At 61.7% G+C, this 55,195-nt stretch carries 42 protein-coding genes, 6 tRNA genes, 1 pseudogene and 1 riboswitch; of the genes and pseudogenes, 29 read left to right on the forward strand and 20 right to left on the reverse strand.

The features are described from left to right. Window positions 1-354 (forward strand): hypothetical protein (locus tag NY78_RS25630; RefSeq protein ID WP_231584048.1); only part of this gene is annotated, 354 nt, incomplete at its 5' end. 81 nt (window positions 355-435) lie between these two features. Here NY78_RS25630 and gpmA read toward each other — a convergent pair. Both gpmA and thiC read right to left on the reverse strand, forming a co-directional pair. Next, window positions 436-1,182 (reverse strand): 2,3-diphosphoglycerate-dependent phosphoglycerate mutase, encoded by a 747-nt coding sequence (gpmA, locus tag NY78_RS19435; protein ID WP_043639897.1) that lies wholly within the window; start codon window positions 1,180-1,182, stop codon window positions 436-438. 24 nt (window positions 1,183-1,206) lie between these two features. After that, window positions 1,207-2,529 carry a phosphomethylpyrimidine synthase ThiC gene (gene thiC / locus NY78_RS19440; protein WP_043639900.1) on the reverse strand — a complete coding sequence of 441 codons (1,323 nt, stop codon included), beginning with the start codon at window positions 2,527-2,529 and terminating at the stop codon, window positions 1,207-1,209. 384 nt (window positions 2,530-2,913) lie between these two features. Here thiC and NY78_RS23990 point away from each other — a divergent pair, with 384 nt between their 5' ends. The 5 genes from NY78_RS23990 (at window position 2,914) to prmC (ending at window position 7,744) form a co-directional block, all read left to right on the forward strand. Next, window positions 2,914-4,194, forward strand: a complete 1,281-nt coding sequence (locus NY78_RS23990) for an Lcl C-terminal domain-containing protein (protein WP_197084277.1) — start codon at window positions 2,914-2,916, stop codon at window positions 4,192-4,194. A gap of 112 nt (window positions 4,195-4,306) precedes the next feature. Further along, on the forward strand, window positions 4,307-4,522 hold the full coding sequence (rpmE, locus tag NY78_RS19450; protein WP_043639906.1) for a 50S ribosomal protein L31: 216 nt from the start codon (window positions 4,307-4,309) through the stop codon (window positions 4,520-4,522). A gap of 61 nt (window positions 4,523-4,583) precedes the next feature. Continuing rightward, window positions 4,584-5,537 (forward strand): DUF1385 domain-containing protein, encoded by a 954-nt coding sequence (locus NY78_RS19455; protein ID WP_043639908.1) that lies wholly within the window; start codon window positions 4,584-4,586, stop codon window positions 5,535-5,537. A 78-nt stretch (window positions 5,538-5,615) separates the two neighbouring features. After that, complete coding sequence (gene prfA / locus NY78_RS19460; protein ID WP_043639909.1) at window positions 5,616-6,689, forward strand: peptide chain release factor 1; 1,074 nt, start codon at window positions 5,616-5,618, stop codon at window positions 6,687-6,689. A gap of 191 nt (window positions 6,690-6,880) precedes the next feature. Then, window positions 6,881-7,744 carry a peptide chain release factor N(5)-glutamine methyltransferase gene (gene prmC, locus NY78_RS19465; protein WP_043639911.1) on the forward strand — a complete coding sequence of 288 codons (864 nt, stop codon included), beginning with the start codon at window positions 6,881-6,883 and terminating at the stop codon, window positions 7,742-7,744. Between the two features lie 94 nt (window positions 7,745-7,838). Here prmC and NY78_RS19470 read toward each other — a convergent pair whose 3' ends face one another. Next, window positions 7,839-9,065 carry a TolB family protein gene (locus NY78_RS19470; RefSeq protein ID WP_231584049.1) on the reverse strand — a complete coding sequence of 409 codons (1,227 nt, stop codon included), beginning with the start codon at window positions 9,063-9,065 and terminating at the stop codon, window positions 7,839-7,841. A 1-nt stretch (window position 9,066) separates the two neighbouring features. Beyond that, window positions 9,067-10,902, reverse strand: a complete 1,836-nt coding sequence (ftsH, locus tag NY78_RS19475; protein WP_043639984.1) for an ATP-dependent zinc metalloprotease FtsH — start codon at window positions 10,900-10,902, stop codon at window positions 9,067-9,069. Between the two features lie 286 nt (window positions 10,903-11,188). Here ftsH and NY78_RS19480 point away from each other — a divergent pair. The 15 genes from NY78_RS19480 (at window position 11,189) to rpoC (ending at window position 24,924) form a co-directional block, all read left to right on the forward strand. Next, a tRNA-Thr gene (locus NY78_RS19480) sits at window positions 11,189-11,264 on the forward strand. A gap of 4 nt (window positions 11,265-11,268) precedes the next feature. After that, a tRNA-Tyr gene (locus NY78_RS19485) sits at window positions 11,269-11,354 on the forward strand. Window positions 11,355-11,415: 61 nt separating this feature from the next. Next, window positions 11,416-11,492: transfer RNA gene (locus NY78_RS19490), tRNA-Gly, on the forward strand. A 31-nt stretch (window positions 11,493-11,523) separates the two neighbouring features. After that, window positions 11,524-11,599: transfer RNA gene (locus NY78_RS19495), tRNA-Thr, on the forward strand. Window positions 11,600-11,647: 48 nt separating this feature from the next. After that, the gene (tuf, locus tag NY78_RS19500) at window positions 11,648-12,841 is read left to right on the forward strand and encodes an elongation factor Tu (protein WP_043639912.1); all 1,194 of its coding nucleotides are present in this window, start codon (window positions 11,648-11,650) and stop codon (window positions 12,839-12,841) included. 3 nt (window positions 12,842-12,844) lie between these two features. Next, complete coding sequence (gene rpmG / locus NY78_RS19505; protein WP_043639915.1) at window positions 12,845-12,994, forward strand: 50S ribosomal protein L33; 150 nt, start codon at window positions 12,845-12,847, stop codon at window positions 12,992-12,994. Between the two features lie 19 nt (window positions 12,995-13,013). Continuing rightward, window positions 13,014-13,089: transfer RNA gene (locus tag NY78_RS19510), tRNA-Trp, on the forward strand. A 21-nt stretch (window positions 13,090-13,110) separates the two neighbouring features. Beyond that, the gene (secE, locus tag NY78_RS19515) at window positions 13,111-13,410 is read left to right on the forward strand and encodes a preprotein translocase subunit SecE (RefSeq protein WP_043639916.1); all 300 of its coding nucleotides are present in this window, start codon (window positions 13,111-13,113) and stop codon (window positions 13,408-13,410) included. Between the two features lie 11 nt (window positions 13,411-13,421). Then, entirely contained in the window at window positions 13,422-13,985 is a 564-nt protein-coding gene (gene nusG / locus NY78_RS19520) for a transcription termination/antitermination protein NusG (protein ID WP_043639917.1), read from the forward strand. A 31-nt stretch (window positions 13,986-14,016) separates the two neighbouring features. Then, a complete protein-coding gene (gene rplK, locus NY78_RS19525) occupies window positions 14,017-14,439 on the forward strand; it encodes a 50S ribosomal protein L11 (RefSeq protein ID WP_024825308.1) in 423 nt (140 codons plus the stop codon). A 29-nt stretch (window positions 14,440-14,468) separates the two neighbouring features. Next, complete coding sequence (rplA, locus tag NY78_RS19530; RefSeq protein ID WP_043639918.1) at window positions 14,469-15,176, forward strand: 50S ribosomal protein L1; 708 nt, start codon at window positions 14,469-14,471, stop codon at window positions 15,174-15,176. 192 nt (window positions 15,177-15,368) lie between these two features. Next, window positions 15,369-15,890 carry a 50S ribosomal protein L10 gene (gene rplJ, locus NY78_RS19535; RefSeq protein WP_043639919.1) on the forward strand — a complete coding sequence of 174 codons (522 nt, stop codon included), beginning with the start codon at window positions 15,369-15,371 and terminating at the stop codon, window positions 15,888-15,890. 42 nt (window positions 15,891-15,932) lie between these two features. After that, on the forward strand, window positions 15,933-16,322 hold the full coding sequence (gene rplL / locus NY78_RS19540; protein ID WP_043639924.1) for a 50S ribosomal protein L7/L12: 390 nt from the start codon (window positions 15,933-15,935) through the stop codon (window positions 16,320-16,322). 226 nt (window positions 16,323-16,548) lie between these two features. Continuing rightward, on the forward strand, window positions 16,549-20,655 hold the full coding sequence (gene rpoB, locus NY78_RS19545) for a DNA-directed RNA polymerase subunit beta (RefSeq protein WP_043639928.1): 4,107 nt from the start codon (window positions 16,549-16,551) through the stop codon (window positions 20,653-20,655). A 105-nt stretch (window positions 20,656-20,760) separates the two neighbouring features. Beyond that, complete coding sequence (rpoC, locus tag NY78_RS19550) at window positions 20,761-24,924, forward strand: DNA-directed RNA polymerase subunit beta' (RefSeq protein ID WP_043639931.1); 4,164 nt, start codon at window positions 20,761-20,763, stop codon at window positions 24,922-24,924. A 153-nt stretch (window positions 24,925-25,077) separates the two neighbouring features. Here the strand turns inward: rpoC and NY78_RS19555 are convergent, their stop codons facing one another. Both NY78_RS19555 and NY78_RS23280 read right to left on the reverse strand, forming a co-directional pair. Further along, on the reverse strand, window positions 25,078-26,097 hold the full coding sequence (locus NY78_RS19555) for an NlpC/P60 family protein (RefSeq protein WP_053062276.1): 1,020 nt from the start codon (window positions 26,095-26,097) through the stop codon (window positions 25,078-25,080). 76 nt (window positions 26,098-26,173) lie between these two features. Continuing rightward, window positions 26,174-28,039: a family 16 glycoside hydrolase gene (locus NY78_RS23280; RefSeq protein ID WP_053062277.1), complete on the reverse strand. Its 1,866-nt coding sequence runs from the start codon at window positions 28,037-28,039 to the stop codon at window positions 26,174-26,176. 465 nt (window positions 28,040-28,504) lie between these two features. Here NY78_RS23280 and NY78_RS19565 point away from each other — a divergent pair, with 465 nt between their 5' ends. Continuing rightward, on the forward strand, window positions 28,505-28,771 hold the full coding sequence (locus tag NY78_RS19565) for a DksA/TraR family C4-type zinc finger protein (RefSeq protein ID WP_043639934.1): 267 nt from the start codon (window positions 28,505-28,507) through the stop codon (window positions 28,769-28,771). A gap of 128 nt (window positions 28,772-28,899) precedes the next feature. On the opposite strand, the gene NY78_RS19570 is transcribed toward NY78_RS19565, so the two are convergent. The 12 genes from NY78_RS19570 to NY78_RS19625 all read right to left on the reverse strand — a co-directional run bounded on the left by NY78_RS19570 (window position 28,900) and on the right by NY78_RS19625 (window position 42,567). After that, on the reverse strand, window positions 28,900-29,562 hold the full coding sequence (locus tag NY78_RS19570; RefSeq protein WP_043639937.1) for a hypothetical protein: 663 nt from the start codon (window positions 29,560-29,562) through the stop codon (window positions 28,900-28,902). A gap of 314 nt (window positions 29,563-29,876) precedes the next feature. Beyond that, on the reverse strand, window positions 29,877-30,590 hold the full coding sequence (gene cobI / locus NY78_RS19575) for a precorrin-2 C(20)-methyltransferase (protein ID WP_043639940.1): 714 nt from the start codon (window positions 30,588-30,590) through the stop codon (window positions 29,877-29,879). After that, complete coding sequence (locus NY78_RS19580) at window positions 30,587-31,525, reverse strand: ABC transporter substrate-binding protein (RefSeq protein ID WP_082140113.1); 939 nt, start codon at window positions 31,523-31,525, stop codon at window positions 30,587-30,589. Before NY78_RS19580 ends, cobI begins: the two co-directional genes overlap by 4 nt. After that, window positions 31,419-32,225: an ABC transporter ATP-binding protein gene (locus NY78_RS19585; protein ID WP_043639943.1), complete on the reverse strand. Its 807-nt coding sequence runs from the start codon at window positions 32,223-32,225 to the stop codon at window positions 31,419-31,421. The genes NY78_RS19580 and NY78_RS19585 overlap by 107 nt, the downstream gene beginning before the upstream one ends. Then, window positions 32,222-33,277 (reverse strand): FecCD family ABC transporter permease, encoded by a 1,056-nt coding sequence (locus NY78_RS19590; RefSeq protein WP_047960302.1) that lies wholly within the window; start codon window positions 33,275-33,277, stop codon window positions 32,222-32,224. Before NY78_RS19590 ends, NY78_RS19585 begins: the two co-directional genes overlap by 4 nt. A 96-nt stretch (window positions 33,278-33,373) precedes the next feature. Beyond that, window positions 33,374-34,258, reverse strand: coding sequence for a sirohydrochlorin cobaltochelatase (locus NY78_RS19595; RefSeq protein ID WP_043639946.1), 885 nt, complete (start codon window positions 34,256-34,258; stop codon window positions 33,374-33,376). A 103-nt stretch (window positions 34,259-34,361) separates the two neighbouring features. Then, window positions 34,362-34,544: riboswitch (cobalamin riboswitch) on the reverse strand. 22 nt (window positions 34,545-34,566) lie between these two features. Further along, window positions 34,567-34,899 (reverse strand): hypothetical protein, encoded by a 333-nt coding sequence (locus NY78_RS19600; RefSeq protein WP_231584050.1) that lies wholly within the window; start codon window positions 34,897-34,899, stop codon window positions 34,567-34,569. Window positions 34,900-35,401: 502 nt separating this feature from the next. Further along, window positions 35,402-37,321 (reverse strand): selenocysteine-specific translation elongation factor, encoded by a 1,920-nt coding sequence (selB, locus tag NY78_RS19605; RefSeq protein ID WP_043639951.1) that lies wholly within the window; start codon window positions 37,319-37,321, stop codon window positions 35,402-35,404. A gap of 91 nt (window positions 37,322-37,412) precedes the next feature. Further along, the gene (locus tag NY78_RS19610; RefSeq protein ID WP_043639998.1) at window positions 37,413-38,861 is read right to left on the reverse strand and encodes an aminopeptidase; all 1,449 of its coding nucleotides are present in this window, start codon (window positions 38,859-38,861) and stop codon (window positions 37,413-37,415) included. Between the two features lie 171 nt (window positions 38,862-39,032). Next, on the reverse strand, window positions 39,033-40,436 hold the full coding sequence (gene selA, locus NY78_RS19615; protein ID WP_043639954.1) for an L-seryl-tRNA(Sec) selenium transferase: 1,404 nt from the start codon (window positions 40,434-40,436) through the stop codon (window positions 39,033-39,035). Between the two features lie 75 nt (window positions 40,437-40,511). Continuing rightward, entirely contained in the window at window positions 40,512-41,804 is a 1,293-nt protein-coding gene (locus tag NY78_RS19620) for a bifunctional folylpolyglutamate synthase/dihydrofolate synthase (RefSeq protein WP_043639958.1), read from the reverse strand. Next, window positions 41,785-42,567 (reverse strand): 3',5'-cyclic-nucleotide phosphodiesterase, encoded by a 783-nt coding sequence (locus NY78_RS19625; protein WP_043639960.1) that lies wholly within the window; start codon window positions 42,565-42,567, stop codon window positions 41,785-41,787. The genes NY78_RS19620 and NY78_RS19625 overlap by 20 nt, the downstream gene beginning before the upstream one ends. Before the next feature lie 115 nt (window positions 42,568-42,682). Here NY78_RS19625 and NY78_RS19630 point away from each other — a divergent pair. Together NY78_RS19630 and NY78_RS19635 are read left to right on the forward strand one after the other, a co-directional pair. Then, a tRNA-Arg gene (locus tag NY78_RS19630) sits at window positions 42,683-42,759 on the forward strand. A 123-nt stretch (window positions 42,760-42,882) separates the two neighbouring features. Beyond that, a complete protein-coding gene (locus NY78_RS19635; RefSeq protein WP_043639962.1) occupies window positions 42,883-43,887 on the forward strand; it encodes a site-specific integrase in 1,005 nt (334 codons plus the stop codon). A 128-nt stretch (window positions 43,888-44,015) separates the two neighbouring features. Here NY78_RS19635 and NY78_RS19640 read toward each other — a convergent pair whose 3' ends face one another. After that, on the reverse strand, window positions 44,016-44,204 hold the full coding sequence (locus NY78_RS19640; RefSeq protein ID WP_043639965.1) for an alpha-amylase family glycosyl hydrolase: 189 nt from the start codon (window positions 44,202-44,204) through the stop codon (window positions 44,016-44,018). A 163-nt stretch (window positions 44,205-44,367) separates the two neighbouring features. On the opposite strand from NY78_RS19640, the gene treZ reads away from it, so the two are divergent. From treZ to NY78_RS19665, 5 genes are all read left to right on the forward strand, one after another. Then, a complete protein-coding gene (gene treZ / locus NY78_RS19645) occupies window positions 44,368-46,389 on the forward strand; it encodes a malto-oligosyltrehalose trehalohydrolase (protein ID WP_047960303.1) in 2,022 nt (673 codons plus the stop codon). Further along, window positions 46,386-49,205: a malto-oligosyltrehalose synthase gene (gene treY, locus NY78_RS19650; protein WP_197084278.1), complete on the forward strand. Its 2,820-nt coding sequence runs from the start codon at window positions 46,386-46,388 to the stop codon at window positions 49,203-49,205. Before treZ ends, treY begins: the two co-directional genes overlap by 4 nt. Window positions 49,206-49,312: 107 nt before the next feature. Beyond that, complete coding sequence (locus NY78_RS19655) at window positions 49,313-51,763, forward strand: DUF3536 domain-containing protein (RefSeq protein WP_043639967.1); 2,451 nt, start codon at window positions 49,313-49,315, stop codon at window positions 51,761-51,763. A gap of 378 nt (window positions 51,764-52,141) precedes the next feature. Beyond that, window positions 52,142-52,438, forward strand: a complete 297-nt coding sequence (locus NY78_RS19660) for an SH3 domain-containing protein (RefSeq protein WP_043639970.1) — start codon at window positions 52,142-52,144, stop codon at window positions 52,436-52,438. Between the two features lie 791 nt (window positions 52,439-53,229). Further along, a complete protein-coding gene (locus tag NY78_RS19665) occupies window positions 53,230-53,796 on the forward strand; it encodes a hypothetical protein (protein ID WP_043639973.1) in 567 nt (188 codons plus the stop codon). Between the two features lie 342 nt (window positions 53,797-54,138). Here the strand turns inward: NY78_RS19665 and NY78_RS25635 are convergent. Beyond that, window positions 54,139-54,968, reverse strand: a pseudogene (locus tag NY78_RS25635) (IS3 family transposase); the annotation flags it as partial. Window positions 54,969-55,195: the final 227 nt, after the last annotated feature.

Raw genomic sequence — 55,195 nt, forward strand, 5'->3', positions numbered from 1 at the left:
AATTACGCCCCTATGCCCGGCCCGGTGCCGGTAGCTCCGGGACGTCCGCCCGGGTATGCCCCGCGTCCGCCCGTGCCCATCGGTTCGCCCGTGCCCGGCTATGGTCCCGGCCCCCGGCCGCCGATTCCGGTTGCGCCCGTGCCGGTGCCTGTGCCGGCGCCCGGCATGCGTCCCTGGGGGCCGCCGCCGCCTGTGGCCCCCGGTCCCTGGCTGTGGGCCTTGCCGGCCGCGGCCGCGGCCGTCACCATCGCCGGCATGACCTATTACAATGTCAACAACACCTGCTATATCGAGCAGTTCCAAGGCGACAAAGTGGTTTACGTGCCGGTCAAGGGACCGTGTCCGCCGCAGTAGCCGACGCTCTGACCGCGACCTGAAAAAGGGCGGCTCCCAATCCGGGGGCCGCCCTTTGTGCGTTCGGGGTGGCGGGGAGGCTCAGCCGGCCTTGCCCTGGGCGGCCACGGCAGCGGCTTTTTGGGCCACGGCCTTGGGATCGCCGAGATAGTAATGGCGAAGCGGCGCAAGATCGTCGCCCAGCTCGTAGACCAGCGGCACGCCGGTCGGGATATTGAGTTCGCTTATGGCCGCGTCGTCAATGCCGTCGAGGTATTTGACCAGGGCGCGCAGCGAGTTGCCATGGGCGGCCACCAAAAGGCGCGTGCCCGAGGCGATGGCCGGGGCCATGACCTCGTGCCAGTAGGGCAGGACCCGGGCCACGGTGTCCTTGAGCGACTCGCAACGCGGCAACTCGGCGTCGGTCAGGGCGGCATAGCGCCGGTCGCGGCCGGGAAAGCGTTCGTCGTCGGCCGAAAGGGCCGGGGGCGGGGTGTCGTAGCTTCTGCGCCAGACAAACACCTGTTCCTCGCCGTACTTGGCGGCCATCTCGGCCTTGTTGAGGCCCTGGAGCGCCCCGTAGTGGCGTTCGTTTAGGCGCCAGGACTTGCTGACCGGCAACCACAGCCGGTCCAGCCCTTCGAGCATGATGTCAAGCGTCTTGACCGCCCGGGAGAGCACCGAGGTCAGGCAGGCGTCGAAGTCGTAGCCGCCCTCGGCCAGCAGCTTGGCCGCCGCCGCTGCCTCGGCTTGTCCTTGCGGGGTCAGGCCCACGTCGGTCCAGCCGGTGAACCGGTTTTCCAGATTCCAGACGCTTTGGCCGTGGCGCACGAGGACCAGGGTAGGCATGGCGTTCTCCCGGACAGGGCAGGGTTATTTTTTGGCGTTGCAGCCGTCGCCCGAGGCGGGTGCGGCCTCGAAATGATCGCCGGTCATCATGCGCATGGCGCACATGGCCCCGCACATGGCGCATTCCTTTTCCTTGCTGTGCGCTCCCCGGCGCTCACGCACCATATCCGGATCCAGGGACAATTCGGTCATGGCCTCCCAGTCAAGCTCGGCCCGGGCCTTGGACATGTCGCGGTCCCGGGCCACGGCCAAGGGCCGGCCCAGGGCGGTCTCGGCGCTTTGGGCGGCCACGAGGCTGGCCTTGATGCCGGCCCGCACGTCGGCCACGTTGGGCAGGGTGAGGTGTTCGGCCGGCGTCAGGTAACACAGGAAATCCGCGCCGAAATAGGCGGCCAGGGCGCCGCCGATGGCCCCGGCGATGTGGTCGTAGCCCGGGGCGCAATCGGTGGTCAGCGGTCCGAGGACATAGAGCGGCGCGCCGTCGGTCAGACGCTTGATGCCCTGGATCTGGCCCTGGACAAGGTGCAGCGGCACATGCCCCGGCCCCTCGATCATGGTCTGGACGCCGTGAGCCTTGGCCCGGGCGGCCAGACGGCCGAGATTGATCACTTCCTCCCACTGGGCGCCGTCGCCGGCATCGGCGCCGCAGCCGGGCCGCAGGCCGTCGCCCAGGCTGATGGTCACATTATGGGCCAGGCAGATGTCGAGAATGTCGTCGTAGTGCGTCAAAAAGGGGTTTTCCGCGTCATGCCGGCGCATCCAGCGACCAAGGATCGAGCCGCCGCGCGAGACGATGCCGGTGATGCGGCCGCCCTCGGCGGCCAGTTCCACGCCCCGGCGGGTGATGCCGCAGTGGAGCGTCATGAAATCCACGCCGGCCTCGGCCTGCTTGGCGATTTCGGTGAGGATTTCAGCCACGGTGAAATCGCTCGGGTCGCCGCCTTTGACGATGTGGCGCTGGGTCACGCCGTAGAGCGGCACAGTGCCAAGCGGCAGGTCAGTGGCCGAAAGGATGGCCGCCCGGATGGCTTCCAGATCGCCGGCCGTGGACAGGTCCATAAGGGTGTGGGCCCCGGCCGATTTGCACAGCGCCACTTTTTCCATCTCCATGGCCACGTCGGTGACGAACATGGAGGTGCCGATATTGGCGTTGACCTTCACCTTGGCCGGCTGGCCGATGACGGTCGGCGTGACGGCCTGGTGGGCCGGGTTGGCCAGGATGACCATGGTGCCGGCATTGACGGCCGCTTCGATGACCTCGGGGCTGAGGCCTTCGGCGGCGGCGATCTGGCTGGAATGGGTACGGAAGAGGGCGGCGAGCTTGGGGTTTTTGCTGAAGATAGACATGCTGCTTCCTTGTTGTCGGATATCGTAAAGCTTTGTTTACCACGGCAGGCGGCAAAGTTCAAAGCCGGGCGTTGACGACTGCTGCGGAATTGTCTGCGGCCGCAGGCGGTCGACCAGGGGCAAGCCTTTTTTGAACCGCAGGCAAGCCGACACTAAAAAGTCATTTTATGACCGTGTGTTATCTCTGAGACGATGTGTTGCTACGGTGTTGTTGTTGTGATATAGTTGACCGGGATTGGATTCCTTTTGATTCGCCTGTAGTCTTTGGATTGATTTGTTCCGGGATTTCGCAGTGTAGCGGAAAACGGAACGGGCGGTTCCATAACATCGCGAACCTGTTGCCGCATGCGCAAAATATCCGGATGCGGCTGGGAGAGGTGCTGTATGGTCGTCTTTATATCACCATTCTCAGGCAATGTGGCTTGGCGTATTATGGGAACGCTTCTGGCCTGTCTCTGTCTTGTCGGAGCAGGAAGCGGACAAGCTGCGGCCTATGCGCTGTCGGCGACAGGACAGACCTTGTGTTATAGCGACACGGCCCAGATTGCCTGTCCCAACCCAGGCGAGGACTATTACGGCCAGGATGGCAATTACAGGGCCGGCTTGCCAATGTCCTACACGGTACCCGTGGATGGTATTGTCAGAGATAATGTGACTGGCCTGTTGTGGGATAGATATCCTTACACGACGAAATTGATTTATTCGGATTTGGCAGCCTATTGCGCTGATAGTTCGCTTGGAACGTATGACGATTGGCGCTTGCCGAATCAGGAAGAATTGATTTCAATTATAAGTCTTGCTACGTCTGAACCGGCATGGAATAATATTTTTAGTGGATCGTTTAGTGCCGGATATATGGGGTCGACAGTTTTTATTGATGACAACACGCAGCACTGGGGAATAAACTACCAGTATTGGTTTTCAGATCATGATTCGGATTCCAAAGTGAGCTATACACGTTGCGTCAGGGGGGATAGCGCGACAAAAAATTTTATTTCTAACGATGATGGAACAGTAACGGATAACAGTACAGGTCTTGTGTGGGAAAGCCATGGGAGCACGACAAAATTGTCGTGGAAGGATGCCTTGTCGTATTGCGAATCGAAACAGGCTGCGGGAAGTGGAGGATGGAGACTGCCGAATTTCAAAGAACTGATGTCCATAATAGATTATACAAATTCGAATCCGGCGATATATTCTGCTTTTACAGCGGAATCAGATGCGTATTGGACGAGTTCAACACGTCATGGGCATCCGAATAATGGCATCTATGTCGATTTCAAAACCGGCTATACCAGTTACTATTTCAGCAAATCCTACACGTCTTACGCCCGTTGCGTGCGCGGCGGCACGATCGCCGTGGTGGTCGCCGTCCTGGACAATGCGCCGTCCTCGCCCACGGTGTCTCGGTCGGCGACGATCACCGTCGGCGGCACGGGGGTGGTGGCCTACAAATACCGCCTTGACGCTGGCGACTGGAGTGAGCAGGCTTCGATCACGACTGCGATTTCCCTGGCAGGCCTTTCGTTGGGCACGCATACCCTGGCGGTCCTCGGGGAGGACGGCAACGGGAACTGGCAGGACGCCGTCTCGCCGACCACGACGTCCTGGACCGTCATCGCGGTCAATTCGTCCCCCCTCGGTCTGTTGCTGCTTGGCCCGTAACCAGTCGACGCGAACGGCCGCAAGAAAGTGCGGTCGCAAGACTTGCCAAGCACCATGAAAGGCGTTACTTGATTCTGCTTTCCCGGAAGGGATACTCTCAAGGAGCCAGGCTATGAAAAAAGATATCCATCCCAAGACGTTTAAAGCCACGATTCGCTGCCACTGCGGCTTCGAGGCCCAGGCCATGTCCACCAAGGGCGAACTGGTCCAGGTCGAAGTCTGCTCCAACTGCCATCCGTTTTATACCGGCAAGCAGCGCTTCCTCGACACCGCCGGCCGCATCGACCGCTTCCGGAAGAAGTACGCCAAATTTGAGCCCAAGGCCTAGTGGGGTCTTGGCCCGCATCCGCCGGGCCGAAAGGTCCGGCGGCAACCTTCAGGATACAGCCATGAAGCGCTTTCTGCGTCTGCTCCCCCTGCTGGTGGCCTCGCCAACCGTGGGCGGTCAGGCCGTCATGGAAGGCGTCATGATGCGCGATCGGGATCGTCTGGCCATTGCCGTGCGCAAGCCCGGCGGCGACATCCTGCTCGACGTGCGTCCGTGGTTCACCCTCACCGCTGCCAAGTGGCTCAAAAAGCCGCTCGTGCGCGGGTTTCCTGTTTTGCTCGAAACCCTGATAAACGGCATCAAAGCGCTCAACTACTCGGCCCAGGTGGCCGTGGAGGACGAGGATGGCGCCGAGTTGGGGCCGCTGGCCATGGGACTGACCCTGGCGGCGTCCATCGGCTTCGCCTTGCTGCTTTTCGTGGTCACGCCGCATCTGTTTTCCCTCGGAATGCGCAGCCTGGGCCTTTCCGGCGGCGTCGAGGACTTGAGCTTCCACGTCTGGGACGGGTTGTTCAAGATGGTTTTGTTTATTGGCTACGTGGCGGCAATCTCTTTTTTGCCGGACATCCGCCGGGTGTTTCAGTACCACGGGGCCGAGCACAAGGTCATTTGGGCCTATGAGCAGGGCGCGGAACTGACGCCGGCCGGCGCGCGGGGCTTTTCTCGGCTGCATCCCCGCTGCGGCACAGCCTTCCTGCTCTTTGTCCTGGCCATTTCCATCGTGCTCTACGCCTTTCTCGTACCCTGGCTGCTGACGTTTTACGCCCCGGCCACGGCCTGGATCAAGCAGCTCTATATTGTTGTCTTAAAGCTCGTCCTCATGGTTCCGGTCAGCGCCCTGGCCTATGAAGTCATTAAGCTTGCCGGCAAATTCCATACGAATCTTGCCTGCCGCCTGATTTCGGCCCCCGGGCTTTTCTTGCAGATGCTCACCACCAAGGAACCCGACGACGCCCAGATCGAGGTGGCCCTGGCCGCACTCGACGGCGCAGTTGCCGACCAGCCGACCGCCTGACCCGTTGCGGCCTCGCCGGTCCCAGCCAACCCTCAAGCCGGGGGACGCTTCCTATGTGTCCCGCCCCGGAGACGCCCCATGTTCGCCAAGCTCGAAAGCCTCGAACGCAAGTACGAGGAACTGGTTAGCCAACTTTCCGATCCCGCCGTCCTGTCCGATCAGGACCGCTACCGCAAGCTGGCCAAGACCCACTCCGATCTCGGCGACCTCGTGGCCGCATACCGTGAGTACAAGCAGATCGTCCGGGACCTGGAAGACAACCAGGAAATGACCCAGGACGCCGATCCGGACATCCGCGAGCTGGCCCAGGCCGAGGCCAAGGCCCTCAAGGAACAGCAGACGGAACTGGAAGTCCGGCTCAAGCTGCTGCTGTTGCCCAAGGATCCCATGGATGACAAAAACATCCTGCTGGAAATCCGGGCCGGCACCGGCGGCGAAGAAGCGGCCTTGTTCGTCGGCGACCTCTTTCGCATGTACACCCGCTACGCCGAGACCAAGCGTTGGAAGGTCGAGATCATGAGCCAGTCCGAGACCGGCACCGGCGGCTTTAAGGAAGTCATCGCCTCCATCTCGGGCGAGAAGGTCTACAGCCGGCTCAAGTACGAATCAGGGGCCCACCGCGTCCAGCGCGTGCCGGCCACCGAATCCCAGGGACGCATCCATACCTCGGCCGTCACCGTGGCCATCATGCCCGAGGCCGAGGAAGTCGACGTAGCCCTTGATCCGGGCGATCTGCGCATCGACGTCTACCGCTCCAGCGGCCCCGGCGGCCAGAGCGTCAACACCACCGACTCGGCCGTGCGCGTCACCCACATCCCCTCGGGCCTGGTGGTCATCTGCCAGGATGAAAAATCCCAGCACAAAAACAAGGCCAAGGCGCTCAAGGTCCTGCGTTCCCGGCTGCTCCAGGCCGAGCAGGAAAAGCAGCGCATGGAACAGGAAGCCACCCGCCGGTCCCAGGTCGGCAGCGGCGACCGCTCCGAGCGTATCCGCACCTACAATTTCCCCCAGGGCCGCATCACCGACCATCGCATCAACTTGACCCTCTACCGGCTCGACGCCGTGCTCGAAGGCGACCTCGACGAAATGTGCGACGCGCTGATCGGCCACTACCAAGCCGAGGCCCTCAAAGCCCAGGCCGACGCGGCGTAAGCGTAAGGGGAGCAGAGAGAGAAGCGGGAAGAGTGCCTCCGGCGGCCGGGGGGATGATCCCCCCGGACCCCTCGACGGGAGAGGTTGTGCAAGGGCTTTTGGGGGCTGGTTGGCAATTCGGTCGGCTGCGGACAGGAACAGCCGAAGCAGACTCTTGAAAGGGGAAAGTGGGGGAGGAGCAGGGCGTTGGTATGGGCATAAAAGCGGCGACGGTGCGGGAAATTTTGGCCAAGAGCGAAGGCTATCTGGCCGAGCGGGGCATCGACAGCCCGCGCCTGTCCGCCCAGCTCTTGGTGGCCAAAGCCCTGGAAATGGACCGGTTGGGGCTTATTTTGGCCATGGACCGGCCGTTGATCCCTGACGAACTTGACGCTGTGCGCCCGCTCATTGCCCGGCGCGGTCGCGGCGAACCCACCGCCTACATCCTTGGCGAACGCGAATTTTACGGCCTCGATTTTACCGTCACCCCGGCCACGCTTATCCCCCGTCCCGAAACCGAACTCGTAATCGACCGCGCCCGGGAGCTTTTCCCGGACGGCGCGCTCACCCGTTTTGCCGACCTCGGCGCCGGGTCGGGCTGTTTGGCCGTGACCCTGGCCACGCTTTTCCCCGTCGCCCAGGGACTGGCCCTGGACCAAAGCGGGGCGGCCTTGGAAGTCGCCCGGCAAAACGCCGTCCGCCACGCCGTGGCCGATCGCCTGGCCTTTGTGGAAGCCGATTTCGCCGCGCTGCCGCCCTGCGACGGCGGCTATGATCTCATCGTCTCCAATCCGCCCTACGTCAGCGTCGCCGAATACCGGGAGTGTTCCCGGGAAGTGCGCGATTTTGAGCCGCTTTCCGCCCTGGTCCCCGGTGAGTCCGGCCTGGAGGCCGTGCCGGTGGTGGCCCGGGCCGCGTCTGCTGCGCTACGCCCCGGCGGCTGGCTGCTGGTCGAAATCGGCTGGAAACAGGGGCCGGACGCCGCCCGCCTCCTGACCGAAGCCGGTTTTGCCGACGTGGCCGTTCGCCGCGATCTGGCCGGCTGCGACCGGGTGGTGGAAGGGCGAAAGCCGTAATCTGCTTCCCGTTTGCGCCTCCTGCCTGTGTTCCTGCCCGCCGGATTTCCCGGCTCTGCGCTCCCGCTGTGCTCCTGCGTTGCACCGTGTCGGCCTAAGGCCGTGTTCCCACACTCGGCGCAAATCCCTTGCCCAGGTCCGTGAGCCCCGTCCCGTCCGCATTCATGCGGTAGAGCCTGTGCCGCCCGTTGGCCGGCGTCTCCGGCAGACCCGAAAAATAGATGCGCCGTCCGTCCGGCGTCCAGGCCGGGGTGACCGCCGCCAGCGTGCGGGGCGTCAGGCGATAGTTCGTGCCGCTTTGAGCATCGTACAGGAACAGTGCCGAGCCGGTGTCGTTGAGCCAGCGCTGCATGGCCGGCGTCGGGTTCACGCCGCTCTCCACCAGCAACAGGTTGTCGTCGGCCGGGCTTGGCAGATACGTGTCGGCGCTGCTTGGCAGGGTCTTGTCCGTGAAGGTCGTGATGGGTTCCTGGCGCAGGGTTTTCCCGTCCAGGCCAAGCCAACGCACCAGGCCGGAGCCGGCGTTGTAGTCGAACAAAACCAGGGCCGTTCCTCCCCGGTTGAACCCTTGGAAGGAGACTTCAGGAGACTGCTCGCCGACAACGACGACCGGCTTCGGGGCGGGCTGCGAAAGGTCGGCTATCTCGATGCGGTCATGGGGCGCGAAGGGCACTGCTGCGGGCCGGCGGTCGTCGACCCTCCAGGCCAGCCGGCGGCCATCATAACTGAAGTGGATTTCACGCACTGCAGTCGGTTTGGCGGCAAAATGCCGGGGGGTGGCCCGACCGCCCAGATCGACCACGGTCACTCCCCCCTCGGGAGCAGGCGAATAGGCCAGGAGCGATCCGTCCGGGGACAGGGCCGGGGAGGTTCCCTGGCCAATGCGCCGGGGTTTGGCTGCGCCTTCGAGCACCATGATCGACTGGTCGTCCTCATAGGCCGCCACGTCCCGGGCGACCGCCGTGGCCTCGGCCGGGGACGGCAGCCAGGCGGGTTTGTCCGCAAAGGTCTTGCCGGGCTGGCCGGACAGGGCCGTCAGCGGCAGACGGTAGCGGCGCACGTTACTGGAGATTCCTTCGGGTTCGTCCAGTTCAACCGTCGCCCAGCCGTCGGCAACCGAGTGCAGATAAACCTTGTTGCCACCGGCCAGGGGCCGCGCGCCTTTTTTCGGGCCGCCAACCGGCACGGCCTGTCCGGGGTCTCGTACGGTCATGTACGGTTCGCCGTTTTGGAAGTGGATCTGGGCTGAAGCGTTCTCCGTCGACACAAGCATCAGCCCGGCCAACAGCATAACCGGCCAGGCCTGAACCAGGGCGCGCATTTCAAGCCTCGGTCTGCTGTTCGGAGGCAGGAGCCGCCACACCGAGCAGTGCCCTGAACGCAGTCTCGTCCAGGACCTCGTGTTCCAGCAGTTCGCCGGCCACGCGCTCCAGTTCCGGTCTTCTGGCGGCAAGCAGTGCTGCAACCCGTCCGTAGGCCGCCTCCAGGATGTCTTTGACCTCGGCGTCGATGCGGGCGGCCGTGGCCTCGGAATATTCCCGGCGGGCCAGACCGCTCTGGTCGGGCGAGAGAAAGACCGGCCGGTTCTGGCGCGGGTAGGTGGCCTGCCCGAGCGTTTTCCCCATGCCGTATTCGGTGACCATGGCCATGGCAATGTCGGTGGCCCGCTGCAGATCGTTGTGGGCCCCGGTGGAAACGTCGCTGAAAATGAGCCGTTCAGCAGCCCGCCCGCCAAGCAGTACATCGATTTTGCCGAGCAGCTCGGTCTGGCTCATGAGGTAGCGGTCTTCGGTGGGGAGTTGCTGGGTCCAGCCCAGAGCGCCGATGCCGCGCGGCACGATGGAGATCTTGTGCACGGCGTCGGCCCCGTCGGTGAAGGTGGCGACAATGGCGTGGCCGGCCTCGTGGTAGGCCACCACACGCTTTTCCTTGGGATTGATCACCCGGTTCTTCTTCTCCAGGCCGCCCATGATGCGGTCAACCGCCTCTTCGAGGTCATCCATGTCCACGGCGTCCTTTTCCTTGCGGGCGGCAAGCAAAGCGGACTCGTTGATGGCATTGGCCAGATCGGCCCCGGAAAAACCCGGGGTCTTGCGGGCGATGACGGTGAGGTCCACGCCCGGGGCCAGAACGATCTTTTTGGCATGGACGCGCAAAATCTGCTCCCGCCCGACCACGTCCGGCCGGTCCACCAACACCTGCCGGTCGAAGCGCCCGGCCCGCAAAAGGGCCGGGTCCAGGGTCTCGGGCCGGTTGGTTGCGGCCATGATGATGACCCCGACCCGGGGGTCAAAGCCGTCCATCTCGACCAGGAGTTGGTTAAGCGTCTGTTCCCGCTCGTCATGGCCGCCGACAATGGCCCCGGAGCGGGATTTGCCGATGGCGTCGAGCTCGTCAATGAAGATGATGCACGGGGCCTTTTCCTTGGCCTGGATGAACAGTTCGCGGACCCGGGCCGCGCCCACGCCCACGAACATTTCGACGAATTCCGACCCGGAGATGGAGAAGAAGGGGACTTGGGCTTCGCCGGCCACGGCCCGGGCCAAAAGTGTCTTGCCCGTGCCCGGCGGGCCGATCAGCAGCACGCCCTTGGGCATCTGCCCGCCCAGGCGCTGGAAGCGCTCCGGCGTTTTCAGGAATTCGACGACTTCTTCGAGTTCCGCCTTGGCCTCGTCGCAGCCGGCCACGTCGGTGAACCGGGTGTCCAGATCCTTTTCGGCATAGACCCGGGCCTTGTTCTTGCCGAAAGCCATGACCCCCTGGCCGGGATTGAGCCGTTGCATGAGCACGTACCAGATGCCGAAAAAGATCAGAATGGGGATGATCCAGGACAGCATGTCGCGCAGGAACGTGGATTCGGGATGGGCCCGGAAGGTCACATGGTATTTGGCCAGTTCGGCCGACAGTTCGGGGTCCACCCGGCGGGTGACGAATTCCGTGGCGGTGTCGGGCTCACCGGTTTTGCCCTGCAGCTTGCCCGCAATGACGTCGCCGGTGATGGACACTTCCGACACTTCTCCGGCCTGGAGCCGGGTGAGGAATTCGGAGTAGGGCAGGTTTTTGGGGCCGTAGGTGGTGACGATGAAGTTATTGACAAGGAGCACGCCCCAAATCGCGATGAGGACATACCAGAGGGAGAAGCGGTGGTGTTTTTCCAGTTTCTTCACAGTGCGCTCGAAGGTGAAGGGTTGCGGAGAGTTCCCCAGTATCTGGATCAATACGACGGGGGGGCGTCCTTGACAAGGATGCCGGCAAGGGCCTGGGGGAATGGAGGGGACAAATGTTTGGGGAAAAAACGCGGAAATGAAAAAAAGGGGTTGCCAAGGGTTTGGAGTGGGGGTAAAGACTCTCTCTCGCGTCTGGGGAAAACGGACGCGACTGTGTCTGGTGAAAAAAAGGATTGACGACCCAGGCCGGTTCGGCTAGCTTGCTACCTCTTGGTTTGCTGGCGTAGCTCAACTGGCAGAGCAGCTGATTTGTAATCAGCAGGTTGCGGGTTCGAGTCCCATCGCCAGCTCCAGAGCGGAGGGGTTCCCGAGTGGCCAAAGGGAACAGACTGTAAATCTGTCGGCGTACGCCTTCGGAGGTTCAAATCCTCCCCCCTCCACCACGTCGAGCGCGAATGCAGTAGGAGACAGGTAGCCCTGTCGCATGAACTACATGTGACATACGCGGGAATAGCTCAATTGGCTAGAGCATCAGCCTTCCAAGCTGAGGGTTGCGAGTTCGAGTCTCGTTTCCCGCTCCAATTGCCGCCCCGTGTCCTACCGCTAGAAAGGGCCCACGTAGCTCAGTCGGCAGAGCACTTCCTTGGTAAGGAAGAGGTCGCCGGTTCGAATCCGGCCGTGGGCTCCATATCTTCACCTTCAAAATCCTGAGAAGCAGCAGCTGCAGGGGGATGACATGGGCAAGGCGAAATTTGAACGCACCAAGCCGCACGTCAATATCGGCACCATCGGTCACATTGACCACGGCAAGACCACGCTGACCGCCGCTATCACGCGTCTGGCCAGCATGAAGGGCTTTGGCGAGTACATTCCCTTCGACCAGATCGACAAGGCGCCGGAAGAAAAGGAACGCGGCATCACCATCGCCACGGCCCACGTCGAATACCAGACCGACAAGCGGCACTATGCCCACGTCGACTGCCCCGGTCACGCCGACTATATTAAGAACATGATCACCGGCGCAGCCCAGATGGACGGCGGCATCATCGTCGTCGCCGCCACTGACGGCCCCATGCCCCAGACCCGTGAGCACATCCTGCTCGCCCGTCAGGTCGGCGTGCCCCAGCTCGTCGTGTTCATGAACAAGGTCGACCTGGTCGACGATCCGGAACTGCTGGAGCTGGTCGAACTGGAAGTGCGCGAACTGCTCACCAAGTACGGCTTTGACGGCGACAACATCCCGGTCATCAAGGGTTCGGCCCTGAAGGCTCTGGAAGCTGCCGACATCAACAGCCCCGACGCCGCTCCGATCTTCGAGCTGCTCGATGCTTGCGACAACTTCATTCCCGAGCCCAAGCGCGACATCGACAAGCCCTTCCTGATGCCCATCGAAGACGTGTTCTCCATCTCCGGCCGCGGCACCGTCGTGACCGGTCGTGTTGAGCGCGGCATCGTCACCATCGGCGACGAAGTGGCTATCATCGGCATCAAGGACACTGTCAAGACGACCTGCACCGGCGTTGAAATGTTCCGCAAGATCCTGGATCAGGGTCAGGCCGGCGACAACGTGGGTGTTCTTCTTCGCGGCGTCAAGCGTGACGACGTCGAGCGCGGCCAGGTTCTGGCCAAGCCCGGCTCCATCACCCCGCATCGTAAGTTCAAGGGCGAAGTCTACGTCCTGAACAAGGAAGAAGGCGGCCGTCATACCCCGTTCTTCACCGGCTACCGTCCCCAGTTCTACTTCCGCACCACGGACATCACCGGTGTGGTTACCCTCAACGAGGGAGTGGAAATGGTTATGCCGGGTGACAACGCCACCTTTAACGTGGAACTGATTCACCCCATCGCCATGGAAAAGGGTCTGCGCTTCGCCATTCGCGAAGGCGGCCGTACCGTTGGCGCGGGTGTCGTTTCCGAAATCGTGGAGTAAACGATGCGCATCAATCTCCAGTTGCAGTGCACCAAGTGCAAGCGCAAGAATTACGCCACGGAAAAGAACAAGAAGAACACGACCGGCCGTCTGGAACTGAAGAAGTATTGTCCCTTCGATCGTGAGCACACGGTCCATCGGGAAACGAAGTAAGTTCCAGTAGTCATAACGCAGGGCAGTAGCTCTAACGGTAGAGCATCGGACTCCAAATCCGAGGGCTGGGGGTTCGAATCCCTCCTGCCCTGCCATTTTCAAGCAAGGCGTAGGTCATGGCCAAAGACAAGACCCAGGCGGCTGTAGTCGCGGAAAAGCCCTCCAAGCCCAAGGCTTCCTCTGGCAAGTCCAAGGAAGAGGCCGGTAAAAGTGGTGTTTCCCTGACAGGCCGCATCGACCAGGCCAAGGAATTCTTCGAGCAGTCCAAAGGTGAACTCAAGAAGGTCACCTGGCCGACGCGCGAAGAAACGGTGAAGACCGGGATCGCCGTCCTGGTCTTCAGCGTCGTGATGGCCATCTACCTGGGCGTCGTCGACATGGCCCTTTCCAGGCTCGTCGCGCTCATCCTCTCGTAATGGAAACCACCATGGTTGAACAAGACGAAGTCGGAGAAGATCAAAACCCGGCACGCTGGTACATCGTCCACACGTACTCGGGTTTTGAAAACCGGGTGGAACTGACCCTGCGCGAAATGATGCGCACCGGCCAGGATGGCGGCAGCATCAAGGAAGTGGTTGTCCCGACCGAAAAGATCATTGAACTGGTCAAGGGCGAAAAGAGAACGTCCACGCGGAAGTTTTATCCCGGTTACGTCATGGTCAAAATGGCCATGAACGACAATTCCTGGCACTTGGTGCAGTCCATTCCGCGAGTGACCGGCTTTATCGGGGGCAAGAACCAGCCGACCCCCATGCGCGACAGTGAAGCGCAGAAGATTCTCAGCCTGATGGTCAGCCGTCAGGAACAGCCCAGACCCAAGTATCATTTTGAGCGGGGCGACGATGTCCGCGTCATCGATGGCCCCTTCGGCGGCTTCAACGGCGTGGTCGAAGATGTCAACTACGACAAGGGCAAGCTTCGCGTTTCGGTCTCCATTTTCGGCCGTCAGACGCCGGTGGAACTCGATTTCGTGCAGGTAAGCAAAAATTAGGGCGAAGCCCTCTTTTGTAAGGATAATCGCAATGGCCAAGAAGATCACCGCCAAGGTCAAGCTGCAGCTCCCCGCCGGTTCGGCCAACCCGTCTCCCCCGGTCGGTCCGGCCCTGGGTCAGCACGGCGTGAACATTATGGAGTTCTGCAAGGCGTTCAACGCCCGGACCATGGAGCAGAAAGGCACCATCATCCCGGCGCTCATCACCATCTACGCCGACCGCTCCTTCACGTTCATCACCAAGACCCCTCCGGCGTCCGTGCTTCTGGTCAAGGCCGCCAAGATCGACAAGGGTTCGGGTGAACCCAACAAGAACAAGGTCGGCAAGGTTACCGCCGCGCAGATCGAGGAAATCGCCAAGCTCAAGATGGTGGACATGTCGGCCAAGGACCTGGAAGCCGCCTGCCGCACCATCTCCGGCACCGCCCGCAGCATGGGCATTGAGATCGTCTAACCGGCACGACCGCAAGAGGAATTTCCGCAATGGCCAAGCACGGGAAAAATTATCGCGAGGCGATCAAGGACATCGACCTCACGGTCAAATATGATGTCAATGAAGCCATGAACCTGACTGTCCAGACGGGGAAGGCCAAATTCGACGAGACCGTCGACGTCGCGCTGAACCTGGGCGTCAACCCCAAATATTCCGACCAGATGGTTCGCGGCGCTGTGTCGCTGCCCCATGGCCTGGGCAAGACGGTCCGCGTGGCCGCCTTTTGCAAGGGCGACAAGGAAGCCGAGGCCCGCGAGGCCGGAGCGGACTTTGTCGGCGGCGACGAGCTGATCGAACAGGTGAAAAACGGTTTTCTGGCCTTCGACAGCGCCGTGGCCACCCCGGACATGATGGCTTCGGTCGGCAAGATCGGCAAGATCCTCGGCCCCCGCGGACTCATGCCCAACGCCAAGACCGGCACCGTCTCCTTTGACATCGGCAAGGCCGTGTCCGAACTCAAGGCCGGCAAGGTCGAGTTCAAGGTTGACAAGGCCGGCGTGTTGCATGTGCCGCTGGGCAAGCGCTCCTTTGGTCCTGAAAAGTTGCTTGACAACTTCCGGGCCGTCATCGATACCGTCATGCGCCTCAAGCCCTCGGCTGCCAAGGGCACCTATCTGCAGGGCATGGCCCTGGCGACCACCATGGGCCCCGGCATCAAGGTGGACACCCAGTCCGTGCGTAAGCTCATTGAGGGCTAGACGCCTTATACTCACTGCTTAATCCGTCCCAGGCCAGAGGTGCGTCCTCTGGCCTGGACGATTTTTCGATATACAACAGGGCATGGAAGGCGAGTCAAAGAAAGCGGGTGGGGGTGGTCCCCTTAATTTCCCGCCGAGACCCCGTTTTGGCTCTCTCGAAGGCCCCCGAACCCGCATGTGGAGGTAGGTACCGTGCAACGTGCGCAAAAAAACGAGATCATCGAAAAACTGCGCGCAAGGGCGGACCGGGCCGGCATCGTGGTGGTCACCGACTTTCGTGGCATGACGGTGGAGGAACTGACCGAGCTTCGCGGCAAGCTTCGCGCCGTGGGGATCGAGTATCAGGTCGTCAAGAACACCCTGGCCCGTCTGGCGGTGAAGGACGGCGTCCATGACGCTCTCAAGGACCATCTCATTGAGAACAACGGCATCGCGTTCGGGTATGAAGACCCGGTCGTGGCTGCCAAGGTCCTTGTGGATTATGCCAAGACCAGCAAGAAGTTTTCGGTCAAGCTCGCGTGCCTCTCCGGAAAGATCATCGACGCCGCCGGCGTTGCCGAACTTTCCAAGCTCCCGAGCAAGCCCGAACTTCTGGCGATGACTCTTGGCACCATGAACGCTGTGCCCACGAACTTCGTCGGCCTGTTCGCGAACATCATTCGCGGCGCGCTGTACGCCCTTACGGCCATCAAGGAAAAAAAGGAAGCGGCCTAAGGCCGGCTTTCGCCAAAGCGAACCCTTCAGGAGGAACTATCCATGTCCGAGATCACCAAAGAGCAAGTTGTCGACTTCATCGCCAATATGACCGTCCTTGAACTTTCCCAGTTCATCAAAGAGCTGGAAGAGAAGTTCGGCGTTTCCGCCGCCGCCCCGGCCATGGGCATGATGATGGCCGCCCCGGCTGCCGGCGATGCCGCCCCGGCCGAAGAAGAGAAGACCGAGTTCGACGTCATCCTGACCAGCTCCGGCGGCAACAAGATCGCCGTCATCAAGGTCGTGCGCGCCCTGACCGGTCTGGGCCTCAAGGAAGCCAAAGCCAAGGTTGACGAACTGCCTTCCGCCATCAAGGAAGCCGTTTCCAAGGCCGAAGCCGAGGATGCCAAGAAGCAGCTGGAAGAATCCGGAGCCGCTTGCGAAATCAAGTAGTTTGCTGCACGCCTTCGTCTATGACACCAAAGAGCGCCCCCTCCGCGAGGGGCGGGGCGCTCTTTTTCCCTTTTTTGTCGATTTTTGCTTTCCGCATCCCTGTCGGTAGTATAGAACCGACGGTCAGGGACAAACCCGGCGCGACGCGCGCTCCGCAAGGCCGATAGAGGGCGTACGGTACGCCCGGCACCCTTCCCAACGTCGTAGCCCTGCAACAGAGGACACAATGGCCCAGCTGACCAAAAATTTCGGCAAGATCGTCAAAACGCTGACCATTCCCCATTTGCTCAACCTGCAGATCGACTCCTATGAGCTGTTTCTGCAAAAGGACATCCCTCCCACCAGCCGGGAGGATGCGGGACTCGAAGGCGTATTCCGCTCGGTCTTTCCAATCGAGGATTTCAACAAAACCGCCTCGTTGGAATACGTCAGCTACGAAATCGGCGAGCCGAAATACGACGTGCCCGAATGCATCGGCAAAGGCCTCACCTTCGAGGCCCCGCTTCGCATCAAGGTCCGCCTGGTCGTTTACGATGTGGATGAGGAAACGGAAAACCGGACCATCCGCGACATCAAGGAACAGATCATCTACTTCGGAACTGTGCCGCTCATGACCGAGAAGGGCACGTTTATCATAAACGGCACCGAGCGCGTCATCGTCAACCAGCTCCAGCGTTCGCCGGGCATTATCTTCGAGCACGACTCCGGCAAGAGTCATACCAGCCGCAAGGTGCTGTATTCCTGCCGCGTCATCCCCATGCGCGGTTCCTGGCTCGATTTCGACTACGACCACAAGGACATCCTCTACGTGCGCATCGACCGGCGCCGCAAGATGCCCGCCACCATACTTTTCAAGGCCATGGGCATGTCCCGCGGCGACATCCTGCGCTACTTCTACGAAGTGGAGCACTTTACCATCGACGGACTGCGCGTCCTGCGCCAGGTCCATGCCGATTTCTATCGCAAGGACAAGGCCTACTCGGAAATCCGCGACGCTGAGGGCAAGACCATTGTTGCCGTGGACAAGCCGATCACCAAGCGGGCTTGGCGGCTCATGCTCGAAGCCGGCATTGAGAAGGTCGAGGTTGATCCGGCCGCGCTGCTTGGCCTGTTCCTGGCCGAGGACCTGACCGACGCCACGACCGGCGAAGTGCTGGTCGAGGCCGGCGACGAACTGACCGCGGATGTCATCGAAAAACTCAAGGACGCCGGCGTCACCGATTTCCCGCTCCTGCACACCCGGGGCGCCGACACGTCCTCGTCGATTCGCGACACACTGGCGCTGGACAAGACCGTGGACACCATCACCGCCCAGGTCGAGATCTACCGTCGCCTGCGCCCGTCCTCGCCGCCGACTCCGGAAATTGCCGCCAACTTCTTCGAGAACCTGTTCCGCAATCCGGATTACTACGATCTGTCGCCGGTCGGCCGCTACAAGCTCAACGCACGCCTCAAAATCGATCAGCCGTTGGACTTCCGCACCCTGGCCAACGACGATATCTTAAAGGCCGTCAAGCACCTGACTTTCCTTAAGGATTCGCATGGTCCGGCCGACGATATCGATCACTTGGGCAACCGTCGCGTCCGTCCGGTCGGCGAGCTGGTGGAAAACCAGTACCGTATCGGTCTGGTGCGCATGGAGCGGGCCATCAAGGAGCGCATGAGCCTGCAGGAAGTGGCCACGCTCATGCCCCATGACCTGATCAATCCCAAGCCTGTGGCTGCGGTGCTCAAGGAGTTCTTCGGAACCTCCCAGCTGTCGCAGTTTATGGACCAGACCAATCCGCTGTCCGAAGTCACGCACAAGCGCCGCCTCTCGGCCCTTGGACCCGGCGGTCTGACCCGTGAGCGGGCCGGCTTCGAGGTGCGCGACGTGCACACCTCCCACTACGGCCGCATCTGTCCTATTGAAACGCCGGAAGGACCGAACATCGGTCTGATCGTGTCCCTGACCACCCACTCCAAGGTCAATGACTTCGGCTTTATCGAGACGCCCTACAAGGTCGTCAAGGACAGCCAGCTGACCGGCGAGACCATCTACCTCGACGCCACCCGGGAAATTGACGAAGTCATCGCCGGAGCCAATGCGCCCCTGGATGCGAACAAGGCCTTTGTCAATACCATGGTCGGCGCCCGGGTACGCGGCGATCAGGTTGTGATCCCGCGCGAGCAGGTCACGCTCATGGACATCTCGCCGAGCCAGATCGTGTCGGTTTCGGCCGCGCTCATTCCCTTCCTCGAGCACGACGACGCCAACCGCGCCCTCATGGGTTCGAACATGCAGCGTCAGGCCGTGCCGCTTTTGCGCTGCGAGCAGCCGCTCGTCGGCACCGGCATGGAAGGCGCCGTGGCCAAGGATTCCGGCTCGTGCATCCTGGCCGAGAGCGCCGGCGTGGTCCACTACGCCGACGCCGAGCGCATCATCGTCTGCTATGACGACCCTGCGGTCGGGGCCGATACCGGCGCCGCCAAGACTTATGAGCTTTTGAAGCATCACAAGTCCAACCAGAACACTTGTTTCGGCCAAGTGCCGCGGGTGCTGGTCGGGCAACGGGTGGTCAAGGGCGACGTCCTGGCCGACGGCCCGGGCATCCGCGACGGCGAACTGGCGCTGGGCAAAAACCTGCTCGTCGCCTTTATGCCCTGGTGCGGCTACAACTACGAAGACTCCATCCTCATTTCCGAAAATACGGTCAAGGACGATACCTTCACCTCGGTGCACATCGAGGAATTTGAAGTCGTCGCCCGCGACACCAAGCTTGGACCTGAGGAAATTACCCGGGATATTCCCAATGTCGGCGAGGAGATGCTCAAAGACCTCGACGACTGCGGCATCATCCGCATCGGCGCCCGCGTGGCCCCGGACGATATTCTGGTCGGCAAGATCACGCCCAAGGGCGAGACCCAGCTGACGCCGGAAGAAAAACTCCTGCGCGCGATCTTCGGCGACAAGGCCCGCGACGTGAAAAACACCTCGCTCAAGGTCCCGCCGGGAATCGAAGGCACGGTCATCGACGTGCGCGTCTTTAACCGCCGCTCCGGCGAAAAGGACGACCGCACCCGTCAGATCGAGGACTTTGAACTGGCCCGTCTGGATACCAAGGAAGGCCAGCACGTCGATGCCATCGCCGCCAACATGCGCCGGCGCATCTGGCCGCTGGTGTCCGGCAAGACGGTCTTTCAGACCATCAAGGGCACCAAGAAAAACGACGTGCTGCTTGAGGCCAACCACCCCATGACCCTGGAGGTCCTGGAGACGTTGCCGATCAAGAAGCTCTCGGGGATGTTTGCCTCCAAGGAAACCAACGAGGCTGTGGCCGAAATCCTCGACGAGTACGACCGCCACATCCACTTCGTCAAAGGCCTCTACGACCAGAAGCGCGAGAAGGTCACCGAAGGCGACGATCTGCCCCCGGGCGTGATCAAGATGGTCAAGGTCTACGTGGCTGTTAAACGCAAGCTCAACGTGGGCGATAAAATGGCCGGCCGCCACGGCAACAAGGGCGTCGTGTCCTGCATCCTGCCCATTGAGGACATGCCCTTTTTTGCCGACGGCGCCCAGGTCGACATTGTGCTCAACCCGCTGGGCGTGCCTTCGCGTATGAATATCGGGCAGATTCTGGAGACCCACCTCGGCTGGGCCGGCATGGAGCTTGGCAAGCAGCTGGCTGCCCTGGCCGATTCCGGCAAGGCCATGGAAGGGATCCGCGACCGGGCCAAGGTGGTCTTTGACACCGAGGAGACGGCGGAACTCATCGACGGCATGTCCGACGACGAGTTGCGCGATGCGCTGCGCGCCCTGCGCAAGGGCATCGTGGCCAAGACCCCGGTCTTTGACGGAGCCACCGAAGACGAACTGTGGGAATGGCTCAAGATCGCCGGTCTGCCTGAAGACGGCAAGATCACGCTCTACGACGGACGAACCGGCGAAGCCTTCCACCGGCCGGTCACCGTGGGCTGCATGTACATCTTGAAGCTGCACCACCTGGTTGACGAAAAGATCCACGCCCGGTCCACCGGCCCGTACTCCCTGGTCACGCAGCAGCCGTTGGGCGGCAAGGCCCAGTTCGGCGGCCAGAGATTGGGTGAAATGGAAGTCTGGGCCCTTGAAGCGTACGGCGCGTCCTACCTGCTCCAGGAGTTCCTGACGGTCAAGTCCGACGACGTGGGCGGCCGCGTCAAGATGTATGAGAAGATCGTCAAGGGCGACAACTTCCTGGAAGCCGGTTTGCCCGAGTCCTTCAACGTCCTGGTCAAGGAACTGATGTCCCTTGGTCTTGATGTGGATCTCATCCAGGACGAAAAGAAAATCGTCAAGGCCCCTCGGCGGTAATCGCACCGTCGACGGCCACAGCTATAGATTCGCGACGATAACGCCCCGTCGGCACAGCCGGCGGGGCACGAAGCGGGACGGGTCATCCCGCCTACGAGGTATCGTATGTCTCTGGACGAATTGTTCAGCATGCGCGGCATCGGCCAGACCGGTGTCTCCAGCCGGTCGCTCAAGTCCATCCGCATTTCCATCGCCTCGCCGGAAAAGATTCGGGAATGGTCCTTCGGGGAAGTCAAAAAGCCCGAAACCATCAACTACCGGACCTTCAAACCCGAGCGCGACGGCCTTTTCTGCGCCAAGATTTTCGGCCCGGTCAAGGACTACGAGTGCAACTGCGGCAAGTACAAGCGCATGAAGCACCGCGGCATCGTGTGTGAAAAGTGCGGCGTCGAGGTTATCGCCTCCAAGGTCCGCCGCGAGCGCATGGGCCATATCGAACTGGCTGCGCCGGTTGCCCATATCTGGTTTTTGAAAACCCTGCCCTCCAAGATCGGGACCCTGCTCGACATGACCATGGTCGATCTCGAGAAGGTGCTCTATTTCGACTCGTATCTGGTGCTCGATCCCAAGGACACCAATCTGACCAAGTTCCAGGTCATTTCCGAAGAGCAGTTCATCCAGGTCATTGACCACTACGGCGGAGAAGACGCCCTGGTCGTCGGCATGGGCGCCGAAGCCGTGCGCAGCCTGCTGGAGGAGATCGATCTTCTGACCCTTCGCGCCGAATTGCGCGATGAGTCCATGACCACCAAGTCGCAGACCAAAAAGAAAAAGATCATCAAGCGCCTCAAAATCGTCGAGGCCTTTATCGAGTCCGGCAACAAGCCAGAATGGATGATCATGGAAGTGGTTCCGGTCATTCCGCCGGAACTGCGCCCCCTGGTCCCCCTGGACGGCGGCCGGTTTGCCACCTCGGACTTAAACGACCTCTACCGCCGGGTGATCAACCGCAACAACCGCTTAAAACGCCTGATCGAACTCGGCGCGCCGGACATCATCATCCGCAACGAAAAGCGGATGCTCCAGGAAGCCGTGGATGCGCTCTTTGACAACGGCCGCCGCGGCCGGGCCATCACCGGCACCAACGGCCGGCCGCTCAAGTCGCTGTCCGACATGATCAAGGGCAAGCAGGGCCGTTTCCGTCAGAACCTGCTTGGCAAGCGCGTTGACTACTCCGGCCGTTCGGTCATCGTCGTCGGTCCGCGCCTGAAGCTTCACCAGTGCGGTCTGCCCAAAAAGATGGCCCTGGAACTCTTTAAGCCCTTTATTTATTCCAAGCTGGAAGAAAAGGGGCTGGCCACCACCATCAAGACGGCCAAGAAGATGGTCGAGCGCGAAGAGCTGGTGGTCTGGGACATCCTCGAGGATGTGGTGCGCGAGTACCCGATCCTGTTAAACCGCGCCCCGACCCTGCACCGCCTGGGCATCCAGGCCTTTGAGCCGACCCTGGTTGAAGGCAAGGCCATTCAGCTGCACCCGCTCGTCTGCTCGGCCTACAACGCCGACTTCGACGGCGACCAGATGGCCGTCCACGTGCCCCTGTCCGTGGAAGCCCAGATCGAATGCCGCGTCCTCATGATGTCCACCAACAACATCCTGTCGCCGGCCAACGGCACTCCGATCATCGTGCCGTCCCAGGATATCGTCCTTGGACTGTACTATTTGACCATCGAGCGCAGTTTCGCCAAGGGCGAAGGCAAGATCTTTGCCGACACCGGCGAGGTCATCTGCGCCGTGGACGCCGGGGTGGTCAGCCTGCATGCCCGCATCACCTGCCGCATCAACGGCGAGCGGGTCAATACCACTCCCGGCCGCATCATTGTTGGCGAACTCATGCCCGAGGGCGTGCCCTTTGAGCTGGTCAACACCGTGCTCAACAAGCGCAGCATCGGCAAGCTCGTCGGCGACACCTACCGCATGGCCGGCACCAAGGCGACCGTCATCCTGTGCGACCGCTTGAAAGACCTGGGTTACGAATACGCCACCCGGGCCGGCGTCTCCATCGGGGTCAAGGATCTGGCCATCCCGTCCACCAAGGCCCGTCTGCTTGAGGCCTCCCAGAACGAGGTGGACGACATCGAGATCCAGTACGGGGAAGGCATCATCACCCGTACCGAGAAATACAACAAGGTCGTCGACGTCTGGACCAAGGCCACCAACGACGTGGCCACGGAAATGATGAAGGAGATCTCCTGGGATACCCTGACCGATGAAGCCACCGGGCGCGTGGAGAAGAACACCTCCAGCAACCCGATCTTCATGATGATCCACTCCGGATCGCGAGGCAACCAGGACCAGATGCGCCAGCTCGCCGGCATGCGCGGCCTCATGGCCAAGCCGTCGGGCGAGATCATCGAGACGCCCATCACCTCGAACTTCCGTGAAGGCCTCTCGGTCGCCCAGTACTTCAACTCCACCCACGGCGCGCGAAAAGGTCTGGCCGATACGGCCCTTAAGACCGCCAACTCCGGTTACCTGACCCGTCGTCTGGTCGATGTCGTCCAGGACGTCATCATCACCGAGATCGACTGCGGCACCGTCGACGGCCTGGAGATCACCCACTACGTCAAGGCCGGCGACATCAAGCAGCGGGTCCATGAGCGCGCCCTGGGCCGGGCCTGCATGTTCGACGTCCTCGATCCGGTCACCGATGAAGTCCTTATCCCGACCAACGCGCTGATCGACGAGCATTATGCCCAGATCATCGAAGACAAGGGCTTCAGTTCGCTCATGATCCGCTCGACCCTGACCTGTCAGGCCAAGCACGGCGTGTGCGCCATGTGCTACGGCCGCGATCTGGCCCGGGGCCATCTGGTCAACGTCGGCGAGACCGTCGGCATCATCGCCGCCCAGTCCATCGGCGAGCCGGGCACCCAGCTCACCATGCGTACCTTCCACATCGGCGGTACGGCGGCCCGTGAAATCGCCCAGTCGTCGGTGACGGCCCAGCACAACGGCCGCATCGTGCTGTCGCGCGTCAAATCCATCGTCAACCAGCAGGGCCACACCATCATGATGGGCAAGTCCGGGCAGGTGTCGGTGGTGGACGACCAGGGCCGCGAACGCGAACGCTACAGCCTGCCGTCCGGCGCGAAACTGTTTGCCGTGGCCGGTCAGGAAGTGAAGAAAGACCAGCTGTTGGCCGAATGGGATCCGTTTAACGAACCCTTCGTCACCGACGTTGCCGGCGTCATCCGCTTCACCGACATCGTTGAAGGCAAGACCTACCAGGAAAAGGTGGACGACGCGACCAAGCGGGCCACCCAGACCATCATCGAATACCGGACCACCTCGTTTCGGCCCTCGATCTCCATCGTGGACGAGCGCGGCAACCCGAAAAGCCGCCCCGGCACCAACACCCCGGCCATCTTCTCCATGCCGGTCGGCGCCATCCTCATGCTGCGCGACGGGCAGGAGGTCTTCGAAGGCGACATCATTGCGCGTAAGCCCCGCGAATCGTCCAAGACCAAGGACATCGTCGGCGGTCTTCCCCGCGTTGCCGAGCTCTTTGAAGTGCGCAAGCCCAAGGAAATGGCCGTTGTCTCGGAAATCGACGGACTGGTGTCCTTTGGCGCGGAAACCAAGGGCAAGCGCAAGATCGTGGTCACCCCCGAGGCCGGCGATGCCAAGGAATACCTGATCCCGCGCGGCAAGCACGTCACGGTCCAGGAAGGCGACTTCGTGGAAGCCGGCGAACTCTTGACCGAAGGCTACCCGGAACTGCACGACATCTTGAAGATCAAGGGCGAGAAGTTCCTGGCCAAGTACCTCGTGGACGAAATCCAGGACGTGTACCGGTTCCAGGGCGTCGGCATCAACGACAAACACATCGAGATCATCGTCCGCCAGATGCTCAAGAAGGTTTCCATCCTCGATTCCGGGGAGACCACCTTCCTCATTGGCGAGCAGGTGGACAAGATCCGGTTCATGGAAGAGAACCTGCGCTGCGTCGAGGAGGGCTTGAAGCCCGCCATGGCCGAACCGCTGGTCCTTGGCATCACCCAGGCGTCGCTGTCCACGGATTCGTTCATCTCGGCGGCTTCCTTCCAGGAGACCACCAAGGTGCTCACCGAAGCCTCGCTCATGGGCAAGGACGATTCCCTGCGCGGCCTCAAGGAAAACGTCATCGTGGGTCGCCTCATCCCGGCCGGCACCGGCTATCGCCGGTACATGGAGAGCGAGATCGAGGTGCCGCGTCAGCCCGAGCGCCCGGACCGCTTCCTGGAAGAACTGGAAGAAAATCCGATCATCGGCCTGGATATCGAATAGACACGGCAGCGCGACCATGCGTACAAAAAAGGGGGCTTCGCAAGGAGTCCCCTTTTTTTGTGGTATGCGCCCGGGTGTCCCCAGGCTGATGGATGCATTCCGCTGCCGCTTTGGGGCAGAGCTTCATCGCCCGACACCTTGGGCCACGGACAATTATTGGTTGTTTTCCAGGAGCAAAGTTATTGATCCTGGGGCAACGACGTCTGGAATGATCCGTAAGGCATGATCAAAACTTGTGAAATACCATTCGTTTTGTCGAAAAGGCCGTATATGGACGCCGGGCGGGATGGTGACGTTATTGGAATCGACCACGGCCGGACTGTTGTCGTGGCTGTCGATGACCAGCCAGTCGTCCTGATTGTTGGCGTCCTGACCCTTGAGTCCGAGCCACATGATGACATGGCTCACGGTGCCTTGTTCGTTGTTGATGTAGAGCAGGTCTCCGACTCGCAGCGTGTCGCACAGCTGTTGGTAGGTCAGGCCCGCACCCGAGGGCACCACAGCCACGGGCGTGACGGTCGAACCGCCCTGGCCATAGTAGACCGGGGTGGTGGTCAGGCCCTGCTCGGGCACGGCCGTGCTCAGCACGATGCCCAGGCCAAAATTGTAGTTCCAGGAGGAGAAATCCGAGCAGTCGATGCCGGGCGTCGGATAGTTCACTAATACGGCCGGATTGCTGGCCGGCCAAGCGGGCTTGCTGGCATAGGGATTGAAATCCGGGATGTGGTGGTGCTGGTAGTTGTAGCCGATGTATTCCTGGGCCACGCGCAAAACCCGTTCCCGTTTCCAGGTCACGGCGTCGCACGGGCTGCTCAGGCCGGAGGGCACGGTCACCCACGGATAATTGGCCGGCCAGGGACCCCAGCTGGCGGAAGTCGTGTTGTTGTTGTTCGGATTGTGCACCGGGTAGTTGTTCTGGTCGTACCACTGGGCGAACGGCGTGTTCGAGGCCTGGGTGTAGTCGTTGCGCGGCGAAGTGTTGAAGTCGAAGGTCAGGGAGTTTTGGGAACAACTGTAGTTGACCGAATAGGGCGAAACATAGGGGGAATAGTGGGCCTGCTGCGCAAAGGCCCCGGACGGCGCGCTGACGGAGACCAGGAGGGCCAGGGCCAGAGCCAGGGCCGGCCTGAGCCGGTTGAAGGGATCGGCGTCCCTTGGAGGGAAAACATTCATGGCACATCTCTCTGGTTGAGGGTTGGGAAGCGAAACGAGCGTCCCGCCAGGCGTACCCGGACTGGAACGCCCCGCTTCAGCGGGCCTGAGCCGTCCCGGGCTTGCCCTGAGGCGTGGCCGGCGACGGGCCGGGCTGGTCCGCCCCGGCCGACGACGCGCCGGCGGGCAGGGCGGTGCTGAGCATGGCGGATGCGACATCCAGGGTCCCGCCGTCGGCGTCGGACATCTCGATGCCGACCTGCCCCGAGGAAAGCGTCGCGTCCGTGAGGGAGTAGACCGACGTGCCGTTGATAAAAAACTGGAGGGAGGAGCCGGAAGCCGTGACCCGCAGGACGTTCCAGTCAATGGGGACGATGGCCGAGGTCTGCGTTTGGTTGACCAAGCATGTCCAGGCGGCATTCTGGGCCTTGTAGATGGTGAAATAGCCGTTGTTTGAATAGGCGAACCAGTAGCCGGCGTTCCAGTCGCCGTAGCTGTCCTGGGGCGTGGACGTCCCGCGAAAGTATATGGCGTTGAAATCGGCGTCGGCGTTTTTCCCGGTGCGCCGTATCCTGACGCTGTAATCGAGCGTGGAGAAGTCCTTGTCGGCATAGGCCAGATTGAAGTAATTGCCTGAGGACGTGCCGGTGACGCTGGCGTAGCCGTTGGTCACGCTCCAGGCGGCGAAGCTGTTCTGGGTCCAGTGGTCGAGAGCCGAGGCGTCCGTGAACTGCTCGGCGAACCCGGCGTTGAACCCCGGGACGTCGGTGACGGTCGGGACGTCGAGGGGCGTCAGCACGGCCCCGGCGTTCATGCCCAGGGCGTAGGCGGCAGTCGCCGAGGTCGTGGCCCCCTGGGAGACGGTGACAGTCTGGCTGGCGGGAGTCGTATAGCCGCTGATAGACGAGAAGGAAACCGTGTGACTCCCGGGGGACAGACCGGCCATGGTGGTTCCGCCGGCCTGCCAGCCGCCGCCGTCCACCTGCCACTTGGCCCCGCGATCCACAGCCGAGGCGGGCTGCAGGGTCACGTCCAGGGAGCCGACGTCCGTCGGTATGCTGAAGGCGACGTCAATCGTCCAGAAGCCCTGCATGTTCTGGTTGTTGCCGCTCTTGTCCACGTAATAGGCGTCGTAATTCGTTTCCATGTTGAGGAGCCAGACGCCGTTGGGACGGTTCGTCGAGCCCCCCCAACTGTTGAGCACGACCCAATAGCGGTGTGTGGCGTCGAGATCGATGTAGCCGACGATAAGCATCTCATGGCCGCCGCCGCCCCCGTCGGAGCCATAGGTCTGGCCGCTGTACTGGCCCGGGTCGAAGACGGCGGTTTCATCCTGGTTGTCCCAGAAATCATAGAAGGCGTCCCAGGCGGCCTTGGTGGCCAGGGTCATGGCGTAAGTGACCGCCTGGTTGTTGGCCAGGACAGCTTTGATGTTGACGGCAGGCACGCCGCTCGTCTGGTTGGCGGTCTCGACCCGTGACGCGGTCATGGAGGTCACGATGTACTGGGGCGAGGCGCCGATAGCCGAACAGGCCAGGCTGGACGTGTCGCACGGACTGACGAATCCGTCGGCAAATTTGGCGTTGGCGTTGAGCCAGGGAAGCATGTACTGCTGCATCGCAGTGTAGAAGTTGGCAAATGTGGTGGGATCGCCGCCGCAGCAGGCTCTTTTCTTGCCGTTGAGCCAGCAGGAATTGAAGGCCTGCACGGAGAGCCGCTGCGTGATGTTCTGGCTGGCGCTCAGGGCGATCTCCGCCGCTGCCGTGTTGGTCCATACCCAGCAATCGCCGCAGCCGATCTGGTTGCGCTGGTATATGTTGCTCGTATTCCATGGGGACTTGGCCATGAGGGAAAGCGAGGACTGGCCCTCAGCCAATGCCCTGAGTCCCGGTTTGATCTTGGTCGATGGGGCGTTTTTGTAGTTGTCGTTCCATTCCTGCAGCGTCTCGGGATCGGGGTGCATGATTGGGTGCTGGTCTATTCCATTGCCAAAAGTGAGGCGGGGCACGCAGATCACGCAGATCACGCAGAGAACAATTGATGTCGTAAATAGCCGATCCAGACATGCAAGACCAAGACAAGACATGATCGCGCTCCAATCGTACCGATGATTTCAATGATGCATGCGCCATGGTGGAATGCTGGAGACATGCTGTTTCATGTGGCTCTTTTACGGTTCAGGCGACAAGTATAATAACAATATTAACATGTAGCTCGGAACGTTTGTAAAACATTGTGTTCTGTTCACGATAGAGTTTGTTTGCAGGAAATTCAATATTCCCTGCAAAAATGTAATGGAACGCTCGTTTGACAGAGGCACCGGGGCATCGTACCCGGGCGTTCTGCCGCAACGCTTGGCTGCGGTGCCCACACGAACGGCTGGCGGTGCGAGTGGACGGCATGATCTCTTGCGCTGGGAGGGAGAGCGATGGCTGGCGGTTGGACTGGCGATGGAGCGGTGCAGGATCAGATCGCGCATTCGGTTGACGATGAAGTCTCCCGGGTTCGCAGTCTGTTGCCGACAGGCGAGAGCCTAGCCGAATGCGAGGAATGCGGCGAGGCGATTCCGGAGGCCCGGCGCAAGGCCCTGCCCGGGGTGCGACTGTGCGTCAATTGTCAGGAGGAGCACGACAAGGAGCAGGCCGTGGTTTCGTCCTACAACCGGCGCGGCAACAAGGACAGTCAGTTGAAGTAGGTGTTGGCCCGAGTGTTGATGGCCAGTCCGGTGTGGCCGATCCGGGGCAACGAGGACAGCCAGTGCGTGTTTGCCCCAGGTCATAGACCTGACTCGCTGCGTCTCTTGCGGGCCTCAGCATCAGGCGGTCAAACCGTCAGCATCTCCCGGGCGCTCGTCAGGACCTCTGGATTGGTGAAATCGGCGCATCCAGCCAGAGTCCGGCTGGATGTTTCAACCATGATCCGGGCAAAATCCTCGCCCTTCGCCCCGTACCGAACCTGCAGATCGTCCCCCACTGTCTGGCAGAGGTAGTGCGTACACCGGGGGGATTTGAAGAGTCGCAGCGTACAGCCCTGATCTGTCAGATACGGGCAGTACTGGCCGCGATACACGGCCCTTGCGGCCTGCCCCTGTCCGTCTTCCAGCTTCTGCAAACGGCCGATGGCCTGGGCCAGTTGCATGGCCAGGGGTGACGGTTGGTACAGAAAATAGTCGGACGGCGTGAAAATATCGCAGTGTTTGGCATTGCAGCAGCCAACTGGTGGGCGGTCGCAATGCTCCCGGCAAAAGTCCTTGCTGACCCTGTCCTGGATACGGTCGATTTGCCGGGTATAGAGGGTGTAGGCAATGACGGCCCGGCGCAGATTCTGGCGCATGGTCCCCAGGGAGCCGCTTAAGCATTCGATCTGATGGGACACCTGCCGGTCGGTTAAAAAGCAATAGGTCTTTGCGCCAAGGGCTTTCAGATCGCTGTCGATACCGTCGCTATGATCGGCGTGGAGCGTGTCAAGCCATGTCGTTATGTGCATGGTGTTCGCTTTTTTGTTTCACTGCAAGCCTGCATTGTGGATCGTATCCAGTTTGCTTGTCCGACATACGTGAAAGAGTTCTTTCTGATAGGCCGGGGATCATGTCTGACAATAAAACGACCTTTCGATCGTATTGCGTTTTTTTTAAAAAGCGAATGGTTTATCTGGCTTTCTTTTTGCGTCGGACAATGGCACGCGCGCGCGTTGGAAATGATTGCAATCTGACCGTTGAGCTGCCGTTGGTTGCGTGTTGCAACAAAAAAGCTCCTTGTCCGTTGGGACAAGGAGCCTTGTGACGCAGTCGGGAGGCGCGCTCAGGCTTTGCCGCGTTTGATCAGGCAAAGCGACAGGTAGTGGGGCTTTGCCGGCGCGTCAGCCAAGTCCCGGACGACGGCTTCGCCCTCGTGCCCAAGGCGCGTCACGAAGGTTGTGCCCGAAGCCAGGCCCAGTTCCTCAAGCAGGCTGCGAAGCCTTGGGAAACTGCGATACGCTTTGAGGATCACGGCGTTGTCGGCTGTTTCCAGGGCGCGGCGCAGCCGGCCGTTGTCGTCAACCCCGGAGGCGATGAGCAGATTCTCGCCGGATTCGACCAGCACCTGCCCGGTTCGGGCGGCTGCGGCCTGAAACGAGGTGATGCCCGAGACGACCTCGATGGGGAGCTCGGGCAGGAGCGCGCGGACAAGCGGCAGCACGTAGCCGAAGGTGCTGTAGAGCAGCGGATCGCCCAGGGTGATGAAGGCGGCGTCCTGGCCGGCGGCCAGCACTTGGGCCATGGCGGCGGCGTTGGCTGTCCAGGCTGCGGCCAAAACAGCCTTGTCGCGGGTCATGGGAAACGACAGGCGGCTGACCTGTGTGCCGGCCGGCAGATGCGGGGCCACGATGGCCTCGGCAATGGAATAATCGTTTTTGCTCGACGAGGCGGCAAAGACCGCGCCCACCTGCCCGAGAATCCGAGCGGCCTTGAGGGTTAACAGTTCCGGGTCGCCGGGACCGACGCCAAGGCCGTACAGGGTTCCAAGCCGGCTCATGACGCACCGGCCGTGAGGAGTCGGGCGAGTTCTTCCACAGCGTCCACACTGCCGGGGCCGGGTCTGGAAAAGCGCGACTCCTCGACCACGAATGTCCGGCCATTTCGCACGCAGGGCAGGGTGGCATACTCCGGGCGCTCGGCCATGGAGCGGGCCTCGGGATTCATGGGACCGCGCTGGGTGAGGCAGACTGCCGGAGCCAGGCGCAAGAGCTCTTCATCGGCCAGACGCACCAGTTTTTTCTCGGTCGTCACGGCGTTTGTTCCCCCGGCGGCAGTGATGATGGCTGCGACCATGGAGTCTTTGCCGGCGGCCAGCAGGCTGCCGGAGCGGGCTTCGAAAAAGACCGTCGGCCGCTCCCCGGCCGGGACGGCGGCGGCAACGGCGGCCAGGCGGGCCTGGAGCCGGCTGACCAGGGCAGCCGCAGCGGCCGGGTCGGCGGTCAGGAGGCCGATGCGCCGGATGGTTTCCCAGAGTCCTGGGAAATCCGACACGGCAAAGACGGCCACCGGCACTCCGAGATCGGCCAGTTGCCGGGCCGATTCCCGGGCCTCGCCCCGGCCGTCCATCTGCAGGATCAGATCGGGTTTGACCGCCAGCACCCGCTCCAGGTTGGGCCGCATGTGGGTGCCGATGACCGGCATATCGGGCCGATCGGCCGGGGCCGGATCGGCCTCGGTGCGGGCGGTGATCCGAGCTGACTGGCCCATGCCGGCCAGGATATCGACGAACGCGCCGTAGAGCGGCACGATGCGGGTGGCCGGCGCGGCCAGATGAATGGTCGTGCCCAGGTCGTCGGTGGCGGCCACGGCCTCGGCCCGGGATGGTTCAGGGCGTCCCAGAGACAACGCCAGGGCCAGGGCCAGGACCGGGAACAGCCAGGGCCTGGGGCGCGCCGGTCGTCGGGTGGGGGATGACAATGATATCGGTTTCATAAATCCTCGAAAGGGTTGGCTGCGTAAAGACGGCGGCAGTCGGGCCATCGGCCTCGATGCGGCCGTTTTTGAGAAACACCAGCCGCCGGCAAAAGAGCGCGGCCAGATTGATGTCGTGCAAGGCGGCCAGGATGGTGGTCCCGGTCGCGTTGCGGGCGGCCAGGAGTTGGTAGAGTTCAATTTTTCTGGCCACATCCAGGTTGGCCGAGGCTTCATCCAACAGGAGCACGTCGCTTTCCTGGGCCAAGGCCCGGGCGGTCAGGACCCGCTGGAATTCGCCGCCGGACAGTTCCCCCAACCGCCGTGGGGCCAGATCGGCCACGCCGACCGCTGCCATGGCCGCGTCGGCCGCGGTGGCGTCGTCTGTGCCATAGCCGCCCAGAAAGGACAGGTACGGATAGCGCCCCATGAGCACCAGGGAGCGCACGGTCAGCTCCCCGGCGTTCTCGCCGCGTTGGGGCACGGCGGCCACTTTCCGGGCGCGTTCCCGGTCGGTCATGGCGGCCACGTTGGCGCCATCCAGGCGCACCGTGCCGCCCCCCGGGGAGAGGACTCCGGAAAGCGTCAAGAGGAGCGTGGTCTTGCCGGCTCCGTTTGGCCCGAGGATGCCCACCATTTCGCCAGCGGCAACCTCCAGGTCGATGTCGTGGAGCACCGGCCGGCCGTGGTAGCCGCTTTGCAGTTTCTGGCACCGGATCATGTCCGGGCTCCGCTTCGGCCGGTGAGCAGCAAGGCGCAGAAAAACGGACCGCCGCACAGGGCCGTGACCACGCCGACCGGCAGCTCTGCGCCGCCGGGCAGGATGGTGCGGGCCAGGACATCGGAGGCCACCAGCAAGGCCCCGCCGGCCAGGGCGCTTTGCAGGAGCAAGGTGCCGTGTTCGCCGCCGTAGAGCCGGCGGCAGGCATGGGGGGCGATGAGGCCGACAAAGCCGATGACGCCCGAGACCGCCACGGCTGCGGCGGTCAGCAGGCTGGCGGCGGTCAACAGCACCAACCGCGCCCGTCCGGCCGCAACCCCCAGCTGTCTGGCTTGCGTTTCGCCCAAAAGCAGGATGTCCAGTTCGCGGACAAAGAGCCAGATGGCGGCCAGCCCGACGCCCAGGCAGGGAAGAAACAAAGCCAGTTCGGCCCGGCCCCGGCCCTGGAAGCCGCCCATGATCCAAAAGACGATGCCGGCCACGGATTCTTCGTTAAGCGCCTTGACCAGCGAGAGCAGGGCAGACAGGAAGGTGGCGGCCACGATGCCGGCCAAAACGACCGTCTCGCGCCGTAAGCCTCCGGCCAGCCGGGACAGGGCCAGCACGGCGGCCAGGGTCGCGCCGCCGCCTAAGAGGGCGCAGGCCGGGGTGGCCAGGGCTGTGCCGAAAAAGACGGCCAGGGAAAGACTCAGCGACAGGGCTGCGCCAAATGCCGCGCCACCAGATACCCCCAGGGTGAAGGGATCGGCCAAAGGATTTCGCAGCACCCCCTGAAAAACCGCGCCAGCCACGGCCAGGGCCGCGCCCACGCCATAGGCGAGAAGCGCCCGCAACAGCCGCAGATCCAGGACCACGGCCGTCACCGCTGCATCGGCCGGGGCCGGCAGGTCCAGCCCCAGGGCCCGGCCGACCACGGCGGCGACGTCAGTCGCTGCGGCCGGATAGGACCCGGCCAGACAGGCCGCCGCGATGGCAGCCAGTCCGGCCAGGAGAAGCGGCAGAACCCGGGCAACGGCCCGGACCCGGCCAGTGTTGTGTTGGTGAATTTCCATTATGCGTTTTCGAAGCGACAGCCGTAATCCATTCGTTCTCTTTTCAAAGAGCACCAGGGTGTTTTCAAGAACGCACACTGGCGCGGGCGCGAGGCATTATTTCCCGGGCAGGGCGTCGAAGGTGGTTTTCAGGTGGTCGAGCCACACGGCGGCCACGGCCTCGCGGTCAGCCGTGCCGGACAGGACGGGTTTGGCCTCAATGCCGGCTGCGGCCAGGGACGAGGCCAGGGAGTCCTTTTCCTTGCCGGCCATGTCGTTTCGGGCATGGTCGCCGGCCACGGCAAACAGGGGAATGAGCCAGGCTGTCTTGATGCCCTTGGCTTTGAGATCGGCAATGACGTCGTCAAAGGACGGGATGCCTTCCACCGTGGTCACGAAGGCGTTTTGGTCCACGCGCCATAAGCTGTATTGCAGGGCCGGGTAGGCCATGTTGGCCGAGTGTTCGGTGCCGTGGCCGACAAAGACGACGGCCTCGCCGGGCTTGCGCTCCTTGGGGGCGGCGTCAACCAGGGCCTTGGCCACTTTGGGGAAGTCCTCTTTTTCAAAAAGCAGGGGGGCGCTTACCGACACCTGGGACAGGCCCTTGGGCATCCGGGAGAAGGCGGCGGCTGTGCGCAGCAGGTCGTGGTATTCGCTGCCGGGGATGGTTTGCAGGGACATGAGCGCCACGTCGGTCACGCCCGCATCGGGCAGGGCGGCCAAGGCCTCGGCCGGGGAGGGAACATTTTTGCCCTCCCTGGCCAGCTTGGCCCGGATCATGGCGGCGGTATAGCACAGGGTGACGGGCACGCCGGGATAGGCGGCCTTCACGCGCTCCACCATCTTGGTGATGGCCGGGGCGGCTTCCGACACGGTGGTGCCGAAGGCGGCCACGACAATGGCCCGCTTGGGTTCTTTTTTGGCGTCATGACCGGCAACAGCCGGCACAGCCAGAGCCAGGACAAGGGACAGGGACAGGATAATCCGCAGCAGGCGAATCATGGGGTTACCTCCATAACAATGGAGGGCTCTTAAGGAAGGGGAGCGAGCGCGGACAAGCAGCTCGTTCCCGAAGACCGGCCGGCAAAAGCCCTCGTTGCCGACGGGACGCGCCAGGACCCGGGCAGGTCTTCCGGCTTGTCCCATCGGCCCCGGCCTTCCCGGGAAGGAATCCCAGTGGCGCGCGAGGAGGCCGACTGTGCGGGGGACTGACGGCGGCGGGACCGCTCCCGATTTGAACGGGATTCCCTATTAAGCCCCGAAGGGCGCCCAGGTCGATGGCGGGGACGTACCGGGGGGCGTGCGGGCTGTCAAGGCGCAGGGGCGGGCTTTATGACGCCGCGTTTGAGCAGGATTTCGTAATCGCCCTTTTTCGTGAAAAGGGTCGGCACGTTAAGGGTTTCGAGATTTTTCATGAGGGTTTGCACCGTCGCCTTGGTGGCCTTTTGGTCCATGACCACAATGGCCACGTCCTTGGCTACGGAGAGGCGTTCGGCGATTTCCCAGGCCGCAGTGACCGGCGGACCGCCGTTGAGCCGGTAGGAGTCGACATCGACCTGGATGACGGCGGCCGGGACGCGTGCCGGAACAGCCAGACTGGCGAGCAGCAGACAGACGCAAAGGGGGCGGGCATATCTGGACATGTGCTTCATTTATGGTTAAAGATTTTTTTCACGAAATACATTCCTGGGGAGGTTCGCCGTGAAATTTGATTTCGCCGGTCTTATGGTGCTGTTCGGGCTCGCTTCTGTGTTTATCGCCCTGCTTGTTCTCAAGGCCCAGCAGGCTGCCAAACCCAAAGACCAGGACTGGTAGCACCCGCCCCTTCGGTCGCTTTTCCGGCGGCGGACGGCTTGCGTCGTTCGCCGCTTTTGCCGTTGGAAGAGTGCCTCCGGCGGCCAAAGGGGTGACCCCTTTGGACTCCCTCCTGGGGGCAACCCCGTACAACTTCTCCCATTGCAGGGGGTCTGGGGGTGTCCCCCCGGCCACCGGCATCTTCCCATCTTTTCCAGCTTCACTTCCGCTCACCGACTTGGCAACGCGCGCCGTCAAAGCAAACTAACCCCAGGTGGGATTCCAAAGGGCACTGCCCTTTGGCCGCCGGAGGCACTCTTCTGCCTTCTCCTCTCTTCTCCCCCCCGCTCGCTACCGCTTGCGCAACTGGCGCTTGTCGCCGACGCGCACGGTGATCTTGTCCTTGTCCAGGTATTCGAGCAGGGCGATCAGGAACTTGCGCGACAGGCCGGTCAGTTCGCGGAATTCCGCCGGTCCCATGTCGGTGGCTCCGGCGGCGTAGTAGGCTTGCACCTTCTCGATAAGGGCTTTGATGGCCGCAGCGCAGAAGTACATGTTTTCCTGGGCCTTGATAATGAGCCCTTCGTCTTGCAGCACCTTGTAGACCGGTTGGGCTTCCTTGAAGGTCAGGTCCAGGGGTTCGAGGATGTCTTTGATGTTGGGCGGGGTCAGGCCGCCTTTCTGGTAGGCGGCAAGGAGAATGCCGCGCAGCTTGGCTTGATCGGAGGCCAGCGACACCTTGTGGTCGGGCAGGCGGATGACGTCGCCTTCGGTGGCCAGTTTGCCGGCGCGCAGGAGCCGTTCGACCATGAGATGGAAAAGCTTGGGCGAGAGGGCCTTGCCCCAGGTGGAGGCCAGTTCGCTGCGGGAGACGCCGAGTTTGAGGGGTTCGCGCTTGTGGTAGGCGGCCATGAATTCGGCCAGGGATGTGGCGAGTGCGGCCACGGTGTCGCCGTGGACGTAGTGGCGGCCTTCCTTGCCCTCGCGGTCGGTGAGCGCCGCGCCGCCCTTGTCGCATAGGCTGGCGAGCGCCTTGTCCAGGGCCTTGGATTCAAGGTCGGTGAGCGTCATGAGCCGGGCAAAGCCCAGACCTTCGGTCCCGGCCCGGCGCAGTTGCAGGGCGACCAGGGCGGTTCCGGTGGTCGCGGCCAGCTCGGCCAAAAGGGCGCTTGTTTCCTCGGTGTGGCGCTTGAGCTTGCGGGCCATGGGCGTGAGCACCCGGCCGCCGGCCATGGTGCGCAGCGGCGCGCCGGAGCGGATGACCACCCGGTCGCCGTGGACGCCGGCCATGGGTTCGGGGAAGCGCAGCTGGCACACGGCCGTTTCGCCTGGTTCGAGCTTGTCGCGGTCAAGGAGATGCACCCGGGCCAGGATTTCCCGGGTGCCGTGGTGCAGATGCACTTCGGTGCGATGTTTGATGCCGCGCGGGGCCGAGGCCAGACACAGGAGTTCCACCTCCCAGACCGTGTCCGGAAACAACGTCCCGGGCAGGGCCAGCACCTCGCCGCGCTCGATGTCCTCGACCTCAAGCCCGGCCAGATTGACGGCGGTGCGCCGCCCGGCCGGCGAGACCTCCACGGTTTCGCCGTGGGATTGCAGGCTGCGGATTTTCGAGCGTTTGTCGGTGGGGAAAAGGCGCACGTCGTCGCCCACGGCAAACGAGCCGGCAATGAGCGTACCCGTGACCACCGTGCCGTGGCCGCGAAGGGTGAACACCCGGTCGATGGGCAGCCGGGCCAGATCGGAGCGGCGCTTGGGGGCAAAGGTGTCGGCCAGTTCGGACAGGGCGACGCGAAGCTCCGGCAGGCCCGCCCCGGTGTGGGAGGAGACCGGAAAGATGGGGGCGTCGGCCAGAAACGTGCCGGCCAGCACGCCGCGCACGTCTTCGGTGACCATGGCCAACCAGTCCTCGTCCACCATGTCGCATTTGGTCAGCGCCACCACCCCGGTCTCGACGCCAAGGAGCGTGCAGATGTCCAAATGCTCGCGGGTCTGGGGCATGACGCCTTCGTCGGCGGCAATGACAAGCGTCACGAAATCAATGCCGGCCGCGCCGGCCACCATGTTTTTGACAAACCGCTCATGCCCCGGCACGTCGATGACGCCAAGGCGCGTGCCGCCGGGCAGATCCATGAAGGCAAAGCCCAGCTCGATGGTGATGCCGCGCTTTTTCTCCTCGGCCAGCCGGTCGCAGTCGATGCCGGTCAGGGCCTTTATGAGCGTCGTCTTGCCATGGTCGATGTGCCCGGCTGTCCCCATGATAACTGGCATGTGCGGTTCCTTGAAGGGGTGAAGAAAAGAGGAAGAGGCCTCCGGCGGCCGGGGGGGATCATCCCCCCGGACCCCCTGAAAGGGAGAAAGGTTAGCTGGAGAGGAAAGCCTGGTAGGCCAGTTTGGTGGCGTAGAGATCGGCGACACTGGTGATCTCGAAGGGGCTGTGCATACTGAGCACGGCCGGGCCGAAATCAATGATGTCCATGCCGTAGACCGCCAGGAACTTGGCCACCGTGCCGCCGCCGCCAAGGTCCACCCGGCCAAGCTCGGCCATCTGCCAGGGGATGCCGGCCCCGTCGAGGAGGCTTCGCAACCAGGCCACGTATTCGGGATGGGCGTCGTTGGCCCCGACCTTGCCGCGATGGCCGGTGAATTTGCAAAAGCATGGGCCACTGCCGAGCAGGGCCGAATTGAGCTTCTCGTGCAGATCCTGGTAATCCGGGTCCATGGCGGCATGCACGTCGGCGGAAACCGCCTTGCCCGCAGCCAGCACCCGGCTTTTGCGCGCCGTAGGCTCCCAGGCCTCGATGAGGTCTTCCAGGCAATATTCGAAAAAGCGCGACTTGGCCCCGGTGGAACCCTCGGAGCCGATCTCTTCCTTGTCCCAGAAAAGCACGATCTGGGTGTGCTCGGGCTGGCCGGCGTCGAGCAGGGCGGAGAGTCCGGCATAGACGCACACCCGGTCGTCCTGGCCGTAGCCGCCGATCAGCGCGCCGTCGAGACCGACGAGCCTGGCCGGCCCGGCCGGCACGGCTTGCAGTTCGGCGCTGTAGAGGTCGGCCTCTTCAATGCCGTAGCGTTCGTTTAACAGGGTGAGCACCTTGGCCTTGATCAGGTCGTTGCCATTGCCGTTTGCGGCCGGTTTGGCCTCGGCGGTCTCAGGCGTTTCGGCCGGCTTCTCGGCCGGGGAGTGGCCGATGATGATATTGAGCTTTTCGGCTTCAAAGGCTTCGGACAGCTTTTTTTCCACCTGCCGGTAGGCCAGATGGGGGAGCAGGTCCGGGATGGTGAAGACCGGATCGGCCGGGTCCTCGCCGATGGTGACCGGGATGACCGTGCCGTCCTTTTTGGCCACCACGCCGTGCAGGGCCAAGGCCCTGGCCAGCCATTGGTGCTTGCGGATGCCGCCGTAGTAGTGGGTCTTTAACTGGGCGACGCCGCAGTCCTGATAGAGCGGACGCTGCTTGAGGTCGATGCGCGGGGTGTCGCAATGGGCGCCGAGCAGCCGGAAGCCTTCACTGAGCGGCTTTTTGCCCTTGCGGGCCACGAACATGGTCTTGCCCTTCATGACGCGGTACACGGCGTCGCCGGCAAAATTGCCGTCCAGGCTTTCGGCGAACCCGGCTCCGGACAGGACGCCTTGGACGTACTGGACCGTCTCGCGTTCGGTTTTGCAGGCCGAAAGAAAGGCGATGTAGGTGTCGGCCAGGGTTTTCATGGCCTCGCGCTCTTCGGGCGTGGCATAGGTTTCCCAGCAGCTTTTGGCGTCAATGGTCAGGCCCGGGGCGGCCGGGGTGATTTCTTCGGTGTCGGTCATGATGCTCATTGCTCCTTCAAATGCTTTGAACCAAGGCCTTATTGTAATTGCTGTGCTCCCCTGTGGGAACCCCATCCTCACTATCCTTTCTTCCCGTCGAGGGGTCCGGGGGGATGATCCCCCCGGCGGGGTGCGGGGCAGCGCCCCGCTCTTTTTCCCTGTTTTTTCTGCTCACTCGCCGAGCGCCTGTCCGAGCACTGTGCTGACGAGTTTCAGCTCATCGTCGGCCAGGGTGCGCGGGTCCAGGAGCAGGGCGTCGTCCTGGGTGCGGGCCACCAGCGGCGGATCGGTCGTGAGCAGCCGCGCCCGCAAAGCGTCGGGGGACGGCGCGCCGGCAAGCGGCGAGAGGGCGACCAGCGTGGTTGGCAGATCGCGCTCGGGAAAGGCCCCGCCGCCCACCCGGGACGCGCCCGGGATGGTCCCGACTGTGTAGCGGCCGGCCAGGGATTTTTTAAGGAGGCTTGCCAGCTTGCGGGCCTTTTTGGCCAGGGCCTGCGGGGCGGCGGTGATCATGGCCACGGTGGGGATGACGGTCCGGGCGCGCTCGGGGTCGCGGTAGAGGCGAAGGGTGGCCTCCAGGGCGGCCAGCGTCATCTTGTCGATGCGAATGGCCCGGTTGAGCGGATTCTTGCGGATGGCCGCGATATATTTGGCCCGGCCGACGATGATGCCGGCCTGGGGGCCGCCGAGGACCTTGTCGCCGCTAAAAGTCACGACGTCGGCCCCATCGGCCACGGCCTGCTGCACGGTCGGTTCGCCGGGCAGGCCATAGCTGGTAAAATCGGTCAGGTTGCCGCTGCCGAGGTCCTCGATGACCGGCAGATTGTGGCGTCGGCCCAGGGGCACGAGTTCGGCCAGGGAGACTTCCTTGGTAAAGCCCACGATGCGGTAGTTGGAGGTGTGGACCTTTAACAGGGCGGCCGTCTCCGGGGTGACGGCGTTTTCGTAGTCGCGGGGATGGGTGCGGTTGGTGGCCCCGACCTCGCGCAGGATCGCCCCGGACTTGGCCATGATTTCGGGGATGCGAAACGAGCCGCCGATTTCCACAAGCTGCCCCCGGGAGACGACGACTTCCCGGCCCTTGGCCAGGGTTTCCAGGGTGATGAGCACGGCGGCGGCGTTGTTGTTGACCACCAGCGCGTCTTCGGCTCCGGTCAGCGTGCGCAGGATGTCAAGCACATGGCTGTAGCGGCTGCCGCGTTCGCCGGTCGTCAGATCAAATTCCAGGTTGGAATAGTGCAGGCAGGCTTCGGCGGCGGCGGTTGCGGCCTCGGGGGCCAAAAGCGAACGGCCGAGGTTGGTGTGCACAACCACGCCGGTGGCGTTTATGACCCGGCGGAAATGGGGCCGGGTGGCCGCAGCCGCCGAGCGGGCGCATTGGGCAAAGAGCAGGGCGTGGTCGAGCTGGACCGGATCGGTCAGGCGGCCGGCCCGGATGTCCTCGCGCAGTCCGTCGAGGAAACTGGTGACCGCATCGCGCAGCATGGCCCGGGGCAGGGCGGCCAGGGACGGGTCTGTGTCCAGGGCGGCCAGGACGGCGTCCACGGGCGGGAGCAGGCGGAAAAAATTTTGCACGGCGATTCCGAAGGGTTGGGCGTTGGCGTCACAGTCGCGTCAAGCCATGGAGCATACCCGGAAACGCCGGTGAGATCAATTTTGCCCGGCCGGGAAAAGGGCAGCCAGCAAGTACATGGAACCGCAGGCCAAAACAGTTCCGTCCAGGGCGCGCACGCTCTCCAAGGCGGCTTCGGGTCCGGCCACGACAACGGCCCGGGGACCGAGCCGGGCGGCCACTTCAGCTGCCGGTCTGGCCCGGGATATGCCCGGCAATTCGGGCACGAAGATGGGGCCGGCGGTGAGCCGGGCGGCCACCGGGGCCATGGCCTCCAGATCCTTGTCGCCAAGGCAGGTGAAGATAAGGGCCGACGGAGCAAGTCGTAGGCTGGACAGGGCCGTTTCCAGGGCGGTCAGGGCCGGCAGGTTGTGGGCGCAGTCCAGGAGCAGGTCCGGGCCCATTTCCGGCAGGCGCAACAGATGCAGCCGGCCGGGCAGGAAGGTCTCGGCCAGGGCGCGGCGCACGGCGTCAGGATCGGGGATGATGCCGAGCATGCCGGCGCACAGTGCGAATCCGGCCAGGGCCAAGGCGGCGTTTTGGGCCTGATGCGGCCCGGCCAGCCGCAGTCTGGCCTCGGGAATGTCCAGGCGATGCGGGGCCTTGAGCACGGCTCTCTTGGTTCTGGAGTCGTACACGGCCAATTCGGACACGTCATAGAGACGCGCGCCGACAGCCTCGGCCTGGCGTCGCAGTTCGGCCAGGGCCTCGGGCGGCTGGGGACCGGTCACGGCCAGGCCGCCGGGCGTCATGGCCCCGGCCTTGTCCCGGGCGATGTCGGCCAGCGTTGGTCCGATAACGGCGGCATGGTCCAGGCCGATGGGCGCAAAGAGCACGAGGTCGCGGGGAAGGGCCGTGGTGGCGTCGCCGGCCCCGCCGAGGCCGGCTTCATAGACGACGGCCTCAGCCCCTTGGTCGGTGAACAGCCAGGCGGCCATGGCGGTGAGCAGCTCGAAATAGGTCAGCCGGCCGGCTTCGCCGCCTGGGGCGGCGGCAGCCAGGACGGCGTTGGCGGCGTCGGTCCAGACCGGCTCCGGGAGTTGCCGGCCGCCAAAGAGAATGCGCTCGCGTACGCTGACAAAGTGGGGCGAGAGGTACAGGCCCGTGGGCAGGCCGTGGGCGGCCAGCAAGGCGGCGAGCAGGGCCGAGGTGGAGCCTTTGCCGTTGGTGCCGACGGTCTGCACAGCCAGATGGGGCAGGCTGACAAGGTGAAGCCTGGCCAGGGCAGAGTGCATCCGCCCGGGACCCAGATCCATGTGAAACAGGCCCAGATTGTCGAGGTAGGCCGAGAAGGCGGCAAAATCCGGAAATTCAGATGGTGATGACGTCATGTTCCCTGAGCAGCCGGTAGGTATAGCCGGCCAGTTCCTGGCCCAATTCGCGTTCGATGGCAACGGCGAAGGGGGCCTTCATATGATAGATAAAGATGTCGGGCCGGGCGCGCAGTTTGTCGAGTTCCAGGCGCAGCAGGCGCGGCGTGAGATGCTTGGACGCGGCGGCCAGCCCGTCCATGGCCGAAGGAAAGGAGGCTTCGGTAATGAGGTGGGTCAGGGCGAAGGGGAGAGCGTCCATGGCCCGCCAGAAGCTGTCGCAGGGGCCGGTGTCGCCGGTGTAGGCAAGGTTTTTGGCCCCGCCATCCTGCCACAGGACATAACCGGAAGCGGCTTTGGCATGATTGACGGGATAGGCGGCCACGGTCAGGTCGCCGATGGCGACCGGGACGCCCGGGACCATGGGCGCGTAGGTCAGGACCGGCGATTCCGCCGGGATGACGGTGAAATCGGGCCATATGGTGTCGTTTAACAGATGCGTGGCAATGGCGTCGAGAACCTCGGGCAGGCCGTGGATTTGGACTGGCGGCCGGCTGCCGGCGGTAAAAAACTCGATAAGGTTGTCGGCCAGAAACAAGATATCCTTGATGTGGTCGAGATGGCTGTGGGTGACGAAAATATGCTCGAGTCTGGCCTGGGCGGCCAAGTCGAGCGAGGAGGTGACGGAGCCGGCGTCAAGGAGGATGGTGTCGTTGACACAAAATGAGGTGAGATTGTGGCCCGGCAGATCCGAGCCGGAACATCCGAGCACGCGCAGCTTCATGCCTCTCTCCTTGTGGCGGGCAATAATACCGGAACTGGCAGTTTGAGCCGGCCGCATAGTTTCGTCAAGGGCGGCCTTGACCGCAGAGGCCGGCTTGTTTAGGTTTCGTGCCCGTGCGCCCGTAGCTCAGTTGGATAGAGCATCTGCCTTCTAAGCAGACGGCCACAGGTTCGAATCCTGTCGGGCGCACCAGCAATTTCAAGGGCTTAGATACAATCTAAGCCCTTTTTTTGTGGTCTAGCTTGCGCTTTGGTCTGATTCTGGTCTAGTGAGTAGTGTCTAAGAGTGTCCAATCACGAGATAAGGGGGGCGCAAATGGCTACCTTCCGCAAGCGCGGTTCATCTTGGAACGTGCGCATTCAGAAAAAAGGGCACCCCGTCGTGTGCCGGACCTTCGACGTTTTGGCGGACGCTGAGCGGTGGGCGAAGGGTGTAGAGTCGGATATTGATCGTGGCTCGGCCGCGTATCTGCCTGCCGCCCGAGAAGCCGAAAAGGTGACCCTGGCCGAAGCGATCACCCGATACGTCCAAGAACGGGTGCCTGAGCTGGCGACATCTTACAGGGTCCAAAAACGGGCTGAGGCGATTGCGGCCAGACCCTTTGCGGCTCGGCCGCTGGCTGCGATCCGGGGTAAGGATATTGCCGATTTCATCCGGGAGCGGCAGGGCGAAGGGGTGGGGTCGCAAACGGTTATTCACGACTTGAACACGATTTCAAAAGTATACGAGATTTGCCGCCGAAACTGGGGGATGGTCGCTCTCGACAATCCCGTCAAGCTCGTGGACAAGCCCAGTCTGCCAGTAGGGCGTGTTCGGCGCCTCAATGATGATGAGGAAAAGCGATTGCTCGCGGAATGTGATTCCGAGTTTTCGCTTATCATTCAGTTTGCTCTGGCGACGGCCATGCGTCGCGGCGAAATAGCTGCCCTGACCTGGGAGAACGTCAACCTTCAGCGGCGAACCGTTTTTCTTCCAAAAACAAAAAACGGCGAATCGCGAACAGTGCCGCTTTCGCCGGATGCACTGACAGTGCTGGCTTCGTTGCCTCGGGCGATTTCGGGCCGCGTGTTCCCCTTGTTGCGTGACCCGGATCGGGCTTCAAAATTGATGGCGCGGGCGGCGCGAAGGGCGGGGCTAGAGGATCTTCATTTTCAAGACCTCCGGCATGAGGCGACAAGCCGACTGTTCGAGGAAACCGACCTGGATGTGATGGAGATCAAGGGAATCACGGGCCACAAATCCATGCAGATGTTGGCCCGGTATGCCCATTTGCGGGCGGGGCGGCTGGCGGATCGGTTGGCGGGAAGTTCTCGGACATAAGGACCTTGAGGATAGTGTAACTCCTGGTCTTCGCCTCACACTTTTTGAAAGTCTTGGAGTGAGCTGGTCTGAAAAGTCTCAGACAGGTCACCCCTGTACACGTCCTTGAAGTTGACAGCACACGGCGTTCAACTGGACGCTGGCCATGTCCGCGCGGTCGTACAGATCGCCTCGATACCCAGGCGCTCCAGATAATCCAGTTTGCCGATCAATCCCTTGAAATCGCCAATGCCGTCGCCGTCGCTGTCCGCGAAAGAACGTACATGCAGTTCATAGATGATGGTCTTCTGGTACCATTGCGGATCGATTGGCAGCATGCCGGCCTCCCTGTTCTCCGGATTAGCTCAAATGAGAGAATCTCCTTCAATAGACCTTGACCTTATATGAGAAAAAATGTCTATCCTTATCTTGTGTACTCCTGCCTCGCGTCACAATGATCCGGCCGGACGGCAGACCTGTGCGCACGGAGTATGGGACCGCATGGGAATCGACACACTCATCCCGGGGCCGCGACCCCTGCCGGAGGTCGGCCATCGAAAAATCGGCCCCGATACCTACCGGTTTTGCCTGTGGGCCCCGCGGGCCGATACGGTCGAACTGGAGCGCATCGCGCCTTTGACTGGGAAGGAACGGTCCCGCTTGGACCCAGGCGGGGAAGCCGGCTGGGAAACGCCCTGGACTGTGACTGGGCGTCTGGCCATGGCCCGATTAGGGGACGGTTACTGGCTCGCTGAGGACAACGGGCTGGCCCTGGGGGATCTCTACCGTTTCCGTCTCGATGGGGAGCGCAGCCGGCCCGATCCGGCTTCCCCACATCAGCCCCATGGCGTCCACGGCCCGTCAGCCCTGGTGGACCACGGCTCCCACCAGTGGCGGGACGCCGGCTTCACGCCCCCGGCCCTGTCTGAACTGATCCTGTACGAGATGCATGTGGGCGTTTTCACCCCAGAGGGCACGTTGTCCGCGGCCGGGCAGCGCCTGGACGATGTGGCCGCCCTGGGCGTGACCGCCGTGCAGGTCATGCCCGTGGGGCAATTCCCGGGTAGGCGCAACTGGGGATACGACAGCGTGTATCCATTCTCCGTGCACCACGCTTACGGTGGTCCCGAAGGACTTAAGCTCTTCGTGGATGCCTGCCACGCCAGGGGACTGGCTGTGGTCCTGGACGTGGTCTACAACCACCTCGGACCGGAAGGAAACTACCTGCGTGACTTCGGCCCCTACTTTACCACCAGCCACAAGACACCTTGGGGCGATGCCCTCAACTACGACGGCCCGGACAGCGACCATGTCCGCCACTTCTTTTTCCATTCTGTCCTGCATTGGCTCGACCACTATCATGTGGACGGCTTCAGGCTGGACGCCACGCACGCCATTTTCGACCAGAGTCCCCGGCCCTTTCTAGGGGAATTAGCCGAACTGGCCAGGCGCTACGCCGCCCGTCATGGCCACCGGCCCTATTTGTTCGCCGAAAGCAATTTGAACGACCCCAGGTTGGTCCTGCCGCCGGGCCGTGGTGGGCTTGGCCTGTCGGGCATCTACAATGAGGATTTCCATCACGGTGCGCACGCTTGGCTCACCGGCGAACGGCACGGCTACTACGCGGATTACGGACGCATGAAGCACCTCGCTGCGGCCGCGACCCAGGGATTTGCCTACTCGGGCCAGTACTCCGCCTACCATCGCCGTGGGCATGGCGCGGATTCGGCTCGCCTGCCTGCCTGCGCCTTGACGGTATTTTTGCAGAATCACGACCAGACCGGCAACCGAGCCCACGGGGAACGCCTGGCCACCCTGGTCGGATTCGAAGCCAACAAGGCCGCAGCCGGCTTGCTGCTGCTTGGCCCGTTTCTCCCTCTGCTCTTTATGGGCGAAGAATACGGGGAGGACCACCCGTTCCTTTATTTCATCAGCCATCACGATCCCGACTTGATCCAGGCTGTGCGGACAGGACGGCTGGAGGAGTTCGCCGGACTGGGTGATGGCCGGCTCCCACCGCCCGATCCGCAGGACGAGCGGACCTTTCAGCATTCGAAGCTGCATTGGGAAAAACGGACCACCGGCCAGCATGGGCTGCTGCGCGACTGGTATGAGGAACTGATCCGCCAGCGCAAGCGCCTGGGCCTGACCCAGGCCGGAAACGGACATCCCCGAGCGCTTTGGGCCGATGAGCAAGGCCTGCTCGTTCTCGAAGGAACCTACGGCGCGCTGCTTCTGGTCTGCCTGTTTAACTTGTCCGCAGCGCCCCTGCGCGTGGCGACCGACCGGTTGGGCCTGGAGGTATGTCCCGGCAGGGCGTCCGCCCACGCCCAACCGGCCGGGTCCGATCCAACCGGCGCGGTCGGCCGGGAGGCCCCGGCCGGTATCTGGCATCGGCTGCTCGACTCGTCAGAGGTGCGTTGGGGCGGGCCGGGCGCGACCATGCCGCAGGTCCTTTTGGGCGAGGCACTTCTCCCCCCCTGGTCCATGGCTGCCTATGTCCGCAAGGAGTTTCGCCCATGATCGTCGCCCCCCTGGCCACTTACCGACTCCAACTGCGCCCGGAATTCGGTTTCGAGCAGTGCCGGCGGATCGTGCCCTATCTGGCGGCGCTCGGCATTACCCACATCTACGCCTCCCCCATCTTCAAGGCCCGGGCGGGCTCCACCCACGGCTACGACGTCTGCGATCATCAAAAACTGAATCCCGAACTGGGCACGCCTGAAGCGTTCGAACAGCTCATGGCCGAATGCAAGCAGCAGGGACTGGGCTGGATCCAGGACATCGTGCCCAACCACATGGCCGTATCCGGCGACAATGACATGCTGGTGGACCTTCTGGAAAACGGGGAATCTTCACGGTATTATCATTTCTTCGATATCGAATGGAACCACCCCTACAAAAGCATGGCTGGGCGGATGCTGGCCCCCTTTTTGGGCGTCTACTACAGCCAAGCCCTGGAAAATGGCGAGATACAGATACGCTTTGGCGAGGACGGTTTCAGCGTCCACTATTATGATATCAAGTTTCCCTTGCGCATCGATTCCTACGGAAAGATACTCACCTACAACCTGAGATCCCTGCGGGACAGCATTGGCCTGGAGAACATTGATTATATAAAAATTCTTGGCATCTTGTACAACATAAAAGCCGTGACCGGAGAAAAACGGGAGTCCGAGTATTATACCCAGATTTTTTTTATCAAGCGCCTTCTCTTTGAGATGTATCAGTCGAGCCCATCGCTGCATCAGTTCATCGACGCCAACGTCAGAATATTCAACGGCCAGGGCAACGACGGGGAAGGCGATCGCTTCGCCCTGCTCGACGATCTGCTCTCCGAACAGTTCTACCGGCTTTCCTTCTGGAAAGTGGCTGGAGAGGAGATCAACTACCGGCGTTTTTTCAGCATCAACAACCTCATCTCCTTGCGCATCGAGGATGAAAAGGTTTTCAGCCACACCCACAAGCTCATCTTGCAATACCTTCACGATCAGACTTTCTCCGGCCTGCGGGTGGACCACATCGACGGCCTCTATGATCCCTCGCTCTACCTGCAGCGACTGCGGGGGCAAGCTCCAGACGCCTATATCGTGGTGGAAAAAATCCTCATGCGCCATGAATCGCTGCCGGCTTTTTGGCCGGTCCAGGGAACCACGGGCTACGATTTCATGGCTCTGGCCTGCAACCTGTTCGTCCATGCCGACCAGGAAACGGCCTTCCAGAAGGCCTACGCCGGGTACGCCGGAATACGACAGTCCCTGGATGCGATCCTGGCTGAGAAGAAAAAGAACATCATCAAGCGGCACATGGCCGGGGACGTGGACAATCTGGCCCGGCTGGTCAAAACGCTTTCCAGTATGGACCGGCAAGGCATCGACATCACCATGGCGGCGCTCAAGCAGGCCATCGCCGGTCTTCTCGTCCAATTCCCCATCTACAGGACCTACCTCAGCCACGAGGCCTTCCGGCCGCTCGACCTGTCCTACATCCGGGCCGCGATCCGCCAGACCCGCCGGGCCAACCCGGACCTGGATTTCGAACTGGACTTCCTGGAGCGCTTCCTCTTGCTGGAATTCGGCGAAACACTCGTGGCCGCGGGCAAGCGGGAATGGACCAATTTTGCCATGCGCTTTCAGCAGGTGACCGCCCCACTCATGGCCAAGGCCATGGAGGACTCCACCTTCTACGTCATGAACCGGCTGCTCTGTTTAAATGAGGTCGGCAGCGATCCCGGCCGATTCGGCCTGACCGCCGAGAAATGGCATGCAGCCATCCAGAAACGCATGGAGTCCTGGCCCGCGACGATGAACGCCTCGGCCACCCACGACACCAAGCGGGGGGAGGACGCCCGTTTGCGCTTGGCCGCCCTCTCGGAGATGCCGCAGGAATGGACCGAGACCTTGAAGGTTCTGCGCCAGGCGACCGGAGGGAAACGAGGAAGGGGCCAAACCTCCCAGGCCCCGGACCGCAACGAGGAGTACTTTCTCTACCAGACCTTGCTGGCCCACCTGCCCTTTGACGAGACGGAGCGGGCTTCCTTTCCGCAGCGGCTTCGCGCCTATCTGATCAAGGCCATGCGGGAAGCCAAGGAGCGCTCCAATTGGCTGAGTCCCGACGAGCAGGGCGAGCAAGCCTACGGCGACTTCGCCGAAGCCCTGCTCAAGCCGGGACCGGGCAACGTCTTCCCCGGCCGGTGCGAGCCATTGCTGAAAAGAGTTGCCCAGGTGGGCATGGTCAATTCCCTGTCCCAAACCCTCCTTAAAATCGCCGCTCCCGGCGTCCCGGATTTCTACCAGGGCACGGAGTTGTGGGACTTCTCCATGGTGGACCCGGACAACCGCCGGCCAGTGGATTACAGCCGGCGACAAAAGGTCTTCAAGGAAATCAATGGGGCCTTCGAGGCTGACAGCAAAAAACTCGCGCACCAGCTTATTGAGCATCCCGAGGACGGCCGCATCAAGCTGTTCCTGATCTGGCGAGGTCTGCAAACCCGCCAGGACTTTGCTGAACTCTTCCGCAAAGGGGACTACCGGCCGCTGGCGTTTACGGGCGTGCGACGAGAGATGGCCTTCGGTTTCGCCAGGAGGCTGGGCGGGGACATGGTCCTGATCGTGATCCCCAGGCTGTTCGCCAAGGCTGTCGGCGAGGAAGCCCATTTTCCCCTGGGGGCGTTCTGGGAGGACACGGCCCTGCTTTCACCGGAGCCGAGGCTATTCACCGACGTGTTCACCGGCCGGGAGCTGCCTGCCGAGAGCGCTCTCTATCTCACTGAGATTTTCCGTGATCTTCCATTTGCGCTCCTGGTTTCCCGGATTGCGGAGCCGACGGCTCCAGCCTGACCGGCTGTCCTGTCCTGCATGCCCAGGGGCCCGGACGGCATGCCCATTCCCTAAAGGATTGCGCCCCACGGGGAACAGTGTGCGCGCAACAAAGAGGAGTCAACGCGATGGAGCGCTACGTCTGTATCCACGGGCATTTCTACCAGCCCCCCAGGGAAAATCCCTGGCTGGAAGCCATCGAGATTCAGGACTCCGCCTACCCCTTCCATGATTGGAACGAGCGCATCGCGGTCGAATGCTACGCGACCAACGCCCAGTCGCGCCTCCTCGACACCCAGGGGCGGATCGCGCAGTTGGTGAACAACTACGCCAACATCAGCTTCAACTTCGGCCCGACCGTCTTGCTGTGGATGCGCCAATTCGCACCCGAAACCTACAGGGCCATCGTGGAGGCCGACCGGCTCAGCCAGGAGAAGTTCGCGGGCCATGGCTCCGCTCTGGCCCAACCCTATAATCATATGATCCTGCCACTGGCCAACCGTCGCGACAAACGCACACAAATTGTTTGGGGCATCCGGGATTTCCAGTACCGCTTCGGCCGCGCTCCGGAAGGGATGTGGCTCCCGGAGACGGCCGTAGACCTCGAAACCCTGGACATCATGGCCGATGCGGGCATCACCTTCACCATCCTCGCCCCGCGGCAGGCGTCCAGGGTCCGGCCTTATGCATCGGAAGAGTGGATGGATGTGAGCGATGGCAGGATCAATCCGGGCCTAGCCTACCGGATAACGCTCCCCTCGGGACGATTTATGAATGTGTTTTTCTATGATGGCCCCATTTCCCAGGCTGTTGCCTTCGAAGGTCTGCTCAACAACGGCGAGGACTTCGCCCAAAGGCTTCTGAGCGGATTTCCCGATGACAGCGCCGGTCCAACTGGTCCCCATCTGGTCAATATCGCCACGGACGGCGAAAGCTACGGCCATCACCATCGCGGCGGCGAGATGGCGCTCACCCGCGCCATTGAGTACCTGGAATCCAACGGCCTGGCCCGCTTGACCAATTATGGCCAGTACCTCGAGGAACATCCGCCGATTCACGAGGTGATGATCTACGAGAACAGTTCCTGGAGCTGCATCCACGGGATTGAGCGCTGGCAATCCGATTGCGGTTGCAACAGTGGATCGCACCCACACTGGAACCAAGCTTGGCGCGCTCCCCTGCGCGAGGCCCTGGATTGGTTGCGGGACGCCATCAACGCGGTCTTCGAGCCGACAGCAGTCCGGTATCTGTCCGATCCATGGGAGGCCAGAAATGCCTATATCGACGTGGTGACGGAGCGCTCGCCTGAACGGCTGGCCGAGTTCCTGAGCCACCATTCGATCCGCCCACTCAGGCACGAAGAAGAGATCATTGTCCTTAGTCTCATGGAACTGCAACGCCACGCCATGCTCATGTACACCAGCTGTGGCTGGTTCTTCGACGAGCTCTCGGGCATCGAGACGGTGCAAGTCATCCAATATGCCGGCCGGGTTTTACAGCTCGCGGATCAGCTGTTCATCGGCTGCTGCGAGTCGGAGTTTCTCGAACGTCTGGGGCAGGCCAAAAGCAACATTGCCGAACACCAGGACGGACGGGTCATCTTCGAGCGTTTCGTGCGTCCGGCCATGCTCGATTTGGTGCATGTGGGAGCCCACTTCGCCATAAGTTCTCTGTTTGGGGAAATAGCCGAACACAGCCAAGTCTATTGCTACTCGGTCGTTACTGAAGACTACAGAATTTTTCGGGCCGGGAACACCAAGCTCGTGATCGGAAGGCTGATGGTCTTTTCAGACATCACCCACATGTTCAGCACCTTTTGTTTTGGCGTCCTGCATCTGGGGGATCACAACATCACGTGCGGTATCGGCGAATATCAAGGCTCGAAACGCTACGAATCCCTGATCAACGACCTTTCAGAAGCATTTTCCAAAGCCGATTTTCCGAAAACGATTCTGGTGTTGGGCGAACACTTCTTGCCGTCCACCTATTCGCTGACTTCACTTTTTTCCGATGAGCGGCGCAAAGTCCTCAACCTGATCATGACCCCGACCCTGGCCGAAGCCGAAGCCGCCTTCGGCATGCTCTACGAACATCATGCTCCACTGATTCGCTTCCTCAACGGTTCCGGCACGCCACGGCCTCAGGCGTTGGCCATCGCCGCCGAACTGAGCCTCAACTCCAAAATCCGCATGGCGTTTGAGAACCATGTCCTCGAGTTTCAGACCGTGCAGCCTCTGCTCGAAGAGATCCGACTGGCCGGAGCACCACTGGACGTGGCCGGGCTTGGGCATCTGCTGCAAAACAATATCAAAAAGATGGCCGAGGGACTGAGCGAACAGCCCGAGGATGTCTCCCGCATCGAGCGTTTGAACAAGGCCATGGCGTTGGTGGGCAAACTTCCCTTCGAGGTCAACAACTGGATCGCCCAAAACATCTGCTTTACCATCCTAAACGCCCACTGGCCCTCTTTCAAGGAACTGGCGGATCAGGGAAACGGCCCTGCGCAGGAATGGCTGCAAAGCGCTCGGCTGCTGGCCGATAACTTTTTCGTGCAATTGCCGACGGAAAGAGTCAGCTGAACATCACCTGATCGGCGAACCGGCCGGCTGCGTTCGTCCTTTAAGAAAGCAACGCCCAAAGATGCAATGTCATTTGGAAGAATTGCGCGAACATATGCACGGCATACCCTGGCCCAGGAAGTCGTTATGCCAGTGTAGAGAACTACAACAGCTATCCCTGCGCGTACCAATCGCTCCCTTGAAGAGCCTGAGTGTTTTTAGGGTACGGCTTATTTCTGGAACAAGCCAGGCATTCGGCCAATGCGAATCACGGAACTATCCAGCACTGTTAACGCACTGTCCGATTTAACAAGGTTGTTGAGCATCTCATGGAAAGGCTAGATCAGTTAACATCAAGTTCAAACGTCTGATTGAAGATTTCCAAAAAGGGAGGGAATCATGACCATGCGACCGGGAACTCGATGGGCGATGGGGCTTTTTCTGGCGGTTATTCTGTCCGGCTGTGCAGTTTCCGTGGGCTTGGTGCCACCACCGCCAGCCGGCTATGTCCGGGTGGTGGCAGCCGAGTCGCTCCATGTTCGCACCTGCCCTTCTGTGAAGTGCGAAGCTAGTACCGTTGTGTACAACGGCCAGGCACTTCAGGTGTACGAATACCAGGGCAACTGGGCCAGGGTATTGGTCATCGACTCGGGAGTGCTGGGTTGGGTGCAAGCAAAATATCTGGCCCTGCCGTAAAGCGCCTTCTTGCTGACGAAACAGAAAGGTGTCTTTCCCACGCTGTCGTCAGACATTGACGCATGGATTTATTCTTTGTGGTTCTAATGGACAATGAAGAACGAAGGCGATTCGGCTAATATGCCGGATCGCTTTCGTCGTGCGGCTTGTCACAACCCGCCGCTAGGTGTTTTATATGAAGCCTGCCACAGGCATTGCAAATAGTTTGGCAGTATCTTCTGTTTTGTTGTTATCGTCGCCGATAGTGATACTTTCCTCTATGAGGGTAGTAGTATCGCGGGTTCACCGGCACACCGATCGTTATTCCTGGCCCAGGATAGGGTGGCCCGTAATACGGTGGACCATAGTACGATGGACCATAGTAAGGTGGACCGTAGTAGGGTGGACCGTAGGGCGAATAGCCTGGATAAGGAGGTCCGATATACACATGCGGGGGCACATCTACATAGAAACCAGGCCCTCCGATAACCAAGGCTGAAGCTTGGTTTGCCCCGAAAAGGAGGGCGATCACCAGAAGCAGCATACGCAATAAACGCTTCATGGCATACCTCCTCTAATGTTTCTACCAAATGATATATAATTCTTTTTTAGCCATTGCCAAATACCCGACCGACCGCGTTTTTGCCCAGGCTCCCCTATAGCACCAAGAAGCCAGAGGCAAGGTCACGCGAGAGATTGCGATTCCAGGCCATGGGAGGGGATATTTACCGGGCCGCCGATGAACCATTGACTTTCCGACGGAAAATGATGCAATACTCGAAAATATCCATAGTCCGTCAAGGAGGGACATCATGGTCTTTAGACGTATCAACCTCCCATTATTTCTAATGTTTGTCGGGATGGCGTTCGTCGTGGGTGTGGCTGATTGCGCCCATGCCCAGCCGCCTACCCTGGTGTACGTCTATCCCGCAGCACCTCCTCCAGCGTCCGGCGCCACCGGAAATTTCGTGCGTACACCGACTGGGCAGCTCTACTATGTGGACGCCACGGGTGCGCAGCATCGCATCGTGAGCGCCGTGACTCCTCCGGGCGGAGGACTGTACTACTATGTCGAAGGAGACGAACGCCCCTATTTCATCGATGAAAGCCAGCGGCTTTATTCCCGCGACCCTTGGGGTAATGTCTATTATATCGAGCAGATGAGATCAGGTGGAGGCGCTGTGTACGGGGGCGTTGTCCAAGGAAGCGCGTCGCCCATGATGGTCCCCCTGACGCCGACGGTGCCGGTGGAACCATGTGTCATTCAATGGCAGAAATGTCTGGATGGGTGCAGCGGCATTTCACCGCGGCAGGCCTATGATCACCCCAACTGCATCAGCAATTGTGAAGTCATTCGCAGCCAATGTCGGGATCATTAGCTCGATTACGTCCTGGGATGCTCTGGGCCAGGATAGCCGTTCAATAGCCTGCTTCTACAACGCCGCCATCCCTGCGCGATGATGTCCCCTTCATTCAATGGTGGGACATAGAACGTAAGTTAAACAGGTGGAAGACGGCTATTGAAGAAGCATTATCTTCTGGCAGCAGCGAATAATGGCCTACGTGCTGCGGCATATTGGCAGTTGAATGGTTTGTGCGTAATGGATGATGTCTTGCAAATATGTTCTTCCAGGGTACGAGCCCCAATGTGAGCGCGGCCCGATTTCCGGAACTGACTTTGAGGAAAAGACGGTGCCTCTTCCTTGCGCGCTGCCTCGTGTGATCGGCGTTCTCCCGGTTTCGTTCATGGCCTCTTCCAAGGCGGCAACGCAAAAATCAGCGTCCAGGGTGTTGGACAAACACCAAAACAACACGGCCCGGCTGTGCCAGTCCATGACCGCCACCAGATACAGGAAGCCTCGCTTCATCGGTACATACGTGATGTCGGCGCACCACACCTGATCCGGCCGTTTGATCGCAAGATCTCGCAGCAGGTACAGATGAATCTTGTGCTCGGGATGCGGCGCACTCGTCCTGGGCTTCTGGTAGATCGCCACCAACCCCATCTTGCGCATCAACCGCCGCACGCGGCCACGTCCGATCTCGATGCCCTGATGCCGCAAATGCCGTCGCATCTGGCGCGATCCGTAAAATGGCGTCTCCAGAAACTGCTCGTCGATATGCCGCATCAGCTCCAGATTCATGGCCGACTCGCCTTTCGGGCGATGATACCAAGTCGACCTGGCCAACCCGAGGATGCGACACTGCCTACAAATACTGAGTCGGGGATGCCCGCGTTCGACCATCCCACGCCTTCGCTCGCGACTCATCGTTTGGCGAAGGCTCGCTCTAAAGAATCCTTCTCCACGGTCAATTGACCGATCTTGGCGTGGAGTTCCCGGATCTCGGCGGCGTTATCCTTCTGTGCCGTCGCCGCCTTCCCGGAAAAGGCCGCAACCATGGCTTCCTTGGCTCGTCGCTTCCAACCTGTGATCCGCGTCGGATGCATGTCACATTTGCTGGCCGACTCAGCCAAGGTCAATTCGCCGGACAAGGCCCCAAGCGCCACTTTCGCCTTGAACTCTGCTGAAAACTTCCGTCGCTTGGACATCGAAACCGTCCTCCATCATTGAGGACTAGAGCTTAACAGGCGGTCCAATTTCCCGCGACCACCTCACTCACAGTGTTTTTCGCGGCAATCAAGCTAAGGCTTTAGCTCTTGCAATTCTTGATCTTTTCCCCGGTAAAAGCAACACCAAGTTAACTTCACAAGCTGAGACTGATAAGATAAGCTTTCCCTCAGCTGGCCGACAACGGCACCATCAGCTAGAATTCCAG

Origin of the sequence: Desulfovibrio sp. TomC (genome assembly GCF_000801335.2) — a bacterium.
GTDB lineage: Bacteria > Desulfobacterota > Desulfovibrionia > Desulfovibrionales > Desulfovibrionaceae > Solidesulfovibrio.

Excerpts from the sequence above, each read along its gene's own strand:
- tuf (WP_043639912.1), top strand. The coding sequence starts at position 11,648 with ATGGGCAAGGCGAAATTTGAACGCACCAAGCCGCACGTCAATATCGGC.
- prfA (WP_043639909.1), top strand. The coding sequence starts at position 5,616 with ATGTTCGCCAAGCTCGAAAGCCTCGAACGCAAGTACGAGGAACTGGTT.
- rpoC (WP_043639931.1), top strand. The coding sequence starts at position 20,761 with ATGTCTCTGGACGAATTGTTCAGCATGCGCGGCATCGGCCAGACCGGT.
- NY78_RS19625 (WP_043639960.1), bottom strand. The coding sequence starts at position 42,567 with ATGAAGCTGCGCGTGCTCGGATGTTCCGGCTCGGATCTGCCGGGCCAC.
- rpmE (WP_043639906.1), top strand. The coding sequence starts at position 4,307 with ATGAAAAAAGATATCCATCCCAAGACGTTTAAAGCCACGATTCGCTGC.
- NY78_RS19620 (WP_043639958.1), bottom strand. The coding sequence starts at position 41,804 with ATGACGTCATCACCATCTGAATTTCCGGATTTTGCCGCCTTCTCGGCC.
- NY78_RS19665 (WP_043639973.1), top strand. The coding sequence starts at position 53,230 with ATGGTCTTTAGACGTATCAACCTCCCATTATTTCTAATGTTTGTCGGG.
- prmC (WP_043639911.1), top strand. The coding sequence starts at position 6,881 with ATGGGCATAAAAGCGGCGACGGTGCGGGAAATTTTGGCCAAGAGCGAA.
- selB (WP_043639951.1), bottom strand. The coding sequence starts at position 37,321 with ATGCCAGTTATCATGGGGACAGCCGGGCACATCGACCATGGCAAGACG.
- NY78_RS19595 (WP_043639946.1), bottom strand. The coding sequence starts at position 34,258 with ATGATTCGCCTGCTGCGGATTATCCTGTCCCTGTCCCTTGTCCTGGCT.
- NY78_RS19455 (WP_043639908.1), top strand. The coding sequence starts at position 4,584 with ATGAAGCGCTTTCTGCGTCTGCTCCCCCTGCTGGTGGCCTCGCCAACC.
- NY78_RS23990 (WP_197084277.1), top strand. The coding sequence starts at position 2,914 with ATGGTCGTCTTTATATCACCATTCTCAGGCAATGTGGCTTGGCGTATT.
- NY78_RS19590 (WP_047960302.1), bottom strand. The coding sequence starts at position 33,277 with ATGGAAATTCACCAACACAACACTGGCCGGGTCCGGGCCGTTGCCCGG.
- NY78_RS19655 (WP_043639967.1), top strand. The coding sequence starts at position 49,313 with ATGGAGCGCTACGTCTGTATCCACGGGCATTTCTACCAGCCCCCCAGG.
- nusG (WP_043639917.1), top strand. The coding sequence starts at position 13,422 with ATGGTTGAACAAGACGAAGTCGGAGAAGATCAAAACCCGGCACGCTGG.
- NY78_RS19580 (WP_082140113.1), bottom strand. The coding sequence starts at position 31,525 with ATGAAACCGATATCATTGTCATCCCCCACCCGACGACCGGCGCGCCCC.
- cobI (WP_043639940.1), bottom strand. The coding sequence starts at position 30,590 with ATGAGCCGGCTTGGAACCCTGTACGGCCTTGGCGTCGGTCCCGGCGAC.
- rplL (WP_043639924.1), top strand. The coding sequence starts at position 15,933 with ATGTCCGAGATCACCAAAGAGCAAGTTGTCGACTTCATCGCCAATATG.
- NY78_RS19565 (WP_043639934.1), top strand. The coding sequence starts at position 28,505 with ATGGCTGGCGGTTGGACTGGCGATGGAGCGGTGCAGGATCAGATCGCG.
- rplK (WP_024825308.1), top strand. The coding sequence starts at position 14,017 with ATGGCCAAGAAGATCACCGCCAAGGTCAAGCTGCAGCTCCCCGCCGGT.
- gpmA (WP_043639897.1), bottom strand. The coding sequence starts at position 1,182 with ATGCCTACCCTGGTCCTCGTGCGCCACGGCCAAAGCGTCTGGAATCTG.
- NY78_RS19610 (WP_043639998.1), bottom strand. The coding sequence starts at position 38,861 with ATGACCGACACCGAAGAAATCACCCCGGCCGCCCCGGGCCTGACCATT.
- NY78_RS19635 (WP_043639962.1), top strand. The coding sequence starts at position 42,883 with ATGGCTACCTTCCGCAAGCGCGGTTCATCTTGGAACGTGCGCATTCAG.
- NY78_RS23280 (WP_053062277.1), bottom strand. The coding sequence starts at position 28,039 with ATGCACCCCGATCCCGAGACGCTGCAGGAATGGAACGACAACTACAAA.
- NY78_RS19585 (WP_043639943.1), bottom strand. The coding sequence starts at position 32,225 with ATGATCCGGTGCCAGAAACTGCAAAGCGGCTACCACGGCCGGCCGGTG.
- treY (WP_197084278.1), top strand. The coding sequence starts at position 46,386 with ATGATCGTCGCCCCCCTGGCCACTTACCGACTCCAACTGCGCCCGGAA.
- NY78_RS19570 (WP_043639937.1), bottom strand. The coding sequence starts at position 29,562 with ATGCACATAACGACATGGCTTGACACGCTCCACGCCGATCATAGCGAC.
- rpoB (WP_043639928.1), top strand. The coding sequence starts at position 16,549 with ATGGCCCAGCTGACCAAAAATTTCGGCAAGATCGTCAAAACGCTGACC.
- secE (WP_043639916.1), top strand. The coding sequence starts at position 13,111 with ATGGCCAAAGACAAGACCCAGGCGGCTGTAGTCGCGGAAAAGCCCTCC.
- NY78_RS19640 (WP_043639965.1), bottom strand. The coding sequence starts at position 44,204 with ATGCTGCCAATCGATCCGCAATGGTACCAGAAGACCATCATCTATGAA.
- rpmG (WP_043639915.1), top strand. The coding sequence starts at position 12,845 with ATGCGCATCAATCTCCAGTTGCAGTGCACCAAGTGCAAGCGCAAGAAT.
- NY78_RS19470 (WP_231584049.1), bottom strand. The coding sequence starts at position 9,065 with ATGCGCGCCCTGGTTCAGGCCTGGCCGGTTATGCTGTTGGCCGGGCTG.
- NY78_RS19660 (WP_043639970.1), top strand. The coding sequence starts at position 52,142 with ATGACCATGCGACCGGGAACTCGATGGGCGATGGGGCTTTTTCTGGCG.
- thiC (WP_043639900.1), bottom strand. The coding sequence starts at position 2,529 with ATGTCTATCTTCAGCAAAAACCCCAAGCTCGCCGCCCTCTTCCGTACC.
- rplA (WP_043639918.1), top strand. The coding sequence starts at position 14,469 with ATGGCCAAGCACGGGAAAAATTATCGCGAGGCGATCAAGGACATCGAC.
- NY78_RS19555 (WP_053062276.1), bottom strand. The coding sequence starts at position 26,097 with ATGAATGTTTTCCCTCCAAGGGACGCCGATCCCTTCAACCGGCTCAGG.
- treZ (WP_047960303.1), top strand. The coding sequence starts at position 44,368 with ATGGGAATCGACACACTCATCCCGGGGCCGCGACCCCTGCCGGAGGTC.
- NY78_RS19600 (WP_231584050.1), bottom strand. The coding sequence starts at position 34,899 with ATGTCCAGATATGCCCGCCCCCTTTGCGTCTGTCTGCTGCTCGCCAGT.